Genomic DNA, 57671 nt, shown 5'->3' on the forward strand with positions numbered 1-57671 from the left:
GTCGTATCTACGGTGTTCTTGAGAAACAGTTCCGTAATTACTATAAAGAAGCTGCTCGTCTAAAAGGTAACACAGGTGAAAACTTGTTACAGCTTTTAGAAAAGCGTTTAGACAACGTTGTTTACCGTATGGGTTATGCGTCAACTCGCGCTGAAGCTCGTCAACTAGTTAGCCACAAAGCTATCGTAGTTAACGGTCAAGTTGTTAACATTCCATCTTTCGCTGTTAAAGCAGACGATGTGATCTCAATTCGTGAAAAAGCGAAATCTCAAGCGCGTATTGTTGCTGCACTTGAAATCGCTGATCAACGTGAGAAACCAGTCTGGGTTGAAGTTGATGGTAAGAAAATGGAAGGTACGTTTAAACGTCTACCTGACCGTTCTGACCTATCAGCCGAAATCAACGAACAGTTGATTGTCGAGCTTTACTCGAAATAAAGCTGAACTTTAAGAGAGGACAATAATGCAGGGTTCTGTAACCGAATTCCTTAAGCCGAAGTTGGTAGGTATTGAAAACGTATCTGACACTCGTGCTAAGGTAACTTTAGAACCACTTGAACGTGGTTTTGGTCATACTTTAGGTAACGCACTACGTCGTATCCTTTTGTCATCTATGCCTGGTTGCGCAGTGACAGAAGTAGAAATTGACGGTGTATTGCATGAATACAGCTCTAAAGAAGGTGTTCAAGAGGACATCATCGAGATCTTGTTGAATCTAAAAGGTTTGGCGGTAGGTTTAGAAGGCAAAACTGAAGCAGTTTTAACTTTAACTAAGTCGGGTGAAGGCCCTGTTACGGCAGCTGATATCCAACACGATGGCGATGTTACTATCGCTAATCCAGAACATGTTATCTGTACTCTTACTGGTGACGGTTCTATCAGCATGCGCATTAAAGTAGAAATGGGTCGTGGTTACGTTCCAGCATCTACTCGTCGCAACGCCGAAGAGGAAGAGCGCGCAATTGGCCGCTTGCTAGTTGACGCTTCTTTCAGTCCTGTTCATAGAATTGCTTATGATGTTGATTCAGCACGTGTTGAGCAACGCACTGACTTGGATAAGCTAGTTATCGACATGGAAACTAACGGTACGTTAGATCCTGAAGAAGCTATCCGTCGTGCATCAACAATTCTTGCTGAGCAACTAGATGCATTTGTTGACTTACGTGACGTTAAAGAAGAAGAAGTTAAGGAAGAAAAACCTGCGTTTGATCCTATTCTTCTGCGTCCAGTTGACGATCTAGAATTAACAGTTCGTTCAGCTAACTGTCTAAAAGCAGAAGCGATTCAGTATATTGGTGACTTAGTACAACGTGCAGAGGTTGAGCTTCTTAAAACACCTAATTTAGGTAAGAAGTCTTTAACTGAAATCAAAGATGTTCTAGCATCTCGTGGCTTATCTCTAGGCATGCGCCTAGAAAACTGGCCACCAGCTAGCATTGCTGATAACGACTAAGTCGATCACATTAATAGTTTATAGAGAAGAAGGATTAACTTATGCGCCATCGTAAAAGCGGTCGCCAGTTAAACCGTAATAGCAGTCATCGTCAGGCGATGTTCCGCAATATGGCAAGCTCTCTAGTTAAGCACGGTACTATCAAAACTACCGTTGCTAAAGCTAAAGAATTACGTCGCGTTGTTGAGCCATTAATCACTTTGGCAAAAACTGACAGCGTTGCAAACCGTCGTTTAGCGTTTGCTCGTACACGCGATCAAGAAGTAGTAGGTCTTTTATTCAACGAACTTGGTCCTCGTTACCAAGAACGTCCAGGTGGTTACACTCGCATTCTTAAATGCGGTTTCCGTACTGGTGATAAAGCTCCTATGGCTTACATCCAGCTAGTTGATCTACCAGCAGTTGAAGAAACTGTTGAAGTAGAAGAGACTTCAGCTGAAGCATAATCAATTTATTGATTTACAAAAAAGGAACCTTCGGGTTCCTTTTTTTATATCCGGCATCCATGCCTACGCCCTTGGGACTGCTTCGCAGAGAAAAAAGCACCGACGTCCCATCATGTTATTGGATGGGATCTTTTTAAACACCAGTGTGGAGTAGATGTTTACACTCCTGAAAATCGCTCAAACCTTGACCCATCACCCAATACCCCGTATAAAAGTAGGTCGTACTTCACTTTATTGAACACAGATGTCAGAACGTAATCCAATAATCGCAGTAACCGGTTCTTCCGGTGCTGGTACCTCTACCACTTCAGAAGCCTTTGCTCATATGTTTCGTACTTTAGACATTAATCCTGCTATGGTCGAAGGTGATAGCTTTCATCGCTTTACCCGTCCAGAGATGGAGCTAGAAAAACGTAAAGCCAAAGAAGGTGGTCGGGCGGTCAGTTATTTTGGTGATATCGCCAATGACTTTAGTGCGCTGGAAAATCTGTTTCGGGATTTTGGCGAAAAAGGTGAGGGTACCATACGTCGCTATTTGCACACCTTTGATGAGGCGGTGCCATATAACCAGATGCCAGGTACGTTTACACCTTGGGAGCCGATAGGAGCAGATTCTGACTTGTTATTCTATGAAGGCCTACATGGTGGTGTCGTCACTGAGCAGAACGACGTTGCGCGTCACGTAGACCTACTTATTGGCTTGGTACCGATTGTTAACTTGGAATGGATCCAAAAAATCGTTCGTGATACCAATCAACGTGGCCATTCTCGTGAAGCGGTAAACGAAAGTATCGTCCGTTCTATGGAAGACTACTTTAGCTTTATCACCCCACAGTTTTCGCGTACCCATATTAACTTCCAACGAGTACCGACTGTTGATACCTCAAATCCGTTTTCTGCAAAAGCAATACCGACCGCGGATGAAAGTTTTGTTGTGATTCGCTTTCGTGAAAATAAGAACGTCGACTTTCCTTATTATTTGCGCATGATAGATGGCGCATTTATGTCACGTATTAATACCCTAGTGGTACCAGGCGGTAAGATGGGTTTGGCAATGGAGCTTATTTTAACGCCGCTTATCGAGCAGCTGATGGAAAAAAAGCAAGCCGCAAGTCAGCAAATGGATTGGATGCAAACCTATAAATAGTCTGCCGCTACGCATAAAAGCTATAGGTCACCGAAAATAGACCGGTTATTAACATGATTTTCTTGGTTGGCAGCTTTAATACTCTGACTAACCAAGACATGGGGATCATAATATAAGGCATTAGCCAGGCGAACACGACGAGTAATAGCACCGACAGTGGCGCAATATAAAAACCCAAGAACACCAAAAAGCCCAACATGCTCAAATATAAAGCGAACTCTGTATAGGTACCATTGATGGTCAACAGTACGCCTATGCCGAGTAACGTCACACCAATACCAATAATAGTGCTTGAAAAAAAGCAGCAGTAATAGGCTAGTTTTTGCGAGAATGGCAGTTCCGCACTGTATAAGGCTTTAAGTAGTTTGTGCTGATCAGTATTGGTGCGATTACGAATACTATGAAAATGGCCTTTGACAATCTTCTTTTTGATTTTCTTTACACTCGTAATGGCTTTACCACTGAGTTGTTTCGGTGTTTTGCCTAATTGGAATAGTTTATTACCCCTAGATGGCGCATTCAAATCCGCTAGACTGCGCAAAAATACTCTCGCTCCACCTTTTATTTTATCTGGTGCACTGGTGCTCAGTTCTATTATGCAGCGCTCAATCAACAACACTGACCAATGCCAGGAAAATAAGAAACATATAACACCAATCACTAAGAATAGGTTGTTCATTTTCTCACCAATAAATTGCTTGCTTAGAGTATGGTGTAGATTTGTAAAAAGTCTATAAAGTGTCGGACTTAGCTGATTCAGCGAATGAATAAAACAGTGCGCATGAACCTTTTGGGATTAATAGGTTAGCTTCGTTATGAATACCCCATGTAAACGGTTTGACCATCAATGTGATTAACATAAAATAAAAGGCATATAAATAGTATATGTATTATATGTTGCTTTGTGTTTACACAATTGATAATGTTTGGGTGGTTAATAATTGAACAGCTGGTGTGTTTTACGGCTTATATGCCGCAGTAAAAACGTGTTAATTCATGGTTAAAAGCTAATTAACATTGAGAATTGCAATCGGGGTTGTGAAAAATGATCAGGTATCTCGAGTAATGCAGTTATCTTCTACATAGCCCGTATTAACCCATAAACAGTAGTTCAGTTAGCGAAATATAAGTTAAATATTTCGTGTCAGGTCAAAGTCAGTCTGTTCGTGCCAAGTCATTATTGATTTGTTTTTCATAAACGTAACAAGACGAATGGTCTCGGCTACTTGAAAATTTAAGGGGATAGATACCCCCTTAAAGTGCAGTTAGTCAAATAATAACAAAAAGGTAAATCCAATGAAGAAACTGCTTTATATAATTTTAATAACGATAAACGCAATAGGGTTTCATCTCCATGCGGCAGATTATTATGTCAGCTCCTCCATAGGCAATGACAGCAATGATGGGCTGTCACCGACATCCCCATGGGCGACGTTGGATAGAGTTAGCACAGGTGCGCTTTTACCTGGAGATAACGTTTACTTTAAGGCAGGAGATACATTTATTGGACAGCTCAAACCGAGTTATTCAGGTGTTGAAGGTGCTCCTATATCTTTTGGCCGCTTCGGCGAGGGAAACAAGCCAATACTTAATGGCGCTGGTGGTGCCAAAGGTGACCATCATGCCGTGATTTACATTAATAACCAAGAATATCTTGAGTTTGACAACTTAGAAATTACCAATGACCGAAAACGATGGATTAATGGCTTTTCAAATAAAGAGGCATACGGTATCGACGTTTACAACGACGGAACTGAGATCATGCATCATTTTATATTCACCAATCTTACTATTCGAGATATATTTCCTGTGACTTTCGACAGTAGCGATTTTAACCAAATAAAATCCGCAGGCATTAACTTTAAAACGGAAAAAAATACGGTTGCAGGGCAAGAAAAACATATCCGCGACGTTACGGTCGACAATTGTTACATTACCATGACTACAAAGTTTGGCATTTGGTCTCGACACGGTGGTGGTAGTGATGGCGTTGGCAATGAGATGATTAATCGTAATATGAATTTTATCTTGACCAATAATCATACTTTTAAAACCGGAGGTAGCGGCATTACGCCTGGCAATACCTACAATGTCTTGGTTGAAAACAATTTGTTCGAATACCCGGGTGCTGACGAAAATGGTCGCATGGCAGGACGAGGCAGTGGCGCTTGGTTTTTCAACACGAGACATGTAGTTGCTCAATACAATACCTCAAAGCATGCGAGAGGCTCTGGTGATTCATATGGTATCCATATTGACCATTCCAATAAATACGTCTTGCTTCAATATAATTATAGTGAAGACAGTGAGGGGGGCTTTGCTGAAATACTGGGTAACAACGAGTACTCGACATATCGTTTTAATATTAGTGTCAATGACGGCTTTAGAGACAGTAAAGGCAACACTTTGTGGGTTTCTCAATATCCTCATGATGAGCCTAAATCGCAGCACAACTATATATACAATAATTCTGTGTACATAGATAAAACATTAAACGGCACATCGCTTACTACGGGGATTGATATTGACGGCGTGAACACCTACGTTTTCAACAATGCTTTTTATGTTGCTACCGGCGCCAGTATGGGGCAAAAATTACTGTCAATAAATGATGGTGCGAATCTAGATGTCGACAACAACCTATACTTTGGTGCGGTTGCTAATGGGTTTACTGGTATCGATAGTAGCGCAATATTTAACAATCCGCAGTATATAGACAATGGCCTATTGGAGCCTATAGCCTATAAACTAGAATCAACTAGCCCGGCAATTGGCACTGCTCGTGCGGTTACAGAGCCCCCATTCCCAAAGGCTGGTCAGGGTATTTTTTCACATATCAGTGCCAACGCAACTAGTGACTTTTTTGGTAATCCAGTCAACTTAGCGTCATCTGGTGGCAATATCGGAGCGTACAATGGCATAGGTATTGGACCAACCGTATACGAAGCTGAAGATGCAACTTTAATAGGCTCTGTAAAATTGAATCAGTGCGTTAATTATTCTGGTAGCTCGGCTGTTAAATCGATTAATAACAGTAAAAAGGTTGCCTTTGAAAACGTTTATGCCGATCTTGCTGGCTATTATACGTTAACGATTTCAACTCAAAGTAAAACTGATGCAAGTGTATCGTACCAAGTTAACAGTGGTATTGTACAAACCTTGGCAACTACAGGATCTGGTTTGTTTTGTTTTGAAGGTGGACAGCCAACTGATGTTAAGGCGGTGGTTTATCTAGAGGCTGGAGTGAACAGCATTATTATTTCAGATTCCGCACCACTTGATAGGATCACCATAGATCCAGACGTATCTGTTGACTATGAGTCGGAAAATGCGGTTCTTAATGGAACGGCCAATGCCACGTCATGTGTGTTGGCGTCTAATGGTCAAATAGTCAAAAATATTGGTAATAATGCCAATAATTCGGTGCTATTTGATAGCATAAATGTGCCCACCGCGGGTCAATACAAGATAGATGTCTATTACTATGCAACCTCGACAAGGGATATGGGCGTTAGTGTAAATGGCGGGGCAATTCAGCTGTATTCTATAAATGCATCGGGTAATTGGTGTTACCAAGGTGGTAGCCCAGGAAGAGCCCAAATTAGCGTTCAGTTAGATGCTGGTGTTAATAATATTCAACTTTCTCACCTAACAGTGTTAGATAAACTTACTGTAAATTGGTAAATATCATATGAGTGAGACGCGGTAGTCTCACTCTATTTATTCGATAGTCTTATCTATGCTTGCTCAATCACAAAATCGTGGCTGATGTTGACTGCTTTATTTAGCATTAATGCCACAGAGCAATACTTGTCTGCCGATAACGCAACCGCGCGCTCAACATGCTTTTCTGCGACATCGTTTCCCGTGATAACAAAATGTAGATGGATATCGGTAAATAAGCGCGGTACAGAATCTGCACGTTTGGCTTCAATCTCAACTACACAATCACGAACGTTTTGACGCGCTTTTTGTAGAATGCTAACCACATCTACGGAAGAACAGCCACCTAGAGACAATAAAACATTTTCTAATGGACTAACCGCATTGTTACCGCCATTGGCGTCCATTAACATGCTATGACCGCTTTCTGACGTGCCCATAAACATTTCGTCGCCAACCCATTTCACTTGTGCTTTCATGTTGAATCCTTAATTTATTTAACGGCGCTATTTTACCTAACTAATTTGTATTAACCAAGGCGCTAAATGCGATTGTTTGTGTATGAAAAGTGTGCAAAATTCACCTAAAAAATAACATTGGATAACAGATTTAACATTCGATTAAAGATATTATCAGCGCGTTAATGGCAACTGGTGATTTTACTATGCTCTATTTTTTGCTCGCAGTAGGTTTGCTTATCGCCGGCTATTTTATCTACGGTAGCTTTGTAGAAAAAGTATTCGGTATCAATCACAATCGTCAAACCCCAGCACATACCCATACCGATGGGGTTGATTATGTGCCAATGTCGAAATCCAAAGTTTATCTGATTCAATTACTTAATATCGCCGGTGTGGGGCCAATTTTTGGTCCAATTTTAGGTGCCTTATATGGTCCAGCGGCAATGCTTTGGATTGTCATTGGTTGTATTTTTGCCGGTGCTGTTCACGACTACTTTTCTGGTATGATTTCCGTTAGGAATGATGGTCAGTCGGTACCCAACCTTGCTGGTAAATATTTAGGTAAAGGTGCCAAGCACTTTATGAATGTGTTTGCCGTGATCTTATTACTGCTCGTTGGTGTGGTATTTATCTCAGCACCAGCAGGCTTGTTAAACAAACTAACCGGCGTTGATGTTGCTGTCTTCTTAGCGATTATTTTTGTTTATTACCTCATTGCAACTTTACTGCCCGTGGACAAGTTAATCGGCCGCTTTTACCCGTTTTTCGGTGCCATGTTGGTGTTTATGTCCGTCGGTTTAACTTTAGCCTTGGTGTTTTCATCAGATTATTCGATGCTACCAGGGGTTACCGGTGCTGATTTCTTTAGCAATTTGAACCCTAATGATATGCCACTGTGGCCTGCATTATTTATCACTATCGCTTGTGGCGCAGTGTCTGGTTTTCATGCAACACAATCACCGCTGATGGCTCGCTGCGTTGAAAATGAACAGAATGGTCGTTTCGTGTTTTATGGCGCGATGATAGGTGAAGGTATTATTGCCCTTATCTGGTGTGCGTTAGCCTTGTCTTTCTTTGGTGGCGTTGATGCCTTAAACAGTGCCATGAATGGCAACCCTGCTAATGTCGTATACGACGTATCGAATGGTTTGCTTGGTGCTGTTGGTGGTTTTATGGCTATTTTGGGTGTTATCGTACTACCCATTACCTCAGGCGATACAGCGTTTCGTTCAGCACGACTGATTTTAAGTGAATTTTTTGATATGCCACAGCAAAAGATCAGTAAACGCCTTTTGCTGGCCCTACCGTTATTCGCTATTGGCGCTGCTTTAACGCAAATAGATTTCGGTATTATCTGGCGTTATTTCGGTGTCGCTAATCAGGCGACAGCAGCGCTTATGTTGTGGACTGCAGCAGCGTACCTACTGAGACAACAGAAGTTGCATTGGATTTGTACGCTACCAGCAATGTTTATGACAACAGTGGTCTTTGCATTCTTATTAAGTTCAACCACATTAGGCTTTGGGTTACCTATCCAAATGTCGACCATTGCTGCATCGCTCGCGACCTTAGTGATCACCGTTATGGTATTACAACTGGGTAAAAAGCCAATACCTGTATTAGAACGACTATAGGCATTGATGTCTGATAAACATAAAAAAGGCACCTTTAAGGTGCCTTTTTGTTTACTGTGTCTTACGCGTATAAGTAGCTGTTTAAGCCTTTGTTCAAAGAAAGCTTAGTTAATTGCCGTTGTTGGTGCTTTCAAAAATTTTGTCAGCGGATGCGGCAACAAAACCCGTGTAAATTTGGCCATTTAACTTAGGGTAGCGTTTAGCAAACTCATAAAAGCAGCTTGGGATTTCCACCATACCTTCTTTAAAGCGCACCTGAGCTTTATCGGCCATAGTCGATGATTGCTCAAGCATTACCGTTTCATCACCTTTAATTTCACCACCAATGTTATTTAAGCGGAAGCCACCATCTTTAATGGCTTGGTTGACTTCTTTTATACAATTAAAGTCGTTTAAGTGATTAATGCTGACGGTAAAATGATTGGCTCTAAAGCCCCAAGCCGATAACCAAGCGGCATATTCGCTTTCTTTCGCTAACAGTTGATATTCGTCGTGACTAATATCCCAAATACGACCGGCATAAAGGATGTTGGCATCATCCATAAGCTTGTGATCAATATCTGCAACAATGCGATTAATAATGATTTGTGCTTCAGGTGATAACTTCTCGACTAATAACTCACTGATAAACACCTTAGGTAAAGTGCTATCTGCGTGTTCAAAATGTTTGGCATAAAGCTTTTTTGCTTCGAAGTGGTATTCGCCGCATTCTTTATAACCGAGCTCCATTAAATGGTGAGCTAGGGTGTCTAAGTTGACCTTAGATAAGTTAAAGGTACGGTAGGCGACATGGTCATTAATGACTTCTTTACCATTGGCTAATAACGCGTGCACGCGTTCAGCTGATGGTGTCACTTCGACGTATTGGTTCCAAATTTTTTCGAATAATTGTTTGACGTTGGTGCTCATAGTCTCCCCCAAATAGTCAAAATATATATAGGCAATAAAACAAATTTGGCGAAGATGCTCAGGCGAGTTAATACAAATTAACAGGCGAAGGTGAGCTCCTTCGCCTGTTAAATTAAAGGTTATCGACGGCTTTAAAAAAGCCGGGTCTGATACTAGCTACTTGGAGCTGGTAACTCAGTCGCATTAGATGCTTAAACCTGGGCTTAAGTTTTCAGGCAAACTGACTTTTTCAGCTTCAACAGACGCTACTGGGAATGCACAGTAGTCAGCGGCATAGTATGCGCTCGCTCTGTGATTACCACTATCACCAATACCGCCAAATGGCGCGGCGCTGCTGGCACCGGTAATTGGTTTGTTCCAGTTAACAATACCGGCACGAATGCGTTTGAAAAAGTGCTGGTAAGTAGCTTCACTGTCACTAAGTAGGCCCGCAGACAAACCAAAACTGGTGTTGTTTGCTTCGTTGATGGCAAGATCAAGGTCATCGAAGCGATAGACTTTCAATAGAGGACCAAAGTGCTCTTCATCAGGCAGTTTATCGATATTACTGACATTAATAATACCAGGCGTGACAAAACCTTGTTCGACGTTTGGTTGGCTAAGTTCAACTAACACTTCACCACCAAGTTCAACGATTTTTTGTTGTGCTGCAACCATACCTGACGCGGCACGGCTACTGATCATTGAGCCAATAAACGGTTGTTCAGCATCATCGTAATGACCAATCTTAATCGCTTTTGTCGCAGCAATTAGTTTGTTCAAGATGGCGTCACCATTGGCATTGTTTTTAATAAACAAGCGACGAGCACATGTACAACGCTGACCGGTAGAAATAAATGCTGACTGGACAATATCATGAACAGCAGCATCAACATCGGCCACATCACTGACGATAAGTGGGTTATTACCACCCATCTCTAGGGCTAATATTTTACCTGGCTGACCGGCAAATTGTTCGTGCAATAGCTTACCTGTGGTTGAGCTACCGGTGAAAAACAAACCATCAATACCCGAATGTGAAGCCAAGGCTTTACCGGTTTCTACTTCACCTTGAACCATGTTAATAACACCTTCAGGTAAACCGGCTTGTTGCCATAGTTTCATGGTCAATTCGGCAACCATCGGCGTTAATTCAGACGGTTTGAATACCACGGTATTACCAGCAATGAGTGCTGGCACGATATGACCGTTTGGCAAATGACCAGGAAAATTATATGGACCAAATACTGCAACCACACCATGTGGCTTATGGCGAATAAAGGCTTTGGCACCTGGCATTGGGTTTTCAACCGTACCTGTTCGGTCTTCATAGGCCTTAATCGAAATATTGATTTTACCAACCATAGCACCAGCTTCAGTACGGGTTTCCCATAATGGTTTACCGGTTTCTTGGGCGATGGCGATTGCAATATCTTCTTTATTGTCAGTAAGCACTTGTGCAAAACGAGTCACTAACTCAAGACGTTCTGCAACACTTAGAAAACCCCAAGTTTCAAACGCGCGTCTGGCGCTTGCAATAGCGTCATTCACCTGATCTGGCGTCGCGGTTTGACCTTGCCAGATAACGTCGTTAATCGCAGGGTTTAGTGATTGCATGTCAGTACCTTGACCGGCAAGCCACTGATTATTTATAAATTGAACCTTATGTGTCATAACTTCTCCACATTATGCTTTGGCAAGACGCACTGTATCACCGGCTTCAATTTGCAATGCTTTTGCAACATCAGCGGTCATTGTGGCAATACGAGTGTCTTTATTAATGTTGATACTTTGGTAAACGGCACGGAAATCGCGAACATCTTGGTTGATTATGATTCGACGTTCGCCATCAATAACATCGCCAATGGCAACTTGATATTGCGCTGAGTTACGTACCGTTTTGATGTTTTCCAGCTCGCATTCAACGGTAGGGCCGGCATCAAAGATATCTACGTAACCACGACTTACAAAACCTTCACTATTAAGGAGACGCAACGCTGGTACGGTATCTTCATGTACTTTACCAATAACTTGTTGGGCTTCTTTACTTAACAAGTTGACGTAGATAGGGTACTTAGGCATTAATTCTGCAATGAACGATTTTTTACCTATACCGGTTAAATAATCGGCGGTCGGAAAGTCCATAGAGAAAAAGTGCTCTTCCAGCCATTGCCAAAATGGTGAATCGCCGTTTTCATCAGAAACACCACGCATTTCAGCGATCACTGTATTATTAAAACGCGCTTTATGTTCCGCCATAAATAAGAAACGGAATTTCGATAAAAAGCGGCCGTTATTGTTGGCGCGATAATCGTTGCGTAAAAATAAGGTACACAGTTCAGTTGTGCCGGTATAATCGTTATTCAGCGCCAGAATTTCAACATTGTTGTATATGTTTAATTCTCTTGATGAGTGCACGACTTTGCCAACATGATAGTGATAAAACGCATCATTTAGGCCAACCGCTGCTTCGATACCACTGGTACCAACAACTTCACCGGTTTCACTGTCTTCCATAACGAATAAATAGCTTTCACTGCCATCAAAATTAGTTTCTTTATGAAATGACAGATTGGCACCATTAATACGGTTTAGCAGCAGCCCTTCATTAACAGGCAAACTGGTAAATCCATGCCCAGATTCTACAGCGATTTGATGTAAGGCATCATAATCACTGCTACGAATTGGTCTGATAATAATCATAGTTGCGTCCTGGCTCGTTGATTAACCGTTTACGATGGCATCTACCGCCTTTTCAAAACGGTTCATACCTTCCAGAATATCTGCATCAGGAATAACCAATGATGGCGTGAAACGAATAATGCTAGCACCGGCAACCAGTGTCATTAAACCGTGTTTCATAGCCGCATTCAAAAAGTCTTTACTGCGACCTTGGTAGTCATCGTTTAGCACCGCACCGATAAGTAAACCTTTACCACGGATTTCTTTGAACACGTTGTATTTTTCATTCACTGCCGCAAGAGCTTGCTTGAACATCGCTTCTTTGGCTTTAACGCCTTGCAATGTTGCAGGGTCATTTACTGTGTCAAATGCCGCTTCGGCAACCGCACATGCCAATGGGTTACCACCGTATGTACTACCGTGGGTACCAATTTTAAGATGCTTAGCAATGTCGTTAGTCGTTAGCATGGCACCCACTGGGAAACCACCACCTAAAGCTTTCGCCGTCGTCATAATGTCCGGTGTAACACCTAAACCCATGTAGGCGTACAATTCACCGGTACGGCCAACACCTGTTTGCACTTCATCAAAAATAAGTAGCGCGTTGTGTTTGTCACATAATGCACGAACACCTTCAGCAAATTCTTGTGTTGGTGATACGATTCCGCCTTCGCCTTGAAGTGGCTCCATTACAACGGCACAGGTGTTATCACTGATTAACGCTTCAAGTGATTCTAGGTTGTTGTATTCAGCGTGTTCGATATCACCTGGTTTAGGACCGAAACCATCTGAATAGGCTTCTTGACCACCAACAGTTACGGTGAAGAACGTACGACCGTGGAAACCTTGTTTGAAAGAGATTATCTGTGATTTGTGTTCACCGTATACATCTAATGCCCAACGACGCGCCAGTTTAAATGCCGCTTCGTTTGATTCAGCACCTGAGTTGGCAAAGTAAACTTTTTCAGCAAAGGTGTTATCAACCAATTTTTTAGCTAGGCGCAAGGCCGGCTCATTGGTCATCACGTTCGATAAATGCCAAAGCTTTTCGCCTTGAGTTTTTAGGGCTTCGACTAGAGCTGGGTGACAGTGACCCAAGCAGCTAACCGCGATACCACCAGCAAAATCGATCAGTTCGTTGTTGTTCTGGTCCCAAACACGTGAACCTTTACCACGTACAGGAATAACAGCAGAAGGTGAATAGTTAGGCACCATCACGTGATCAAATAATTCGCGATTTACTGAAAATTGCTCAGTCATATTCGAAATCCTCATTCTAAAATGCAAGTTAGTGAACCTTGTAGTGCAGCGCACTTGCTCTTGTTTTACAGCGGTTCTACTAAAAAAGAGACAATATTATGTCAGAATTTAACCATTTTGTCTTTAGCGAAATACGCTGAAAGCCAATAAAAATAAGGGGTTGCAGGGTTTTATTCAGTTTGAATGCATAACTATTTTAGCCGTAGTGGGACGAACTCAGTTGTTAACGGCGATTGAATAAAACGATAAAGACTTGCTCCAAAGTATAGGGCATGCGGTTATTTTCGTTGCGATAAGTTGAACAATTAATCGGCGATTGTGGATTTAATCTGTGCTTAGTAGCTGTTGTATTAATTTTGTATGCTCAAGGCTGTTATTCATAAACTTAATGCCGAGTAAAAAATCGTTATGGGAAATGCGACGATTAACCACTAAACGGCAATGAAACGATAAGTCAGGGTGACCATCAAAACACAAATCAAAATGAACCGGGCGTTGCTCTTGTTGCAACAGATGATCGACAAGAGCTTTGTCTGCTGATATTTGAATACCAGACAAAGATAGGTTTCGGCTTGACGTTGTTAAGCGAATATCATCACCTAAAAGCATGACTTCTACGTCAATTTCAAGCTCTTTACGAGGATAAATGCGTCTATCTGAAAACATGTTTTTTTATTATTTTTATGTGTTTTTCTATAATTTACCGAATTTGACGACAGATGTCACTGATTTGTATAGAGATCAATACTTGTTAATGAAATTAGCCAGTAGTTGGTGGCCTTGTTCCGTCAGTATCGATTCGGGATGAAATTGAACGCCCATAATGGCTAAGGTGTTATGTTCTATTGCCATTATTTCATCAAAATTACCTTGCGCATCTTCGGTCCAGGCGGTAATCGACAAACATTCAGGCAGGCTGCCTTTATTGACTACCAATGAGTGATAACGGGTTACCTGCAATGGCAAATTTAAGTCGGCAAATAAATGACGTTGGTTATGTTGGATAAGGGATGTTTTACCATGCATAACCTGTTTTGCTTTTTCGACCACTCCGCCAAAATGTTGAGCGATACATTGATGCCCTAAGCAGACACCTAAAATAGGTATTTTACCGGCAAAAGTGGCAATGATCTGCAACGATAAGCCGGCCTTATCGGGGTCACATGGCCCGGGAGAGATGACAATTTTCTGCGGTTGCATGGCGCTAATATCATCAATGGTAATTTCATCATTACGGGCAACAACCACTTCTTCGTTTAAGTGCTGAAAATAGTGCACCAAATTGTAGGTAAACGAATCGTAGTTATCGATCATCAAGAGCATAATGAATTTTCGCTGAGGCTATAAAGGTCGCCATTATACCGTGTCGTTTTCGCTAAACAAATGCTAATGGCGTTTGCGTGCTTATGATTTCAACTTTGTCACCACGTTTTATCTCTCCCGCATTTAGTGGCACCAGATTTTGACCAAAATAGATTTGCTTATCGGCCGCCTTGCGATAACTCGCTAATGTGTTTAACGGCTCGCGTTGCGGATCTCTCGCTGCTGTGCTGGCATCTACTGTCGTAAATATGCAACGACTACACGGTTTAGCAAGGTCAAACAGCACCTCACCAATTTTAATTTGATGCCATTGGTCTTCGCTATAGGCTGGGCAATTATCGACGACAATATTGGGACGAAATTGAGCCATGGTTACGGCTTGGCTGGGACGTTGACTGAGGCGTTGATTTAGATCGTCTAACGATCCTTGAGATATCAATAATACTGGGTAACCGTCGGCATAGCTTAATTTGTTCGGGTAATCTTTGAGTGGTCTGTTTGATTGTGCGCCGAGAAAATATAAACGGCATGGCTGGCCAAGGTACTGACTAAACCACAGATTCGCCTGCTCCGATGTTTGTTGCCCGGCAATTTCATCTTGCCAAACCTGCACCGTATCATAGGCGGGTGTAAATTCATTTAATCGTAAATGCAGTGCCGGCATATTGGCAGCGGTAATGGTGATCACATCTTGCTCAATCCAACTTGACACTTTTACCAGCTTTGACTTGGTGCGTCCGGTAATAAACTTACCCTCGGTATCGGTAATGACAAAATGACGATCAAATATAAGTCCATGCTCGCTGACTGCTGAGGAGGTTAGTTCAATGCCGGCGGTAGACTTAATTGGATAGGTGTATAAATTGCTAATTGATGGCTGTGTCATGGCTAAACCTGTGTTAAAACAACGTTATTTTCTAACTAAAATCCGTTATACTGTGACATCTAGAATAACTTAATTTCATTCAAACCGTTAGGTGCACCCCCAAGCATGTCCCAAGTCGCTTTTGAGCAATCTTCTCCACGCATGGCGATATTGCTGCCGTTGCTCGCATCGATTGTCGCTATTACCCCGCTTGCTTTAGATTTGTATTTGCCTGGCATGTTAACCATCGCTAAGCATTTCAATACATCTATTGCCATTATTCAAAACTCATTAAGTGTGTATTTGGCTGGTTATGCGATGGGTCTATTGTTGTTTGGCCCTATGGTGGACAGTATTGGCCGACGTGGTTTGGCTTTGATCGGTTTATTTACCTTTAGCATCTGCTCTTTTTTATTGCCTTTGGTTGAAACTGCGCAGCAATTTAATATGTTGCGCTTCTTGCAAGCCTTTTGTGGCAGTGCTGCGACTGTTGTTGTGCCTGGAGTCATTCGTCAATTTTATGGTAAAGATACAGCCAAAGGCATGTCTTATGTCTCCATGATCATGATGTTGGCACCGCTCATTGCTCCGACCCTTGGCAGCCTAGTCATGTATTTCGTCAACTGGCAGGCAATGTTTTATTTTCTCTCTGGCTACGCTTTGCTTATATTTATCGGTAGTTATTTAAAGCTACCAGAAAGCAAAGCAAAAGAAACTGGCACCCGTAAAAATATCGATATCATCGGCAGCTACAAAATTGTCTTGGGCTCTAAAGAGGCACGTAAATACATTATTACCTCAATGCTGGTGTCGCTATCATTTTTTGCCTATCTCACGGCGATACCATTCGTCTATCTTGAGATCTACCAAACCAGTGAGTTTGTGTTTAGCTTCTTATTCGGTATTAATGTTGTGTCTTTGATGATGGCGCAGTTTTTTAATAGCCGCTATGTATCAAGGTTAGGTTCAGAACGCATTCTTGTTGTTGCCTTTTATCTAGGCGTCTGCGCGGCAAGTGTTTTGGTGCTGGTTAATATCCTACAGATGTCATTATTTTGGACTGTGATCTCTATCTTGCCGCTCATGGGGGCGATTTCATTGATCGCTGTTAATTCGGACTCACTTATTTTGATCGCCTTTGCTAATAATACTGGTACGGCGACTGCCGTCATTGGTACCTTAAGGTTTGGTATCGGCGCATTGGCGGGGCCAATATTAACATTCTTTCATAATGACACCGCGTTACCGTTTACTTTATTGATGTTTTCGGCCTTGATTTTAATAGGTATTTTTCAATGGCAAAACATCAGGAAAGGCCTTTAGGCCTCGTGTTTACTGCTGTTTTTAACTATTTTGTTAATATTTTGTTTAAAAACCTCCGTTTTGGCCTAATACTCCGCTGTAGGCCTTATGTTTCATATCTTTTACAAAAAAATCTTAAAATTTTTTTTTTCAATCCTAAACTGATTACGCCATGAAAATTAATGACTTACCGATCCCCGCGTTCTGTAAGTTACGAACTGCCTGTTAACGAGTGTATAAAAACTGTACAAGTGGTTTGACTATTTGTTAATCTTTGCCTTATTGTGTTGCTGACAATAAAAACAATAACAAATGCGCTAATAATGCTTGGTGCGTAGAGATTGAAAGGTCTCTATGCTTTTTTTTATCATTGAATAAGAGAAAGCGTACTCAACATTTTCAAATGAATTGTATAAGTAGTTAATTTGTTTTTAATTGGATGTCTACGATAACTTTCCTAGTTTGCAGGGTGTTCTTTATTTTTGGTGTTACGTCGCCGTTAGTTTTAACGGTATAAACATAAGAATAATAGACAAATAATGCGTTAGGTTTTGTGTTGTGGGCTCCTCCTTTGGAGTCTAAATGATTAATTTATTTTCGCGCTCTTTGCGCAGGCCTCGGTTCGTGACTAAAAGGCGAGGTTCTTCATCATTATCAGTGTCAAAGCTGATTTTTTCCTTAGTCGTTATAGGAAGTTCAACTCAGGTCGCAGTAGCGAAACCTGACAACAGTAGATTGGACGTTTTATTTAAGGCAAAAGCTGGCGTTAGTGACAAGCAAGTCAAAAAGCTGCTTAAGAAATTGCACGTTAAACAACTGAAAAAGTTCTCTAATATTAAAGCTGAGCTTATTTCAGTAGAACAACAAAACGCTGAAGAAATCGTTTATCAATTAAATCAAAGTGAATTAATTGATTACGCAGAACTTGATTTGCCTATTAAAAATAGCGAAATCACTGCCAACGATACTTATTACACTAATGCTTGGCATTTACCTAAAGTGAATATGCCAGACGCATGGAGTATCTCAAAGGGCGACAATATCGTCGTCGCTGTCCTCGACTCAGGTGTTGACTCAAGTCACCCAGATCTTGCCGCTAATATGATCAGTGGTCGTAATGTCGTGGATGATAATTCAAATACCTCTGATATCTTCGGTCACGGAACTAAGGTAGCCGGTGTTATTGCTGCTGCAAGTAACAACAGTCGTGGTGTTACGTCTATAGCCTGGGACGCACAAATTATGCCGGTACGTGTAAGTACCGCCAGTAATGGTGTCGCTTATACCAGTCATATTGTTGAAGGCCTTACTTGGGCTGCCGAAAATGGCGCAGATGTCGTTAACATCAGTTATGATGCCGCTGACAGCACGTCTTTAGCTGACGCGGCTAATTACCTACGCTCGAAAGGTGGTTTGGCGGTGGTTGCTGCGGGTAACAACGGCAAATTACGTGACTGGAAAGATAATGCTAATTTGATCGTTGTGTCAGGCACCGATAGTAGTGATAACAAGGCCTCTTGGTCTAATTATGGCGACTATATCGATATTGCCGCTCCAGGTAATGGCATCTACACCACCAACTTAAGTTCTGGCGGTTACGGAAAACACAGCGGCACGTCGTTTGCGACTCCTGTAGTTGCGGGCGCATTGGCATTATTAAAGTCATATGATACACGTGCTTCGGCTAGTCAAATCGAGTCTGCTTTATTTGCCGGTGCTGATGATTTAGTCCATTCAGGTAGCAAGTCTCAAGAATTTGGTCATGGTCGTCTAGACGTTTACGCATCGTTACAAAAACTTGGTGCAAATGGCCCTGCACCGGATCAAGAACCGCCTCAAGTAGATATCGTAAACGTAACTGACGGTCAGGAATTCGACCAGGATTATAAGGTTGTCGTATCGGCAACAGATAATGAAGAAGTTGCTTCAGTAATCTTATATGTCAATGGCGCATCTGTAGGTACAGATACAAGTGCACCGTATGAATTCATTATTGAGCAAGAAAAATATCAAGATAGCACCATTGATATTGAAGCCTTAGCGACTGATGCCTCAGATAACCAAGCAAGTTCAGATACCGTTCGCGCTCACGTCATCATTACAATGCCTACCGATAGTGACGGCGATGGTGTTCCTGATGATGAAGATGCGTTCCCTAATGATCCTGATGAAAGCAAAGATACCGATAGCGACGGTGTCGGTGATAATGCTGACGCGTTTCCAGAAGATCCAAATGAAACTAAAGACTCAGATGGTGACGGTGTCGGTGATAATGCTGACGCGTTTCCAAATGACCCGAAAGAACAACAAGATTCAGACGGTGATGGTGTAGGCGACAATGCTGATGCCTTTCCAAATGATGCAAAAGAAACAAAAGATACAGACGGCGATGGTGTAGGCGATAACGCTGATGCATTTCCTAATGACCCTAATGAGCAAAAAGATTCAGACGGTGATGGTATTGGTGACAATGCAGACCCATACCCAAACGATCCTAGTAAGCCTAGCGATCCAGATCCAACGCCTGAACCAGAGCCAACGCCTGAGCCAGAGCCAACGCCTGAGCCAGAGCCAACGCCTGAACCAGAGCCAACGCCTGAGCCAGAGCCAACGCCTGAGCCAGAGCCAACGCCTGAGCCAGAGCCAACGCCTGAGCCAGAGCCAACGCCTGAACCAGAGCCAACGCCTGAACCAGAGCCAACGCCTGAGCCAGAGCCAACGCCAGATCCGGGTAATGGTGGTGTTGTAATACCAACACCTAGCCCAGATAACGGTAACACCAATCCAGATAATGGTGGTGATAATACCAATCCGGACAAAGGTGGTGACAATAACGGTGCCGACAATACCGAGCCAACTGAGGGGACAGGTGGTGAAAATAGTCAACCAGATAATGGTGGCACAAACGATGACGACGGCCTACGAGAAATCGATGTAGGTGCAGGTAGTCTTTATTACTTACTAACATTATTAGCGCTATTCAGAGGACTAAAATGGCTACGAAAATAATAACTAAATTGCCTTTTACAATAACATTATTGTCGAGCTTGATTGCAGGCTCAGTATTAGCAAAAGACAAGCCTTTTGCTGAAGGGGAACTACTTATCGCACCTAAAGCAGGTGTTTCAGAAAAAGACTTTCAAGAAGTCATCGGCGGCAAAGGTGGCTCTGTTTATCGTAAATTAAAGCTACATAAACAACACATTGCCCGTGTTAAAGTTCCAAAAGGCCAAGAAAAGAAGCTGATGGCTGAATTAAGCGAAAATCAGCTAATCGATTTCGTTGAACCAAATTATTTGGTTGAAACGTCAGAAGTAACACCTAACGATAATTATTATTCAAACGGCTGGCATTTATCGACTTTAGGTATGAGCCATGTATGGGGGCATTCGACCGGTCAAGGCATAACCGTTGCGGTACTTGATTCAGGTGTTATGAATAATCATCAGGATTTATCTGGTCAGGTACTGAGTGGTTATAACACCGTTAATAATACCACCGATACATCACCGATTACCGATCATGGTACCAAGGTTGCTGGTGTTATTGCGGCATTAAGTAACAATTCTCAAGGTGTCACGTCAATTGCTTGGGACAGTAAAATTCTGCCGGTACGAGTGACTAACGCAAGCAATGGTGCCGCTTATACCAGTGATATTGCTGAAGGTCTTATCTGGGCCGCTGACAACGGTGCTGACATTGCTAACATCAGCTACCGTATGTCTGATAGCAGTAGTTTTCTTAACGCTGCGAAATATTTTTACGATAAAGGTGGTATTGTCAGTGTTTCGGCTGGTAATGATGGTAACCATCTAAGCTGCAGTGAAAACCCACACATGCTGAAAATTTCAGCTACCGATAAAAACGGTAATTTAGCGTCATGGTCAAATTATGGTAACTGTATTGATGTCGCAGCCCCTGGTGTAGGTATTTATACCACCAAGCTATCACACGGTTATGGTTCAGTTAGCGGAACATCGTTTGCCGCGCCAGTTGTATCTGGTGTAGCCGCGGTGTTAATGGCAAAGAACCCACATTGGAGCAACGCTGATATCGAAGAAGCTATCAAGCAAACCGCTGATAAGTCTTCAAACAGTGGTAATTTTGATCCTAAGTTTGGCTACGGAATCATTGATGCGCAAGCAGCGCTTGCGTATAACAGTTCGGGCTCGGGCTCTGGTGACCAAACGGCACCTGAGGTGAGTATCGTTACTCCGACTAAATGGCAAACGGTTAGCGGCATGGTCTCAGTTGAGGTTGAAGCATCAGATAACGAGTCAATGGCTAATGTTGAATTACGTGTAGGTAACGAAGTTATCGGCACAGACAGCACCGCACCGTACGAGTTTGTGTTTGATAGTACTGAATTTAACAATGGTAGCTGGCAATTAACAGCAACAGCCAAAGATTCTACTGGTAACGAAGCTCAATCACAGGTTGGCGTTAACATTAATAATGACGACTCTAATCCAGAGCCAACACCAGACCCAGATCCGGAACCAAATCCAGATGATAATGTCGCTCCAGAAGTGAGTTTTATTACCCCAGCTCGTTGGGAAAAAATCAGTGGTCATGTTCCAGTGAAAATCGCTGCAACGGACAATAATGATATTGCTAAAGTAGAACTTAAGATTGGTAAAGACGTTGTTGGTACCGATACCAGCGCGCCTTTTGAGATGTCTTTAAACAGCTACAACTATAAAAATGGTAGCTGGTATTTGACGGCAATCGCGACGGATACCGCAGGTAATACGTCAGAAGTTCAAGTTGGTGTGAATATTAACAATGATGGTTCTGAACCAGAGCCAGAGCCGGATCCAGATCCAGATCCAACACCAAACCCAGATGATAATATTGCCCCTGAAGTAAGCTTTATTACGCCGACTCGTTGGGAAAAAATCAGCGGTAATGTACCAGTAAATATTTCTGCGACAGACAACCAGTCGATTGCTAAAGTTGAATTTCGAATTGGCAATGAAGTGGTCGGTACAGATACCAGTGCGCCATATTCATTCACCTTGAATAGTAATGACTATAAAAATGGTAGTTGGTATTTAAAGGCAATAGCGACGGACAGCGCAGGCAATGAATCTGAAGTTCAAGTTGGCGTCAACATTAATAATGACGATTCTCAACCTGATCCAGATCCAACGCCAGATCCTGATCCAACACCAGATCCGGGTGGAGATGATAATATCGCGCCAGAAGTAAGCTTTATTACACCAACACGTTGGCAAAAAGTCAGTGGCACGATCACTGTCAAAGTTAACGCATCAGATAATGATTCAATGGAAGATGTCGAATTACGTATCGGTAAACACTATATTGGTACGGACACGAAAGCGCCGTATGAATTTGAAGTGGATACCAATGATTTTGTAAACGGCAGTTGGTACTTAAAGGCAACCGCAACGGATGCCTCTGGTAATGCAACTGAAGTGCAAATGGGTGTGAATATCAATAACTAATTCTTTGATTTAATACATCGGATATAAAAAAGCCCCACTTATGTGTGGGCTGATATGAAATTAAGGATCTGCATAGCGTAGATCCTTTTTTTATTCCTCTTTACAATCAATACCTTAGCTCTTAACAAGGAACAATAAAATCGTTCCGTGTCGATTGTATTTATTATTAATATCAGTAAGTTACGGAACATACTGTTGAGTTTCCTGCTTTGGGCGTGGCAAAATACGCTCTTCAATCCTACATTTCCACCAACGAAAGTGATTTAAACGCATATATTTCAACAAAAGTTTTTAACACTAAAGAATTAAAGACCTAAAGTTAACGTTACCGATAAATAAAATACATAATTTCAATGGGTTAATTAACTAAAGCCTGGGTTAAATCGTTCCATGTCAATGTATAAGGTAATATTTATCAATGAGTTAAAGGTGGATTTGCCAATTTTTCCTTAATCGCTAGTATGCAGGCAAGAGGTAATATGTCACGAATCGTCGTAACAGACAGTTTGACTTTTGACATTTAATCAGTAAATTAAATAAAAACACAGTGGAAGTTTACTTCTGCTTAGAGCGAGCTACGGACGGTTAAGCTACAACGTTTAAATGAATAAAGCCTTATATCTTCTAATAGTATTTTTAATGCCCATTCTAGCGTACCCGCTAGGATTAGAGCATTTTCAAGATATTTGGATTTGGTTGTATATTCCCTTCGCAATTATATATGGAGTGTTTATTTGGTTTCAGCCACATGAAGATATGATGAAGTGGGTGTTTATAACTCCAGCATTATTTCTTACGGTAATTCTTACTGTTATACCTAGTTGGGTGGGGCTAAGTGCTGGAATCCTTGAAGGGGTTCAGTTTTTCGTCATTGTCGCTATCGTTGCAGTGCCTGCTGCATTTGTGATGGGATTTGTATATGTAGGATTAGCTATTGTTCTATATGCGTTGTTTAGAAAGAAAAAATGGCTTCCTGCTAGTTCTTGAAGAAAACTATCAATAACCGCTAATGGCACAAAGCCGACACTCGCACTACCTTGAAATAGTCACTTTTATACCACAAAAAAACCATCTGCTTCTTAAACTTGCTAAGTGTTTACGTAAGTCTATGTAAATAATCAGTTTTTATGTTGACACGGAACGGTTTTGTGACTTTTTGTCATTTTTAAGTCATTGTTTCTAAATAAAAAAGAAAAAGGATCTAGCATTTCTAGATCCTTAATTTCATATCAGCCCAACTTATGTGGGGCCTTTTTTATTTATTTCGTTTTAATGCTGAGACTATAGTTTCGCTGCGATCTTTTTGCGAGATATCAAACCCAGTAAAGCAAGTGACATTATAACCAATGAGCTTGGCTCTGGCACTTCTGTAGGTGGTTCTTGACACTCAGATAGCTGTTGTACTGAATCGTTGTCACATAATGGCGCGCCACTCCAAATCGCAATATGCGAAATAGAATTGTTCTCAGGCCAGAAGTTTCTCATAACGATATCCATCATGCCGTCCCAACCGGTAATATCAAATAGATATCTAGCAGGGTCGCCGCTACCGCCTTTCACCTCGAAGAAACAACCATTGTCTTGGCAATTCGCTGCATCGCCACCATCAAACGACACGGTGCCGCCTTCAGGGTCTACAGCAGGATTGTATACCGTTGAATAGTAATCGGCATAGCTGCCTTCATCACTACCACCGACGTTGCTCTTATATAAAAGTTCATCAACTTTTACACCGAATAATTCATAAATATCTTCGGGTTTGTTACCACTATTGTCATCTGACGTGGCACAGAAACTAGATCCTGTTTCACAAGCAGCTGGGTCTAAAATTAACTCAGCATAAGCTTGGCTAGTGAAAGCCGTCAAAATAAACAAGGCCAGTAACCTTATTGTTTTCATAATTAACCTCTTTTCGGATTTATCTGTCTTTTAACAGCAAATATCAGACCAGAAATATAATTACCTTTAATATCAATGTATTAAGTCGTCATTTTCTATGTGCTCTTTTGTATCTGTAAAGAAAGCTGACAGTAGAAAAGTCGCTGAAAAACTTAGTTTTTTTAGCTGTAAATTAATTATGGTAGGTATTTATATAAAGCGCCAATAAAGTCGGTAAGTAAAAACTAGCCAACACCAAATCTGCAATATTTTACGGCGTTGACTAGAGTGTAGATTTTCAGAGGGATTAAAGCGAGAGCAGGTATTTAGTTGAACTAGCTATCAGCTTGTTGCTGGGTTTTAAGTTCGGCTTGTTGAACACGCCATTGTTGTAATTCGGCGTAATAACGATCCCATACACACGGGTTACAGGCACCACTTTCACAACATTCTCCATCTGCAGGAGGGTAAGGTTTCTCGACAATGTTTATTTCATTAGACATTTTATAACCGCTTTGTCTGTTTGTCATAGCTGATGTGTCTATAATAACCTGTCTATTAAACAGAAAAAACCCTGCTAAAGCAGGGTTTTTATCAATTTATCAAGAACAGAATTTGGGCTTATTCAATTTCAGCCAATTTCTTTTCAAGGTAATGGATATTCGCACCGCCGCGGCCAAAACCAGCGTCAGCCATAATATCTTCTTGTAGCGCGATATTGGTTTTAATGCCATCGATAACTAATTCATCTAGTGCATTTTTCATGCGGGCAATTGCCACTTCGCGGCTCTCACCGTAAGTGATCAGCTTACCAATCATAGAATCATAGTGAGGCGGCACAGAGTAATCAGTGTACACATGTGAATCCCAACGCACGCCCATACCACCTGGTGAATGGAAGCGAGTGATTTTACCCGGTGAAGGAATAAAAGTACGTGGGTCTTCGGCGTTAATACGACACTCAATAGCATGACCAGTTACTTTGATATCGTCTTGAGTAAGCGTAAGTTTCAGACCAGAGGCAACACGTAATTGCTCTTTGATCAAATCCACACCAGTAACCATTTCCGTTACTGGGTGTTCAACCTGAATACGGGTATTCATCTCAATAAAGTAGAATTCACCGTTTTCAAATAAAAACTCAAACGTACCGGCGCCGCGATAGCCAATTTCAACACAGGCGTTACAACAACGAGCACCAATTGCCGCACGAATTTCTTCTGTGATGCCTGGTGCAGGCGCTTCTTCAACGACTTTTTGATGACGACGTTGCATAGAACAATCACGCTCACCTAGGTGAATCGCACCGCCTTGTCCGTCAGCCATAACTTGAATTTCAACGTGACGTGGGTTCTCAAGGAATTTCTCCATGTAAACGACGTCATTGTTAAAGGCAGCACGTGCTTCTGCTTTGGTCAATTGAATAGACTCAAGCAAATCTGCTTCTTCGCGCACAACACGCATACCACGACCACCACCGCCACCAGAGGCTTTGATGATAACAGGGTAACCAATACGACGACCATGAGCTAAGTTAGCTTCTTCATCGTCGGTTAACGGGCCATCTGAACCAGGTACACAAGGAACACCAGCTTTTTTCATTGCTTCGATTGCTGAAACCTTGTCGCCCATTAAGCGAATAGCGTCAGCTTTTGGACCAATAAATGCGAAGCCTGAATCTTCAACTTGCTCGGCAAAATCAGCATTTTCTGCCAAAAAGCCGTAACCTGGGTGAATACCATCAGCGTCAGTTACTTCAGCAGCAGTGATGATACGTGGAATATCCAAGTAGCTCTCTGTGGCTGCAGGTTTACCGATACAAATGGTTTCATCTGCTAATAGAACATGTTTAAGGTTTCTATCAGCTGTTGAGTGAATAGCAACCGTTTTGATGTCTAGCTCTTTACAAGCGCGTAAAATACGCAGAGCAATTTCACCACGGTTGGCAATAACAACTTTTTTTAACATGGAATCAATCTTCCCTTGTTGTTTATTCGATTACGAATAGTGGCTGATCAAATTCAATAGTGTCTTCGTTTTCTGCAAGAATCTGTTTGATCACGCCAGACTTATCAGCTTCAATTTGGTTCATCATTTTCATTGCCTCAACGATACAAAGTGTATCGCCAGCATTTACATGTTGACCAACTTCAACAAAGTTTGCTGCATCAGGAGATGACGCTGCGTAAAAAGTACCAACCATTGGAGAACGCACAACGTGACCTGATAATGCGTCACTTGCTGCAGGTGCTTCAGCCGCTGGAGCAACTGGTGCAGCAGCAGGCGCTGCTACTGGAGCAGCCATCGGAGCTGCCATCGGAGCTGCTACCATAGTAGCGCCACGGCTGATGCGTACTGACTCTTCACCTTCAGCAATTTCCAGTTCACTGATACCTGAGTCTTCAACCAGCTCGATTAGTTTTTTGATTTTACGAATATCCATTGGTACACCTTTAATAATGTTTTTATCTAATTTTTATTCAAAGTTTGATGCGCGTATTGCAGTGCATAGTGATAACCCGATGCCCCCAATCCACATATAACCCCGTCAGCAATATCTGACAGGAATGAATGATGTCTGAATTCCTCGCGTGCATGAACATTGGATAAATGCACTTCAACAAACGGTATGTTGACGGATAACAAAGCGTCTCGCAGAGCCACACTCGTATGCGTAAATGCCGCTGGATTGATGATAATAAAGTCGACCTGATTAAAGGCGCTATGTATCGCATCTATCAATTCATGTTCAGCATTGCTTTGCGTGTGCAATAACTCAATATTTAAGTTGTCGGCACTGGCCTGCAATTGATTGACAATGTCAGTTAACGAGTGAGAACCGTATACTTCTGGCTCACGTTTACCCAACATATTTAAGTTGGGGCCATTTAACAGCAAAACTTTAAACTTTGTCGTCATTTGCAGAGAAATCCCTGTTATTTTTTGTTATTGGAAAATTCAGTCTATTTTATATACAAAAGTTTGCTTGATTTCTTAATGAATCGCAACTTTTTCCAAGATTGCGCACATTATAGTTATTTTCGAAGAAATTAGCAGCAAAATACTGGTCTAATCACTCAGTTGGGTCGCCGCAAAGAAAAAAGCTCTGCCAATAATTATCTGACAGAGCTTTAGCTTGAATGGTGCTTAAATTTAATTAAAAATTCGATTTATATGAGCGGCAAATTCATCCGCGCCCATAAATCCGGTTACTCTTTGTTGTGTTAATTCATTACCTTGTTTGTCAAAAAATAAAATAGAAGGTAAGCCAAACACGTCAAAATGCTCCATAATCTCGATGCTTGAATCGGTGCCGGTATCCGTCAAATCAATTTGAATCATGACCGTATTAGTTAGAGCTTGCTGTACATTGCTCTTGGGAAAGGTGTATTTTTCAAACTCTTTACAGGCGATACACCAATCAGCATAAAGGTCGACCATAACCGTCTGCCCTTCACTGTTAGCCATAGCAACTTGTTGGTTTAGCTCGTTCAGAGTAGATACTTTAATAAATTCTTTGTGCGCTGCTGCGGCATTATGTTGCGGCGTGAATATGGTTTGATAAGCCAAATTGGCACCAAAAAATAACATTACAAAAATTACCAGCGAACGCAGCCCAAACCAAAATCCTTTGGCGTCATTATTGGTGTTGGAATTGACCACGTAAAAATACGTCGCCGTGGCCAATAGTAATGCGGCCCATAACAGCTGACTTGCTATAACTGGCAAGAAGCGTTCTAACAAGAATACAGGTACGGCTAACAGCAAGAAACCGAAGATGTTTTTAATAACAGTCATCCAGTTACCTGCTTTAGGTAGCAATTTGCCGCCTGAACTACCGAGTACCAATAACGGTAAGCCCATACCTAAACTTAATGCATACAACGCGGATGCACCGACGATGACATCACCTGATTGTGCAATATAAATTAACGCGCCGGTTAACGGGGCCGTGGTACAAGGCGAGGCAACTAAACCTGAAATTGCGCCCATTGAAAACACCGATGACATGGCGCCGCCTTTTTGGCTATTGCTGAGCTCCGTCAGTTTATTTTGCCAAGACGCCGGTAGAGCCAAATTAAATACACCAAACATTGACAGTGCTAAGAAAATAAACAGTAAGCTCAGCACGATTAATACGATAGGGTGCTGAAAGGCGGCCTGAAATTGCGCACCAGCTAGCGCAACAACGACACCTAATATGGTGTAGGTGATGGCCATACCTTGTACGTATGAAAATGACAAACTAAACGCCCGACGTGTGGTTAATCCTTCACCTTGACCGACTATGATACCGGTCAATATCGGGTACATAGGAAACACACACGGCGTAAACGACAGCAATATACCTAAACCAAAAAAGGTTAATAACACCCAAAATAAGTTGTCCGAATCTAAGCTTGCTGCCAGTGTGTCTTGTTCACTTACTTGAGTGGTTAGGCTGTTATCGCTAAGTTTGGTCGACGTTAGTGGTTGAATGCCGCCACTGATACTATCGAGTACCGCGGCAGCAGGCTGCTCAGTATAGACATCGATGGGTACTTGTTTTTTGGTCGGTGGATAACACAAGCCTTTTTCAGCACAGCCTTGGTAGGTGATGCTAAGCTGTGCATCGCGACTAACCGAGGTTAAATCAATAGTGAATTTCAGTTGTTGGTAATAAACCTGTTGAACGCCGAAGTACTCGTCTTCATGTTCTTTACCTTGAGGCAAAGTAGGCATTGTAAACTCAGCATTGTCAGCGCTAAATTTAAATTTATCACGGTAAATATAGTAGCCTTCTGCGATAGAGAAATAGACTTCCAGCTTTTGCTCGTGCTGATTAAAGTCAAAGCGAAATGCTTCATCTACCGGTAGAAACTCTTGATCATTGGAAAGCAGATTATCGACTGCGGATGTATCAAATATTGAGTCTTGTCCCTTCACATTTGCGGAGGTGACAAGCAATAAAACAGATAATATTAAACTTATTAGGCGCATGGTTTACTTCACAGATTCGTTTATCCAAGCCAAGTATTGTTGGCTCCCTTGCGTGATATCCAAAGCAATTATTTCTACGACATCGTAGGGGTGTAGTGCCTTGATAGTCGACTCGAGTTGACTGAATAAGCAAGATTTACTTTTTATAATCAGTGTAATTTCGTCGTCTTCTACTATATCACCTTGCCATTGATAAACCGATTTTACATTGGTCATTATATTAACACAGGCGGCAAGTTTATCATGTACCAAGCGCTTGGCAATCTTTGATGCCACCTCTTTATTGGGGCAATTACACAATACAATTTGATACATTATTCCTGTTACTCCATGTTGTACGTATTAACTATTGATTTTACTCACCAAAATGTCATTTTGGTAATGTTTTTCGTTACTACTTTTATCGCTTGTCCTTGCTTGTTGCTTGAAAAAGACCCGAAAAGCCCAATATTAGTTTCATCGATTTATTTTTGAGTGAAGTTGCACACCATGTTTAGAGTGTTGTTTTTGTTATTTATCATCATGCCGATTATCGAAATTATGGTGTTGATCAATGTGGGTGCCTTAATAGGTGCATTGCCAACCATTGTTTTGGTTATTGTTACCGCTTGGCTTGGTGCCAAAATGGTGCGCCAGCAAGGGTTAGCCACCTATCAATCGGTACAACATAAACTTGCTCAAGGACAGATGCCCTCGGATGAAATCATCGCGGCCTTATTGCTGCTTGTTGCCGGTGTGCTGCTGCTGACACCAGGTTTTATTACCGATGGCTTTGGTTTAGCGCTACTGTGGCCTGTGTCGCGCGGGGCTATTGTTAAGCTGGTGCAGCAACAATTAGCAAAATCGCAAAAAAATGGTTCGGCGTTTTTCTATACCAATGTCAATCAACAACAGGATTTTCAAGACTTTTATCAACAGCAAGGTTCGCAAGCGAACCCATTTCAACAAAATGATGACGTAATCGATATCGAAGCCGATAGCAAGACTATCGACGCCGATAAAAATAACAAGCGTATAGAATAATTGCAGTAACGCTTCTGATTGAATGGCTTAGCTAAAAAAATTGCAAATTTTTAGGCCTAGCCCTTGAAAAGATAGCGACCAACCCCTATCTGCTTTATACATAAATACTTAAAAATTCTCAAAAGAATATCAGGAGAAATAAATGAGCATTCGTCCTTTACATGATCGTGTGATCATCAAGCGTAAAGAAGTTGAAACCAAATCTGCTGGTGGCATTGTCTTAACGGGTAGTGCGGCTGAAAAGTCGACTCGTGGTGAAGTAATTGCCGTTGGTAACGGTCGCATTCTTGAAAGCGGTGAAGTTCGTCCTTTGGATGTGAAAATCGGTGATCAAGTGATCTTCTCTGAAGGTTACGGCGCAAAAACGGAAAAAATCGATGGTGAAGAAGTTCTGATCCTAAGCGAAGCCGACATTTTGGCTATCGTAGAATAAGCCTAAACTCATTTATACATCCCTTTGCGGATAAAAAGATTTAAAGGAAAATAAAAATGGCAGCAAAAGACGTTTTATTTGGTAATGACGCACGCACTAAGATGCTAAGCGGCGTAAACATTCTTGCAGATGCAGTTAAGGTAACATTGGGTCCAAAAGGTCGCAATGTGGTATTGGATAAGAGCTTTGGTGGTCCAACAATCACTAAAGACGGTGTCAGCGTTGCAAAAGAAATCGAACTTGCAGACAAGTTTGAAAACATGGGCGCGCAAATGGTTAAAGAAGTTGCTTCTAAAGCCAATGATGAAGCAGGTGACGGTACAACAACCGCAACGGTATTAGCACAAGCTATTGTAAACGAAGGTTTAAAATCAATTGCTGCCGGCATGAACCCGATGGATCTTAAACGTGGTATCGACCAAGCAGTTATCGCTGCCGTTGCCGAGCTAAAAGAGCTATCTACGGCGTGTGCTGATAACAAAGCGATTGAGCAAGTTGGTACTATTTCAGCTAACTCTGATACTACTGTTGGCTCTATCATTGCTACGGCAATGGATAAAGTTGGTACAGAAGGTGTTATTACCGTTGAAGAAGGTCAAGCCCTTACTGATGAGCTGGACGTTGTTGAAGGTATGCAATTTGACCGTGGTTACCTATCGCCATACTTCATTAATAATCAAGAAAACGGCAGTGTTGAACTTGAAAGCCCGTTTATCTTACTTGTTGATAAGAAAATTTCTAATATTCGTGAATTGCTAACAACCCTTGAAGGCGTTGCTAAAGCTGGTAAGCCATTGCTTATTATTGCCGAAGACGTTGAAGGTGAGGCCTTAGCAACTTTAGTTGTTAACAACATGCGTGGCATCGTCAAAGTTGCCGCGGTTAAAGCTCCTGGTTTTGGTGACCGACGCAAGGCGATGTTACAAGATATCGCTGTGCTTACCGCAGGTACTGTTATCTCTGAAGAAATCGGTATGGAGCTTGAAAAAGCGACATTAGAAGATCTTGGTCAAGCCAAGCGCGTGGTTATCTCTAAAGATAACACCACTATCATCGATGGTATCGGTGAAGAAGCTGAAATCAATGGCCGTGTAACGCAAATTCGTGGCCAAATCGAAGACACTACGTCAGACTACGATCGCGAAAAACTGCAAGAGCGTCTAGCTAAATTGGCTGGCGGTGTTGCGGTAATCAAAGTTGGCGCGGCGACTGAAGTTGAAATGAAAGAAAAGAAAGCCCGTGTTGAAGATGCATTGCATGCAACACGTGCCGCGGTTGAAGAAGGTGTGGTTGCCGGTGGTGGTACAGCCCTTGTTCGTGTTGCTGACAAGATCAAAGATCTTGAAGGTGCTAACGAAGATCAGACCCACGGTATCAACGTGGCTCTTCGTGCCATGGAAGCACCACTTCGTCAAATCGTAAGCAACTGTGGTGATGAAGCATCCGTGGTTCTTAATGAAGTACGCAATGGCGAAGGTAACTATGGTTACAACGCCGCTAACAGCACCTACGGTGATATGTTGGAAATGGGTATCCTAGATCCGACAAAAGTAACTCGTAGTGCACTTCAGTTCGCAGCCTCAGTAGCAAGTTTGATGCTAACTACCGAAGCTATGGTGACCGAAGCGCCACAAGATGCAGCAGCTGCACCTGCAATGCCTGATATGGGTGGCATGGGTGGCATGGGCGGTATGGGCGGCATGATGTAATCTGCGCCAAGCTTTATGCTGAAAAAGCCTCGTCTTAGACGGGGCTTTTTTGTGAGTTACAGTCAATAACAAATTAATCGCAAAGGGCTACACATAATCATTACGCAAATTGTAAAGTTATTGTTATTATTGACATAAGTAGCAAACTTAGCCGAGATAATAATAATGCGTAATATTCTAATTTTACTTTTTGTCACCACCCTAGCTGCCTGTGTTCAGGTTACCGATGAAGAAGCAATGGCAGAAAGACAATTAGCTATTTCCAGCAGTCACGATAAAGACTTAGTACTGGACAGCAATACCACCTACGCCTTTACCCCATTACAAGAAACCGATCTTGGTCAGCGCTTTCCAGCGTTTACTGCTGAAATAAAGCGCTATCTTAACAGCCGAGGTTTTCGCCAAGTGGAAGCCGATCAACAACCAACATTTTTTATTGGCTATATTCTCGAACGTGAAGAAGATTTCAGTGATGAACAGTTATCTGAAACATTTGGTTTAAATCCAGGGTTACCTGACTTGCCAAATTTAGAAAAAGGCACAATGTTGATGTTCGTATTAGACGGTGAAACCAAACAATTTGCATGGCGCGGCGCAGCGCAAGGGTTTGTTATCGACGATATTGATGAACAAGAGCGCCAACACCGTATTCAGGTTATTGTTGGCTCTATGTTAAGACAGTTTGTAGGCAATTAATTACCATACGACAACGAACTATTACAATTTCGATTAAACTTTACTAAACAAGGTGTTGTCTACTTATTAAACGCTGATGTAAAGATAAGGTGATAGAGATGAAATTAGTGAACAAGTTTATTTCGGTTATATGTGCAACTATGCTGGTATCAACCTATGCGATGGCTGGAGAGGCCAAAGTAAATTGGGTTGACCCAGACAGTTATACTGATATTGAACCGGGCGATGAACCACGCAGCCGTTTTGAGGCACGCGTGTTTAAAGAACTGGAAGAGCATATTGCGAAACTCGCGGCAAAGTTGCCAGAAGGGCAAACGCTAACAATGGACATTACCAATGTCGATTTAGCCGGAGATGTGCGCTATATGGTTGGACCAAATAACGCGACTATTCGTGTGATTGAAGATTTGTATTTCCCGAAAATGCGTTTTAAGTACCAGCTAACCGATGCCAGTGGTGCAAAGCTCAGCTCAGGTGAAGAGCATATTAAAGACATGGGCTTTTTTAACTCACCAGGCAGCGGTATGCATCATGAGAATTTCAAGTATGAAAAAGTCATGTTAACAGACTGGTTTAAAGAAACGTTTATGCGAGATACGAAACAATAATGATCAACAGGTGGCGATAGCCACCTTTTTTATTGCCAACGATACGCCCACGCAACGGCGACCACATCAACATCATTACCTCGCTTGGTGGTAATGCCTTTATTGGCAATAAACTTAACACTGTGTTGCGAATTTATTGCGTAGCTGTAGGTTATACCGCCACGAAAATTCCCGGTTTTATCCGCTCGCTTATCACCATCGACATAGGTATCACCGCCGAAATAGTAGTTGGCATTGAAGGCGATCCAGTGGCCGGGTTGAAAGTCGTAGATAAGGTGAGACTGAATATTATAAACCGGGTCTTGTTCAAAGGTTTGATCGTATAACAGCTCGCTATTATTGGTAAAAAACTTAGCCGAGACGGCAGCGTCAAATTCCCAATTACCAAATGGTATGGACATGCCTATTTCCGGTTTAAAGAACCAACGATTAGAGCCGATATTGAGTACGTATTGCTTGTCATAAGCACCGGTCGGCATACCAACTTGTAAGCTGGCGCCGATAACCATGGTTTTTGGTTGTTTAACAAATTCTGATAATTCCATAGCTTTGGCGCCATAGAAGTTGTAATTGAGGCGCATAAAGGTGTCAGTCATGCCACAGTATCGACGTTCAACCCGTTCACCGAGATATATTGCTTCTCCATCAGCACATGCCTGTCCACTGGCAATATCAAATTTACTGGCATTGCCAAACATTGAAAAGGTATAAGCATAGGCAACCCCAGGACCGTCGATGTCTAGGGTTAAGTCTTCGACCGGCACGTCTGGTGTTGTATACACGTCACCTTTGGTTTTTATGTATAAAGCACCAATAAAATTTTGATCGATAGGGATGTTTATGTACGAGCGAGGATCCAGTTCCTTAGCAAAGGATTGCTGACTGACAGCGAGTAAAGGTAGCAGCCAAAACCGACGACACATGCTCATAATTTCCTGAGGTTTTATATTATTGTTAACCCCCAGTATGAGCGCTTTATCGTCGATTATGCAACTTTATGTCTGCTTTATTGTTGTTGGTACAAAGATTCAAATTTACCAATCAGTGAATACAACAACTCAATCTTTTTCACCATGGTCGCTAGTAATTCATTGTTTTGCGTTTGTTGCCACACCAACAGCTCATTTGCGATCTCTTCGATATACGGCTGAAAGGTGTCGGCCTTTACCGTAAAGTCGCCGTTTTGGGGAAAGATGGATTGGAAGTTGGCCTGTTTATCCGCACGTAATTCTGTCAGCGTTGCATCGACTTTTAAAGAGCGCTTTAGTAATTGTGAGATGTTTTCAATCAGGTGTTTTTCAATCGATTTGTTCATAAAAATATACTTTTCTTTGGCTATAAATTTAGTGGGGTTTTATTGGCTTCACCAGCAAGTTCCTGCACAACTTTTGGCATTAAAAAGCCGGGCAAGTTGGCCATCATTTGTTTGGCTATTGATTTCGCTTGGTGTAAGTCTACATGAAAATGGGCAGCGCCTTTCACCGGATCGAGCAAGTGCAGATAATACGGCAAAATATCGACACTAAATAGCTTTTCCGACAAGTCACATAATGTTTGCGCATCATCATTAATACCTTTTAATAACACGCTCTGATTGAGCACGAAAACATCGTGTTGCTTTAACATCATGGATGCTCGACTCAAATCATCACAAATTTCATTGCTGTGATTAATATGCAACACCATTATTACGCGCAAGCGAGATTCACTTAATGTAGTGAGTAATGCTGGATTGATTCGACTGGGTATTACTACCGGTAGGCGTGTGTGAATTCGCAATCGAGTGATATGAGCAATGTTGTTTATTTGCTCAATTAACCACTTCAAATGACTGTCTTTTGCCATCAAAGGATCGCCGCCGGAAAAAATCACTTCATTGATTTCTTTGTGCTGCTTGATGTAATCGATAGCCTCTTGCCAACGTTGTTTGTTTGGGCTGTTATCTTGATAGGGGAAATGACGGCGAAAACAATAACGACAATTCACCGCGCAACCGGCCTTAACAATCATTAGCACACGGTTTTTGTATTTGTGCAATAACCCTTCAGCAACGGTGTCGTGCTCTTGCAATGGATCACTGACAAAACCGTCGACATCGATAAACTCTTCACTGTGTGGCATCACTTGTTGCAGCAGAGGATCGTCGATATTGTTTTTCTGCATTTTTTCGATAAACGGTCGCGGTACTCGTACCGGAAATAACTTTCGCGCCTGAAAGTGTGAACTGTATTTGTTCTCGTCTATATTTAGCATAGACAAGAGTTGTTTGGGGTCGGTGACAACATTCGCTAACTCTTTTTCCCAAAAGCTATGCACATTGTCTTCAATTCGGGTTATTATTTGCGTCATCAAAAATCTCTACGGGTAAATACCTTGCGTATTTATCTTGGTGACAGATTTTAATCTATTAGAGAACACAAATACATAAGAGAACACTATGGGCAATTATAGTACTAATGAATTTAAAAATGGCCTTAAGTTAATGATTGACGGTGAGCCATGCAATATTCTGGAAAATGAAATTGTAAAGCCAGGTAAAGGTCAGGCCTTTAACCGCGTTAAAATCCGTAAATTAATATCAGGTAAAGTTTTAGAAAAGACCTTCAAATCAGGTGAATCTGTTGAAGGTGCCGATGTGATGGAAACGGATTTAGGCTATTTATATGCCGATGGCGAATTCTGGCACTTTATGAACAATGATACTTTTGAGCAAATTGCCGCCGATGAAAAAGCGGTTGGCGATAATGTAAAATGGCTGAAAGAGGGTGACATGTGTACCATCACTTTGTGGGATGGCAATCCGATTTCAGTTACCCCACCTAACTTTGTTGAGTTGGAAATCATTGAAACTGATCCTGGTCTAAAAGGTGATACCGCAGGCACTGGCGGTAAACCAGCGACTTTGAGTACAGGCGCTGTGGTTCGTGTTCCTCTATTCGTGCAAATTGGCGAAGTGGTTAAGGTAGATACACGCAGTGGCGAATATGTATCTCGCGCTGGTAAGTAATCACTTACATAGCATAGTGCAAATGCCAAAGAGGTTAGCATAAGGCTAACCTTTTTCATTTGTGTCATTAGCGTACGTGGCACAAGGTGACAGCAAGATAAAATTTGGAACAAGGCTATGGCAAGCAATAAACTCCATGATTGGCAACCAAGTGCAACCCAACAAGTACTGAAACAACGCGCCGAGTTAATGGCAAAAATACGTCGATTTTTTGCCGAGCGTGATGTTATGGAAGTGGAAACACCAAGCTTGTCAGCGGCAACGGTAACCGATGTTCACCTTGAAAGTTTTAGTACTCAATTACTTGCCAGTGCACACCGAAGTAATGATGCACAAACTTTGTATTTACAGACATCGCCAGAATTTGCCATGAAACGCTTACTCGCTGATGGCAGTGGTTGTATTTACCAAATCTGTAAAGCGTTCCGCAATGAACTTGCTGGTCGTTTTCATAACCCAGAATTTACCATGCTTGAATGGTATCGTGTTGGCTTTGATCATTTCCAATTGATGGCGGAACTTGATCAGTTAATGCAAACTGTGTTGTCTTGCCAAGCGGCGCAATCTTTGACTTATCAGCAGGCGTTTATCGATTATGTTGGCGTGGATCCATTAACTGCCGATATCGAGCAACTTAAACAGCAAGTTAATCGACATAACTTAGATGCCGACTGGATATTGGCTGAACCTGATTTCGATACAATATTACAATATCTATTTGCCGAGTTGGTTGAGACCAATATTGGTCAAAAAAGCCCCTGTTTTATTTATAATTTCCCTGCATCTCAAAGTGCGTTGGCACGAATTGATGACCAAGATGAGCGTGTCTCGAGACGCTTTGAGTTGTATTATAAAGGCATTGAATTGGCGAATGGGTTCCATGAATTGACCGACGCTGATGAGCAAGCAAGGCGCTTTAGTAAAGACAATGCTTGGCGTAAGCAACATGGCCTAGCAGAAAAACCTATCGATGATCGTTTATTGGCGGCATTACAATCCGGTTTGCCCGATTGTGCTGGCGTTGCATTGGGGCTTGATCGGTTGGTGATGCTGGCGCTACAACAAACACATATTGACAACGTTATTAGCTTTTCCGTTAACAAGGCGTAACAAAAAATACCTGTTATACTGTTCAAGTTGTGATATTATCACTTTTTTAAAATTCACGTTCTTAATGGGTAGACAATATGTTGGACAGACTTGGCATTACAGCGACATCACTTTGCGCACTGCATTGTATTTTGTTGCCTGTATTATTGCCGGTATTGTCATTGTTAGGACTTGAAGCATGGGCCTCTCACGAAGCAGAGCATATGTTTCTGTTTGCTACCTTGGTCTTGGGCTCAGTAGCGTTGTTTTCGGGTTTTAAACGTTATCACCGCAAAATATACCCTTTTTACCTGTTGTTCCTTGGTGGTTTCATCTATTGGCACAAGCACAGTGTCGACGAAAGCGTGCAACCGTTGATGATCATTGTCGGCGCAGTATTGTTGGTCGCAGCGCATGTCGTTAATTTAAAACTGTGTAATAACTGTCGCAGTTGCAGTGACCATGAATGTGGCGCACAAAGTTAGTCGAACCAACGACAAATGAATTTCAAAAAAGGGGAAGCTTAGCTTCCCCTTTTTGCGTCTATTATTGCCGCCGTAAGCTAATACAATTCTTTTAACTTACGGGTTAAGGTGTTGCGACCCCAGCCTAATTTCTTCGCTGCTTCTTGTTTATGGCCATGGGTAAAGTTCAATGCTCTGTCTAAACAAATGCGTTCAAATTCAGGCACTGCATTGGCGAGAATATCACGTTCACCACTTTGCAATTGTTTGTCGACCCAAATGGATAATAGCTGTTGCCAATCACCAATACCGTTGTCGTCGCTTTGCACTTGCGGTGCGGCAGAGATTTCCACTGGCATGTCACTGACTAGGATTTCCTTACCACTGGCCATAACGGTTAAATAGCGACAGGTATTTTCCAGTTGGCGCACATTACCTGGCCAATCACATTGCTGCATAAACTTAATGGATTCTTTGGCGATAGACTTACTTTCAACACCAAGTTCACTCGCCGCTAGGCCAAGAAAATGCTTGGCCAATTGTTCAATGTCCTCTTTACGTTCACGCAAACTTGGCAATTGCACGCGTATGACGTTTAAACGATGGAATAAATCTTCACGAAATTCACCTTTTGCCACTCTGTCTTCCAGGTTCTGATGAGTCGCGGCAATAATACGTACATCGACTTTGATTGGATTATGACCGCCGACTCGGTAAAACTCACCGTCCGCTAACACTCGTAATAAACGAGTTTGCACGTCAATCGGCATATCGCCAATTTCATCAAGAAACAAGGTACCGCCATGGGCTTGCTCAAACCGCCCTTGGCGTACTGAATTGGCGCCAGTAAAGGCGCCTTTTTCATGACCGAACAATTCCGATTCAATCAAATCTTTCGGTATCGCCGCCATATTTAATGGGATAAAAGGTGCATTTTGGCGCGGACTGTGTGAGTGCAAGGCATTGGCTACCAGCTCTTTACCTGTGCCTGATTCACCATTAATCAACACGCTGATGCTAGAGCGTGACAAGCGACCTATGGCACGAAAAACCTCTTGCATGGCCGGAGCCTCACCGATGATGCCAACCCCAGCAGGTTTGCTGGTTGAAGCACTTTTCTTGGCGCTCTGTTCTTGTACGTGATCGAGTGCTCGCTGCGCTAATGACACTGCTTCATCAATATCAAAAGGTTTTGGTAAATATTCAAATGCGCCACCTTGATAGGCGTTGACTGCACTGTCTAAATCGGAATGGGCGGTCATGATGATTACTGGCATATCTGGGAAAGCATCATTGATGCGAGATAATAATGTCATGCCATCCATATTAGGCATACGAATGTCAGAAATAATCACTTGCGGCTGACTAAAGTCTAGCGCTGATAGTATGTCGTTTGCGTTACTAAATGACGTACAACTGATGTCAGCACTCTTTAAGGCTTTCTCCAATACCCAGCGAATTGAGCTGTCATCATCTACAATCCATACTTGTTCTGCGTTCATCTTAGGTTCTCTTAGGTAAAGGTAAAATAATGGAAAATTCGGTACGGCCTGGGTAGCTGTGGCACACCAGTTTGCCATGATGTTGGTGCACAAGCGTTTGCGCTATCGATAGACCTAAACCAGTACCATCACTGCGTCCTGACACCATGGGATAGAATATGGTGTCTTGAATGTCTGCAGGAATGCCTGGACCATTGTCGATTATCGATAATTTCACCGCTAATTTGATCTTCTTACCATTAACGGTTTGATTGGTCGCTATGCGCGTTTTGATTTTGATTTTGCCGTTTTCGGGTAATACCTGAATGGCGTTACCAATAATGTTGAGCAATGTTTGTTGTAGCTTTTCCGTATCGATTTCAATATCTGGAATTGACGGATCATAGTCACGAATAAATTCGATATTTTTATTATTATCAAGACTGACCAACTGATGCACTTTTTCGGCTATTTTATGAATATTATGCATTCTCAGAATGGGCAACTGATTAGGCCCAAGTAGCTGATCGACAAGGTTGGTTAAGCGATCCGCTTGCTCGATGATCATTGCCGTAAATTCGCGTTGTTCGGGCAAAATTTCTTTATCTAACAATTGTGCCGCGCCGCGCAAGCCGCCTAATGGGTTTTTAATTTCATGAGCTAGGCCACGTATCAAATCCCGTGCTGCTTCCCATTGTTGCTCTTGAAACACTTCAAGAGAAATCTCTTTTTGTTTATCGATTCGACGACACTCTAATAACAGGTGTTCTTGATCATTAAAGAGGGCGACAGAGGCGGTGACTTCGACCGTTATGTGATGACCTTCGATAAATTCAAATACCACATCTGAATCGGTAAAGTCTTGTCCAGTGCTAAGCACTTGCTGTAAGCGTTCGTCGGTGACGCTGCAATGGGTGAATACATCAAGAACTTTTTGTTGATAGAGCCTGTTTAAACTTTTACTAAGTAATGCTTCAGCGGCGGTATTGAGGTATTGAACCTTGAGATTTTCATCAAGCACAATCACAGCGGTAACCATCTGCGATACCATCTGATTGGCGTAAAATTGACGTAGTTCTTTTAAACTGTTGTTGGTAAACAAGGTTTTCTCCATTGCACCAATGTGGTGCGGCATTTATTGTAGTGTAATAAAATGCCTAGGCTTTTGCACCTAAATGGAAGAGTAAATGGTTAATTTACCCTTGCGCGATGCAAATAAACGGTTCTTTCCTTGGATGATGCAATAACCTTGCCTTGATTGTTCAATAGTTCTAATTTTATTTTGTGCTCGCCACGATCAACGTCACGCAGAATAAATACCGAACGGGTTTGCGGTTCACCATAGGCTTCGCCATTAAAGATCAGACGTACAGAGAAGCCCCGTTTAAAGACTGGTGCTACTCGACCTGAAATATAGATAGAGCCTGAATTGTCGCGAATCGTTGCATGATCTTCAGGTTGTGATATTTCAACCCGATACTCTTCCTCAACGACGCGAGGACTGATGTCGAGTACCGAGGTATCGACAGATGAGATGATGGTTTGCTTGTTATTAACTTCGATTTCTTCAGCAACTTCTTCAGCACCTGGTTTTGGACTATCTGAAAATACTAAATCACCGTTTTCATTGCGCCACACGTAAACCTTGTCCGCTGCGTCTACGAGAGGCGCGATGGCGGCAAACAACAGGGCGAATAACAATGCATACCTAAACATTTACTTTCCTTTGTATGAATGCGCTTTTCACTTCATTAGCGCGTTAATCGTTATTGTACCTATCCTATAACAATAACGATATTTCTAATTTAACCAAATATTTAGCGAGACGCCAGTAAATTTTATTGGCGACCGCTAGGGTTAAATATGCGACCCACAAAAAAGCCCGCAGAAGCGGGCTTTTCTATAGGAGCAAGCGATTAAACGCTGTAGTACATTTCGAACTCAACTGGGTGAGTTGTCATGTTAAGTTGCTCAACTTCTTCACGCTTAAGACCAACGTAAGCGTCAATCATGTCGCTGTCCATTACGCCACCAGCAGTCAAGAATTCTTTGTCAGCTTCTAGAGCGTCAAGAGCTTCTTCTAGTGATGATGCAACTTGTGGGATCGCAGCGGCTTCTTCAGCTGGTAGGTCGTACAAGTCTTTGTCCATAGCGTCGCCAGGGTGAATCTTGTTTTTGATACCGTCAAGGCCAGCCATAAGCATTGCAGTGAATGCTAGGTAAGGGTTACCAGTTGGATCAGGGAAACGTACTTCGATACGACGTGCTTTTGGTGAAGGTACTACCGGAATACGGATAGAAGCAGAACGGTTACGAGCAGAGTAAGCTAGCATAACTGGTGCTTCGAAACCTGGAACCAAACGCTTGTATGAGTTAGTCGACGCGTTAGTAAATGCGTTGATTGCTTTAGCGTGCTTGATGATACCGCCAATGTAGTAAAGAGCCGTTTCAGAAAGGCCGCCGTACAAATCACCAGAGAAAAGGTTAACACCGTCTTTAGCTAGTGATTGGTGAACGTGCATACCAGTACCGTTGTCACCAACTAGTGGCTTAGGCATGAAAGTCGCTGTTTTACCGTATGCGTGTGCAACGTTGTGAACAACATACTTGTAGATTTGAACTTCATCAGCTTTGTTAACCATAGTGTTGAAACGACAAGCAATTTCGTTTTGACCAGCGGTTGCTACTTCATGGTGATGCGCTTCAACAACAAGACCCATCTCTTCCATTACAAGACACATTGCTGAACGCAAGTCTTGTGATGAATCTACTGGAGCTACTGGGAAGTAACCACCTTTAACGCGAGGACGGTGACCGTGGTTGCCATCTTCGTATTCGGTAGCGCTGTTCCAGTGAGCTTCTTTATCGTCAATGCTGTACATTGCGCCAGCCATGTTAACGCTAAATTTAACGTCATCAAATACGAAGAACTCTGGCTCTGGACCAACAAGGATGTTGTCCGCAATACCTGTAGAGCGCATGTACTCTTCAGCGCGCTTAGCTACTGAACGAGGGTCACGGCTGTAACCTTGCATGGTTGCAGGCTCTACGATGTCACAACGGATGTTAAGAGTAACTTCTTCAGTGAACGGGTCAAGAACTGCAGTAGATGCGTCTGGCATCAATACCATGTCTGATTCATTAATACCTTTCCAACCAGCGATAGAAGAACCATCGAACATTTTACCATCTTCGAAGAAGTCTTCATCAATTTGATGATAAGGAAGAGAAACGTGTTGCTCTTTACCTTTTGAATCAGTGAAGCGCAGGTCAACGAACTTAACGTCGTTTTCTTTGATTAAATCTAAAACTGCTTGTGACATGGAAGTCTCCGTATTTATTGCAGGTTAATTATTAAAATAACTTGTTAGTCGATTAACGACCGGATTGGCTAAAGATAAGCTAAATTCGTGCCAACTTTTTAACGCCTTAATATATAAGGGGTTAGCAAAATCACCATAATTTACACTAATTATAATGGATCTTATTGGTGCGGCTGTGCACTTATGTGGTGCATCGCCCGTATTCGGTGCATAGTGTTGTTGATGAGGGCAATTATACCTGTAGTTGCTGACAGTTTCATTACGCTGTTCATACACTTTTGTTATTTTGTCGACCATGTAACAAAAAACTTCGGCTTATTGCAAGGATTTAGTTTATAATACGCGCCAATTTTATTTGTAAGACATTAAAAGCCCCGAATCGGGCTACATTAAAGGCGAATACAGTGTTAGATAAACTACGTAATATTGCGATCATCGCTCACGTTGACCATGGTAAAACTACCTTGGTTGATAAACTTCTACAGCAATCTGGTACTTTGGATTCTCGTGCCGATCTAGACGATCGCGTCATGGACTCTAACGATATCGAGAAAGAGCGTGGTATCACCATCTTGGCAAAAAACACTGCCATTAACTGGAATGATTACCGTGTAAACATTGTAGACACCCCAGGCCATGCTGACTTCGGTGGTGAAGTTGAACGTGTTATGTCAATGGTTGACTCTGTATTGCTTATCGTTGATGCGCAAGAAGGTCCTATGCCGCAAACACGCTTCGTAACCAAGAAAGCGTTTGCTCAAGGTTTGAAGCCTATCGTTGTTATCAATAAAATCGACAAGCCTGGTGCTCGCCCTGATTGGGTAATGGACCAAGTATTTGATTTATTCGACAACCTTGGTGCAACCGATGAACAATTAGATTTCCAAGTTGTTTATGCTTCGGCTATCAATGGTTGGGCATCTCACGAAGAGGGCGAAGTTGGTACCGACATGACGCCTTTGTTCGAAACCATCATTGACTCAGTGCCAGCGCCAGATGCTGACGTAGACGGTCCTTTCCAGATGCAAATATCACAACTAGATTACAACTCATACGTTGGTGTAATCGGTGTTGGTCGTGTAACTCGTGGTACGGTTAAGCCTAACCAACAAGTTACGATTAATGGTGCTAATGGCATTATTCATAATGGTAAAGTGGGCACCGTATTAGGTTATCTAGGTTTAGACCGTTACGAAGCCGAATCTGCGCAAGCAGGTGACATCATCGCCATTACCGGTCTAGGTGAGCTTAAGATTTCTGACACCATTTGTTGTCCAAACGAAGTTGAACCTCTTCCTGCTCTTTCTGTTGATGAGCCAACGGTTACCATGACGTTCCAAGTAAACACCTCGCCGTTTGCGGGTAAAGAAGGTAAATATGTAACGTCACGTAATATTCTTGACCGTCTAGAAAAAGAATTGGTGCATAACGTTGCCCTTCGAGTTGAGCAATTAGACGATCCAGATAAGTTTAAAGTATCAGGTCGTGGTGAGCTTCACCTAGGTATCTTAATTGAAAACATGCGTCGTGAAGGTTACGAGTTAGCCGTATCTCGCCCAGAAGTTATCATGCGCGAAGTTGATGGCCAGATTCAAGAACCATATGAAACAGTAACCATTGATGTTGAAGAAGAGCATCAAGGTTCTATTATGGAAAAACTAGGTCTACGTAAAGCAGAGCTAACTGATATGTCTCCAGATGGTAAAGGTCGTATTCGTATGGACTTTATCATGCCGAGTCGTGGTCTTATCGGTTTCCAAACTGAATTTATGACACTAACCTCTGGTTCAGGTCTAATTTACCACACCTTCTTACAGTACGGTCCGCACAAAGGTGGCGAGATTGGTCAGCGTATTAACGGTGTTCTTATTGCTAACGCAACAGGTAAAGCCCTAACCAACGCACTGTTCAACTTACAAGAACGTGGTCGCCTAATGATTGGTCACGGTGTTGAAGTATACGAAGGTATGGTTATTGGTATTCACTCGCGTGACAACGATCTTACCGTTAACGCCCTTAAAGGTAAGCAGTTAACAAACGTTCGTGCATCGGGTACTGATGATGCGCAAGTATTGTCGCCACCAATTAAAATGACACTTGAGCAAGCGCTAGAGTTTATCGATGATGATGAGCTAGTCGAAGTGACTCCTGAGAATATTCGTATTCGTAAGAAGTTCTTGTCAGAATCAGATCGTAAGCGTGAATCTCGCAACAAAAAGTAATAAATACACTTTTTGAATACGCTATTAAAACGCCAGCATAACGCTGGCGTTTTTGTTTTTTTGTACTATTTACTTTTGCTAAAAACAGCGGCATCATACTAAAAATTAATAATAAACAGGGATGTAAAATGAAATCATTGATCACTCTATTGCTGTGTTTTTCATTAGCAGCATGTATGACCACCTACCGTATCTCAGCCGATGAAGAAAATAAGCCTCTAGCCAATAACGAAGGTTACTTTGGCCTGGTTTTTAATACCCTTGATCCATTGAAGAACATACAATTTAAAAACAAGGAAACCGGGGAAGAGTTTTATGAAGGTCGTGTTGAAAAAGGTATCCATCAGTTAACCATGCGCGTACCAGAAGGCGAGTATTGCTTGATTGGCTTTGATGTATATAACTGGCGAGTCGATTATAAAGAGCAAGGTTTTTGTACCTATGTCGAAGCCGGTGAGGTCAATTATTTTGGTGAGTTTTTGGTGCGAGATCCGGTGACTGTCGCCAATGATAACTATCCTCGTTATGTTCATTTATTAGCGAAGCAGTTCCCACAACTTTGTCAAAACTACATTGGCGAAGAGTGCCAGTTATAATGCGTTTACTGGCCACGTTATTATTTATATCCAGCTTTGCCGTGTGCGCTGAATCAAGCAATCCTTGTCAGGATATGGAACAATTTTTTCCATACAAGGCAGGCATCCAAGCACAGCAAGACGAGCGTCACGAAGAAGCGTTTGATATCTTCTGTCAATTATCGTTTAAAGGCGATTATCGCGCCCAATTTCAAATGGCGCAATATTTTGCTGTCGGAGTGACAGATTATATTGAGGCGGACCCTGTATTTGCGGTGCTGTGGGCTGACTTAGCCAACAGTCGTAAAAAAAGTGTTAAGCGTCAACGCTTTATTGATACCACCAAGGCTACGCTGACGGATGAGCAGCACAAAATGTTTATCACCTTGTTACCTAGATTCTTGCAAGGTGTGCCAACAGGGCAACGGATTGATATGCAATTTGAGCCACTGGATCTGAATAAGTTGTATCAAGAATATCAAAAGGCAAGAGAGCCGCAAGAATATACTGGCAGTCGTATTAAGCGTGACAAACCACCAATAAATGTTAACTCAATTAATTATTAGTTCTGTTAATTTGTGGCAACAAAAAAGGCGACTTAAAGTCGCCTTTTTAATTATTTATTTGCGCAGATTATGCCACGAAGTTTGCGTTAGCAAAATCCCAGTTAGCCAATGCCCAAAACGCTTCCATATAGCTTGGACGAAGGTTACGGTAATCGATATAGTAAGCATGTTCCCACAAATCAACCGTGATTAGTGGAGTTACACCGTCTTCAGTAAGAGGTGTCGCTGCATTTGATGTGTTAACAATCGCTAAAGAACCGTCAGCGTTTTTCACTAACCAAGTCCAGCTTGAACCGAAGTTGTTAACAGCGCTGTCGTTAAACTTAGCTTTGAACTCGTCGAACGAACCGAACTGAGCGTCAATTGCTGCAGCTAATTCATCGCTAGGAGCGCCTGTACCGTTAGGAGTTAGTGAGTTCCAGTAGAAGGTGTGGTTCCAGATTTGTGCTGCGTTGTTAAATACGCCACCTTCAGAACTCTTAACGATCTCTTCCAAAGATTTTTCAGCTAGCTCAGTGCCTTCGATTAAACCGTTTAACTTCACAACGTATGTGTTGTGGTGTTTGCCATAGTGATACTCAAGAGTTTCTTGTGAAATGTGTGGTGCAAGAGCATCCATTGCATATGGTAACGCTGGTAATGAAATAGCCATAGTTTTCTCCGGAAAAATATTTTTTAGGTTAATCAGGATTTTTGTCCCGAATTGGCGGATCATTTTAACGGCTATAACGGGTTTTTCCAGTGACTTTTTAGATCTTTTCGTTGTTTTTTATAGATTATTTTATAAAAGCCAACAAAAAACCTCAAAATGGCAGGCTTTGTTAGCAAATAGCACATCTGACCAATGCCTATAAGCTGCGGAAATTATTGAATAAATTTCAGTCAAAGAGTAAGGTGGACAGGATAATAATAAATAGCCATACGTATTGCCTATGGTGGCGTAGGGTGAATAACAATAATAACGATAAATATTGAGGTGTGTTATGAATACGATGGAAATATTAAATTTCCTTGCTCGCTGGGGTCATGTACTTTTCGGGATAACTTGGATCGGTTTACTTTACTATTTCAACTTTATACAAGGTGGTTATTTTAAAAAAGCCACACCTGAAGCACTAGCGGATGCGAAAAAGAATTTGGCACCGGAAGCATTATGGTGGTTCCGTTGGGGCGCAATGATGACCTTTTTAACCGGTTTGATTTTGCTTATGGGTGTATCAAAGCTGAATGTCATGAATGACTACATCGTTATTGGTGCATTATTAGGTACGTTTATGTTCCTAAATGTTTGGTTAGTGATTTGGCCAAACCAAAAAATTGCTTTAGGTATGGTTGACGGTGACGCACCAAAAGCCGCAGGCAAAGCCTTATTGGCATCACGCACCAACACCTTGTTCTCGGGCCCAATGGTATTCTTTATGTTAGCTAGCCCGCATTTTGCTGGTGGTTACGGCCATGGTTGGGGCTCAACAGGCATGTGGGGTTGTGTTGTATTAATCGCCTTACTTGAAGTCAATGGCTTAGTCGGTAAACAAGGCCCAATGGCATCAGTTCGTGGTGTTATTGTGTCAAGCTTAGTGCTAACTGGCGCGTTCGTCGCAGTTCTTAAACTTGTGTAAACGAATATTGAGTCAATAAAAAAGGCCCGTACGGGCCTTTTTTTGGCGATAATAATTTAGCTAGCCTTTATAGCGAGCCGCATCAATGATCGCCCAAAGATGAAAGATTACGCCAACAAACCATAGAACGACGGTCCCGTATAATACGGCACAAAAAATGAAAAATATAATAGCAGCCATGATCCTGCCTTGAACCAATTGTCCTAAGCCGGGAATAAAAAAACTACATATTGCTGCTAGAACGTTACCACCTGAACCTTGTCCTGCCATCAATTACTCCTTCGTGTTATTGCTAAAATTTAGTATAGTTTAATATAACCCAATATTAACAATGTGTTATAGATGAAATTGTCACAAATTCTTACACGCTATCGAAAACTCGCCCCAGTACTGCGTTTTGGCAAGTATTTTGTTGAACGTTGCCAGCGTGATCAGATTCAAGTGTCGGCTGGTTATTTATCCTACGTCACCCTGATGTCCCTAGTGCCGCTGGTGATGGTGATGTTTTCCATTGTTACTGCGTTTCCTATCTTTGGTGAGTTGCACAAAGATATTGAAAAATTTGTGTTCAGTAACTTTGTCCCTACCGCATCAGAAACAATACAAGATCATATCGATGGCTTTGTTGCTAATGCATCACAAATGTCAGCCACGGCAATCTTCGCATTGTTTGTCTTTGCCATGCTGTTGATTTATGCGGTCGATAAAGCCCTTAATCGGATTTGGCGGATTCATAAACATCGTAAAATAATCACCTCATTTGCGATTTATTGGATGATTCTAACTCTCGGACCGGTATTGATGGGGGTGTCTATTCTTGCTACCAGCTACATCGTTTCATTGGTTTCGTTTGGCGGCCAAGACGTCAACAGTTTGTTGTTACGGGGGTTACCGTTTATTGCATCTTGGGCCGGTTTTATTGTGTTGTACATGTTAGTGCCTAACACGGAAGTAAAATTTAAGTACGCCCTAGCTGGCAGTATGTTCGGCACAATACTGTTTGAAGTGGCGAAGAAAACGTTTGCCGCCTACGTGACCCATTTACCATCATATGAGGCCATTTATGGTGCGTTAGCAACCATCCCTATATTGTTTGTTTGGGTTTATGTAAGCTGGTTGGTGGTGTTTATTGGTGCTGAGTTTACCGTGTGTTTGCAAGAATTAGCGGAAGATAAACCGCAAACAGATGAAAAAATAGACTAAAATTAGCAGCAGTTGCTCTGATGCGGAGATATAGTGCGCCCCCTATACCCAAACATTAAGCCAAATCGAGAAGAATTTATTGAGCTCGGCGAGCATAAACTCTATATCGAAGAAAGTGGTAATGCCAATGGCATTGCCGTCATTTATTTGCACGGTGGTCCGGGCGGCGGCTCTAGCCCTAGTCACAGGCGCTACTTTAACCCTGAAAAGTATCGCATTATTGTTTTTGATCAACGCGGTGCAGGTCAATCGACTCCGCACGCCAGTCTAATAAACAACACCACACAAAACCTTATTGAAGACATGGAAGAGGTCCGAGAGTACCTCGCCATTGATAAGTGGTTAGTGGCCGGTGGCAGTTGGGGAACAACCCTCGCGTTGGCCTATGCCCAAGCGCACCCACAACGGGTGCTTGGTTTTATTTTACGCGGTATTTTTCTAGGTACTGATAGCGAGATTGATTGGCTTTATGGCCCGAATGGCGCAAGCCATATTTTTCCTGAACATTATCAAGACTTTCTTGACCCCATTCGATCAATGCCGGGTAATGATGTCATCAGTAATTATCATAAAGTGCTAAATTCAGATAATGAAATCGCTAAGATTGCTGCCGCTAAAGCGTGGACGTTATGGGAAACGCGAATTTCAGCCTTATACGTTGATCAGCATAGTATTGATAGCCCGGAGGAAACCCATAATGCTATTGCCATGGCGTGTATTGAAAACCATTATTTCGTTAATCAGTGCTTTATGAAACCGCAGCAATTATTGAAAAATATGGCCAGCATTGCGCATTTGCCTGCGTATATTATTCATGGCCGCTATGACATGGTTTGCCAAATTCAGCATGCTTATGTATTGGCACAAAAATGGAATAATGCACGTTTGCAAATCATTCCTAAAGCCGGGCATAGCGGCTTTGAAGAGGGAATAATTGATGCCATTATTCATGCATCTGATATGATGGCAGCCTTCCTAGAAGATAAATAATACGTAACAAAAATATCATGATTGCATTATTACAACGGGTAAACAGTGCCAGTGTTACCATCGACGGTAGAGTCAATGGTAAGATAGATAAAGGCTTGTTGGTTTTATTGGCTGTTGAAAAAGCGGACGACGTGCAAAAAATGCAGCGCCTTGCCAAAAAAGTTGCAGGTTATCGTATGTTTGAAGACCACCAGGGCAAGATGAACCTAGACGTGGGGCAAGTAGGCGGAGATATCCTAGTGGTGTCACAGTTTACATTGGCTGCCGATACCAATAGTGGCAAACGCCCAAGCTTTTCAAATACTGCTTCCCCTGAACTCGGTAACGAGTTATATCTGGCATTTTGCCAAGAATTACGATCTTTTGGATTTCGAGTACCAACCGGCGAGTTTGGTGCGAACATGCAAGTGGCGTTGGTAAACGATGGCCCAGTAACTTTTTCACTTAAGGTTTAAGTTATGGCCTATCGCATTGTTAAGCCCACAACCAAAGCGCAATTTGCCGCTTATCATCAATTGCGTTTTACCTTATTACGTCAGCAATGGGGCCAAGAAAAAGGCTCTGAAATCGATGATTTGGAAGCAAGTTCAGTGCACCGTATGATTGTCGATGAGCAAGATAAGGTTGTCGCGGTTGGTCGTTATCACAAAACCGATTGTTATACCGCGCAAATTCGCTTTATGGCGGTCGATGACAGTTTACAAGGGCAGGGCGTTGGAAAATTGATGTTAACCGCACTAGAGCAGATTGCGGCGCAACAAGGTGTCAAAGTTATTGAGCTCAATGCGCGAGAAAACGCAGTGAAATTTTATCAGGCATGTGATTATCAACTGGGTGACAAATCACATTTACTGTATGGTCAAATTCAGCATTATAAAATGCGTAAAATGTTGCAGCCGAGCACGACCGAATATAGCGATTCACTGACGCAGTTAAAACAGGTTTGGCATCAAACCATTCCGGTATCTAAGCATATGTTAATTCACCCAGCGAGTCTCATTGATGGTGTCTTTAGTGTATGTGCTGACCGCCAAGCTAATATTAATCTACACAACACCATGTTTGCTGGCAGTATATATACCTTGGCGACGTTAACCGGTTGGGGACGAGTGCATTTATTGTTGGAGCAACAAAGTCTTAATGGTGATATTGTTTTAGCCGATGCTGATATACGTTATCACAAACCATTGCATGGTCAGCCATTGGCGCAAACTGTAGATCTTGATGGTGATGTCAGTGTGTTACAACGAGGCAAACGCGCGCGACTTAAGATACATGTTAATGTTCTCGATGGGGATACCATCGCGGCAAGTTTTAGCGGTAAATATGTGGTTCTACCTAAGGCATAAATAGGAATGATTATGGATAAAAAGCTGCCAAAAAGCGTGGCTATTATCGGTGCAGGTTGGTTAGGTAAATCGTTAGCGAAATCATTATTAGCTAAGGGCGTTGATGTCGTGGTCAGTGCCACGTCGTCGCAAAAAGTAGCCAGTTTACAGGCAGAAAACCTGCCGGCGACCATAGTGCGCGCACCGGATTGTCTAAGTGATAGTTTGTTGCAATGTCAGGCTTGGGTTATCTGTATTCCACCGGGATTGCGCCATGGTCGAACCGATTACCCACAACAAATACAGGCATTAGCACAGTTTGCTCAACAGGCCTCGACTAAGCCTAAGCATATTGTGTTAATCAGTTCGACAGCGGTATATAACGGCTTGCAAGGTGAGGTCAATGAAGCCAGCAAGCTTAACTTGAATGGCGATAAAGTAGCGGTATTACACGATGCAGAGAATAAGCTTTTAAATGCCGATATCGAGCATGCTACCGTGCTGAGATTGGCTGGCTTATTTGGTTATGATCGACAACCGGGGCGTTTTTTTAAAGAAGGTCGGCTGATCAGTGAACCTGATTCGGTGGTGAATATGATTCACCGTGATGATGTTATTGCACTGATAGAGTGTTTGTTGCAACAAGCCGACAAGCCAGCCATTGTTAATGGTGTCAGCCCACATCACCCAACTCGTCGCGCTTTCTATAACAAAGCATTTGCCTCGTTAAGCAAAGGTACGGCAGAATTTACAGAACAAAAACTGCCGCAAGGTAAACAGGTGCAAAGCAATTTTACAGCGACATTGGCATTTAACTATAAGGTCAACGATCTACTGGCTTACTTTGACAATCGCGCATCGCTTGAGGTTGAGCATGGCTAGACTGACAACTCGCAAATTAGCGACCTTTGCCGGTATTCTATTTATTCATATCAGCTTATTAAATTTGTTTTTTGTCTCCTATTACGGCGTGGTATTTTTATGGGAGCAAAACTTCAGAATCAGTACCTTACTCTTGCATATTTTCACCGTATTAAGCGCATGTGTTATGCTACTGATAATCAACTATTTTTATAAAATCATTTGGGAAAAAAGAGAAAGTAAATGAAGCAACAATTAGCGAAGACTCTTGTGTTAAGTTCAATGGTTAGCTTATTAGCAGCCTGTTCGGCATCTGATGGCAATTCTTCACAGCAAAGCGATGAGCAAAATAACGACGCTCAGGCGCAAGTGAAAGTAATGCCTACGCAAAGCGATGTTGTGATCCCGTGGGGGATGGTGCAGCTGAGCAATGACGATTTGTTGGTCTCAGAGCGCACAGGCAAACTACGTCTGATCCGAAATGGGGTTATGATTGACGAAGAAATCACCGGTTTACCTAGCATTGTTGCCAATAACCAAGGCGGTTTATTGGATATCGCATTGCACCCTGATTATCAACAAAATGGTTGGATATATTTCACCTTTTCCAGTGATAAAGGCGACGACGAAGGTAGCAATACCGCATTGATTCGTGCCCGCCTAAAAGAGTTTGCACTTGTCGATCTTGAATGGTTGTACAAGGGGGCAGAAAATAGTGAGAAGGGGCATCATTATGGTTCTCGTATCACCTTTGACAAACAAGGTTTTGTTTATTTCTCTATCGGTGATCGTGGCCAACGCGATGCATTGCCTCAAGACATCAGTGTTGATGGTGGTAAAATTTATCGCTTACATGATGACGGTCGTATCCCTGCAGACAACCCATTTGTTAATGTGGAAAACGCTAAGCCAGCCATTTTTTCTTATGGCCATCGCAACCCACAAGGGTTAACGACTCATCCAGTCACCGGGGCTGTCTGGTCACATGAGCATGGTCCTAAAGGCGGTGATGAAATCAATCGAATTGAAGCGGGTAAAAACTATGGCTGGCCAGTGATCAGTTACGGTGTTAATTACAGTGGTACGTCATTTACCGATATCACCGAAAAAGACGGCATGGAACAACCTAAATTGTATTGGGATCCTTCAATTGCACCATCGGGTTTGATTTTTGTGACCTCCGATAAATACCCTGAATGGCAAAATAAAATGCTATTAGGCTCAATGAAGTTTAATCACTTGGTGTTGGTTACATTAGACGGCAACAACGTTGTTGAGCAACAAAAATTATTGGAAGGTATTGGTCGCGTACGCAATGTCTACCAAGGTCGTGACGGTTTTATCTATGTAGGTATCGATGGTCAAGGCATTAAAAAGCTGGTACCAGAGCAAGAATAAGCCAATTAACGCTAAATTTTACTCAGCCCCGCGAATCTAATTTTACGGGGCTTTTTTATGTAGGTATGATCAGCACACCATAATTCAACATCATTGACTATGAAATTCGAACACACATTTACCTTAGACAAGGCACATTACCAAGAATGCTTTGAGCAATCCGATCATTTACGTCAGCAAGGTCCGAAACGTTACATCAAAGCGGTGTTTCTGTTTGCGCTTGGTTTTTTTATCTCTGCAGCGAATATTGAAAAACTCAGTGGCCATTTAGGTTACTTTTTTTACGTTCTTGGATTGGTTGAAATACTTAGTGTGCGTTTTGCCAAAGGTTGGTGGGTAACCCGTCAAATGTTTTCTAAAGCGGCTGGTAATGAGGTGTATTTGACGATAGATCAAGAAGGCATTCACACCAAGTCGGATTTTGTCAATAACTTGCTAACCTGGTCTGATATTTCGGCATCAGAAGTAACAGATAAAGGTTTGATATTGCTGTTGAAAGTTGGTGGTACCAGCTATTTGTCGCGTTCAGTGTTAAGCGAGCAAAGCTATCAGTTTATTGTCGACAAAACGACACCATAGGTTTTCAAAAGAGACAAAAAAAGGCACCCAAACTGGGTGCCAAAAATATAGGAAGGTTGAGACATAACTTGATAAGTTATGGTTACCAGATTAACAAGCTTTTAACCTTAAGTGTGTAACCGAAATGTAATTTAAGATAACAAGTTGTAGTCTCGCCTTAATCCGTTTTGATTCGTTTATTATTTAGCCGTGGTATTTAACCCCATTGTGGTCATCCACTGCTGATAATCAAGCAAGTTCGCCGGCAACACCACTTTGCGATTTTCTTTACCTAAACCTTTCATTTGTTGTAGGTATTGCTCGCTTAATCGCATCTCTAATGCCTTCTTACCACCTTCTTGGTCGATAACTAACGCAACTTTTTTAATCGAGTCTGCGGTTGCATGTGCTAAGGCTAAGATTTCCGAGGCTTTACCTTCTGCGGCATTAATGCGGCGCTGTTTCTCACCTTGCGAGATGTTAATGGTTTCGAGCTTGATACCCTCAGAACGATTGATACGACTTTGTTTCTCACCTTCACTTTTCGCTAATATGGCACGACGCTCTCGCTCGGCGTTAACTTGCATTTCCATTGCATTTCGCACCGTTTGTGGTGGCGCAATGTTCTTGATCTCATAACGGTGAACTCGAATGCCCCATGACTCACCAGCGGCGTCCAGCACTTCAACAACTTTGGCACTGATCAAGTCGCGTTCTTCAAAGGTTCGGTCTAATTCGAGCGTACCAATTACTGAACGAGTGGTTGTTTGCGCAAGTTGCATCGCCGCAAAACGGTAATCGGTAATGCCATAGCTGGCTTTAACCGGGTCCATAACCGAAATGTAGATAACACCATCAACTTCAACGTTTACCTCATCTTTAGAGAAACATTCCTGTGGTGGTACATCAATAGTCTCTTCTTTTAGATCTTGAATGTAAGCAACACGATCGATAAAAGGAAATAATGCATGGAAGCCAGCGTCCAGCGTTTTATGATAATTACCCAACCGTTCGACCACATAAGCCGATTTTGTCGGTACCAGACGAATGGATTGAAACAATTTAACGATGAAGACCAAAAATATCAGCCCCCAAATAACGAACACAGCTAAATCTGTTACTGGTAGCTCCATTGGGTTTTCCATTATTTACCTCCTTTAGCGGTTGCCGTAACCTTGTCCATACCTTCGAAGAAACCTTCTAGTTTGGCAATATCACCGGGCAGAATAGACACATCGGCTTTATCAAGAACTTTACCTGTTTGTTCGATAAATTCTTGCATCAAGCGCATTTTAATGGCGTCTTCACCACATGGTTGATTGGCGGCATCGGCTATCATGCTCATACCTTTTGCAGTCGCGTCAGCAATAATTTCAATTTCTTTTGCTTGACCTTCGGCTTCATTAATTTGTCTTTGCTTATCACCTTCAGATAGATTGATCGCTTCTTGGCGTTCACCTTCTGATAAATTGATAATCGAATCACGTTCCGCATTCGCTAGAGTGATTTCAGCACGTTTTCTACGTTCTGCTTCCATTTGTTTCTCTAGGGTGTGGATCACATTGGCTGAAGGCGTGATATTGCGAACTTCATAGCGTAGCACTTTAATGCCCCATGGATCCGATGCTTTATCAATTTCGCGAACAATGATTTCATTTAGCGCATCACGCTCTGAAAAGGTCTGTCCCAAATTTAGCTTACCAATCTCACTACGCATCGTGGTTTGTGCAAGATTGACGCTCGCCCGTTTGTAATCTTCGATACCATAGCTGGCTTTAGCCCCATCCATGACCTTGATATAGACCAAACCATCGACATCGATTTGAATGTTATCTTTAGAAATACAGCTTTGAGCCGGAATGTCTAAGACTTGTTCGCGGGTTTCGTGACGATAGGCGACCTTGTCAAAAAATGGGATCAAAAAGTGCAGGCCAGGCTGCATTACCGCACGAAATTTACCGAGTCTTTCGACCACACAAACTTCACGCATTTCCACTATCAACACCAACTTAAAGATGATGAATAATATGGCCAATAAGACCAGAGTTAATATAAACACATGACTCTCCTTAGTGAGACCTACTTTTGCTAAGCAAAAATCGAGGCCAGTACAACGTTTATTACTTATGGAAGTGAGGGTAGCGGTGAGGTTTAACGCTCAACCACATATGAGATGTTTTCGCGACAGACAATTTTGGCGGTTTCTCCCGCTTTTATTTCGCTGCCGTCGCCCAAAGCGGACCACTCGGTACCCTGAAATTCGATTCGACCCTTTTTATTGCCCGGGCCTATTGTTGCGATGACACGCACTTGCTTTCCGTATACATCTAATTCTTCATCGGTATTATCGACGCGGCTATCTCCACCAACCATAGATTGGCCTAGGTTGCGAAACAGCAATAGCAGGACGATTGATAAAATAAACCAAAGGGTAAACGCATGCATCCAATTGTCTATAATGCCAAACTGTAATGTCGCTGCTACGACAAGCGCAGAGGTGCCCAAAAATACCACAATTCCGCCAGGAATCACTAATTCTGCAATGACCAGTAAAACACCTATGCAGGCCCAAGCGGTTACATCATTTGCAAACTCCACAACCTACCTCCTTTATTGGAAATTCAACGAGAGAAATTTCCTCTGGTTGTTAACAAAGTGTTAAGTAATATAACAGCTTTTTGCAAAAAATGCGACATATTATGTCAATGTTTGTCGTTTTTCAGATGAGCAAATGAGTCAAGCCCAGAGAAAATAACGGCTGCCGAGATGTTAAACTTATTTGTATATTGTCTAGATGTTGTGGTTAATTACTTGGCGGCCATTTGATATGGGTATGTGTAGGTAAAACCCTGAACTTTTTGTAACAAAGCCATTCAATCGCTGTCAAAAAGGGCAATTATTTACTAGTTTTAAAGAAGATAATAAAAAACATCTAAGAGGTGCAAACAGTGCATGATGACCGAAACAAACTCAATCCACCGAGTGATCATCCTACGCCACCGGTGAACCCTGTGAATAGTGGCTATTATCCGCTAGGATCTGCAGTGTTTTGGATCTTCTCGCTGTATC

The 57671-nt window shown here is 42.2% G+C and carries 59 protein-coding genes (2 of these 59 cut by a window edge); 31 read left to right on the plus strand and 28 right to left on the minus strand.

The annotated features are described in order from the left end of the window. From rpsD to HII16_RS12425, 4 genes are all read left to right on the plus strand, one after another. Positions 1-437: the 3' portion of a 30S ribosomal protein S4 gene (gene rpsD / locus HII16_RS12410; protein WP_135438189.1), read on the plus strand. It extends 184 nt beyond the left edge of the window; 437 of the gene's 621 nt are visible here — the last part of the coding sequence; its start codon lies beyond the left edge, outside the window; the stop codon is at positions 435-437. Positions 438-462: 25 nt separating this feature from the next. Continuing rightward, the gene (rpoA, locus tag HII16_RS12415) at positions 463-1452 is read left to right on the plus strand and encodes a DNA-directed RNA polymerase subunit alpha (protein ID WP_135438188.1); all 990 of its coding nucleotides are present in this window, start codon (positions 463-465) and stop codon (positions 1450-1452) included. 41 nt (positions 1453-1493) lie between these two features. After that, a complete protein-coding gene (gene rplQ / locus HII16_RS12420) occupies positions 1494-1898 on the plus strand; it encodes a 50S ribosomal protein L17 (RefSeq protein WP_135438187.1) in 405 nt (134 codons plus the stop codon). A 244-nt stretch (positions 1899-2142) separates the two neighbouring features. Then, a complete protein-coding gene (locus HII16_RS12425; RefSeq protein ID WP_169130527.1) occupies positions 2143-3045 on the plus strand; it encodes a phosphoribulokinase in 903 nt (300 codons plus the stop codon). A gap of 7 nt (positions 3046-3052) precedes the next feature. On the opposite strand, the gene HII16_RS12430 is transcribed toward HII16_RS12425, so the two are convergent. Further along, entirely contained in the window at positions 3053-3724 is a 672-nt protein-coding gene (locus HII16_RS12430) for a hypothetical protein (protein ID WP_169130529.1), read from the minus strand. Positions 3725-4341: 617 nt separating this feature from the next. Between HII16_RS12430 and HII16_RS12435 the strand changes: the two genes are divergently transcribed. Next, positions 4342-6729, plus strand: a complete 2388-nt coding sequence (locus HII16_RS12435; RefSeq protein WP_169130531.1) for a CBM35 domain-containing protein — start codon at positions 4342-4344, stop codon at positions 6727-6729. Between the two features lie 53 nt (positions 6730-6782). Here HII16_RS12435 and HII16_RS12440 read toward each other — a convergent pair whose 3' ends face one another. Further along, positions 6783-7187: an OsmC family protein gene (locus HII16_RS12440; protein ID WP_169130533.1), complete on the minus strand. Its 405-nt coding sequence runs from the start codon at positions 7185-7187 to the stop codon at positions 6783-6785. Positions 7188-7372: 185 nt separating this feature from the next. Between HII16_RS12440 and HII16_RS12445 the strand changes: the two genes are divergently transcribed. Continuing rightward, on the plus strand, positions 7373-8803 hold the full coding sequence (locus HII16_RS12445; protein WP_169130535.1) for a carbon starvation protein A: 1431 nt from the start codon (positions 7373-7375) through the stop codon (positions 8801-8803). A 108-nt stretch (positions 8804-8911) separates the two neighbouring features. Here HII16_RS12445 and HII16_RS12450 read toward each other — a convergent pair whose 3' ends face one another. The 7 genes from HII16_RS12450 to HII16_RS12480 form a co-directional block, all read right to left on the minus strand. Then, complete coding sequence (locus HII16_RS12450) at positions 8912-9712, minus strand: DUF1338 domain-containing protein (RefSeq protein WP_169130537.1); 801 nt, start codon at positions 9710-9712, stop codon at positions 8912-8914. A gap of 183 nt (positions 9713-9895) precedes the next feature. Further along, a complete protein-coding gene (gene astD / locus HII16_RS12455; RefSeq protein ID WP_169130539.1) occupies positions 9896-11365 on the minus strand; it encodes a succinylglutamate-semialdehyde dehydrogenase in 1470 nt (489 codons plus the stop codon). 12 nt (positions 11366-11377) lie between these two features. Then, positions 11378-12394 carry an arginine N-succinyltransferase gene (gene astA / locus HII16_RS12460; protein WP_169130541.1) on the minus strand — a complete coding sequence of 339 codons (1017 nt, stop codon included), beginning with the start codon at positions 12392-12394 and terminating at the stop codon, positions 11378-11380. Positions 12395-12415: 21 nt separating this feature from the next. Continuing rightward, the gene (locus HII16_RS12465; protein ID WP_169130543.1) at positions 12416-13633 is read right to left on the minus strand and encodes an aspartate aminotransferase family protein; all 1218 of its coding nucleotides are present in this window, start codon (positions 13631-13633) and stop codon (positions 12416-12418) included. 324 nt (positions 13634-13957) lie between these two features. Next, entirely contained in the window at positions 13958-14299 is a 342-nt protein-coding gene (locus HII16_RS12470) for a PilZ domain-containing protein (RefSeq protein ID WP_169130545.1), read from the minus strand. Positions 14300-14374: 75 nt separating this feature from the next. After that, entirely contained in the window at positions 14375-14956 is a 582-nt protein-coding gene (locus tag HII16_RS12475) for an aminodeoxychorismate/anthranilate synthase component II (protein WP_169130547.1), read from the minus strand. A gap of 52 nt (positions 14957-15008) precedes the next feature. Next, positions 15009-15842, minus strand: coding sequence for an MOSC N-terminal beta barrel domain-containing protein (locus HII16_RS12480; protein ID WP_169130549.1), 834 nt, complete (start codon positions 15840-15842; stop codon positions 15009-15011). A gap of 105 nt (positions 15843-15947) precedes the next feature. Here HII16_RS12480 and HII16_RS12485 point away from each other — a divergent pair, with 105 nt between their 5' ends. The 4 genes from HII16_RS12485 to HII16_RS12500 all read left to right on the plus strand — a co-directional run bounded on the left by HII16_RS12485 (position 15948) and on the right by HII16_RS12500 (position 23578). Continuing rightward, complete coding sequence (locus HII16_RS12485; RefSeq protein WP_169130551.1) at positions 15948-17144, plus strand: multidrug effflux MFS transporter; 1197 nt, start codon at positions 15948-15950, stop codon at positions 17142-17144. A 603-nt stretch (positions 17145-17747) separates the two neighbouring features. Beyond that, positions 17748-20132, plus strand: coding sequence for a S8 family serine peptidase (locus HII16_RS12490; RefSeq protein ID WP_169130553.1), 2385 nt, complete (start codon positions 17748-17750; stop codon positions 20130-20132). After that, positions 20117-22591: an Ig-like domain-containing protein gene (locus HII16_RS12495; RefSeq protein ID WP_169130555.1), complete on the plus strand. Its 2475-nt coding sequence runs from the start codon at positions 20117-20119 to the stop codon at positions 22589-22591. The genes HII16_RS12490 and HII16_RS12495 overlap by 16 nt, the downstream gene beginning before the upstream one ends. Before the next feature lie 603 nt (positions 22592-23194). Continuing rightward, the gene (locus HII16_RS12500) at positions 23195-23578 is read left to right on the plus strand and encodes a hypothetical protein (protein WP_169130557.1); all 384 of its coding nucleotides are present in this window, start codon (positions 23195-23197) and stop codon (positions 23576-23578) included. A gap of 294 nt (positions 23579-23872) precedes the next feature. On the opposite strand, the gene HII16_RS12505 is transcribed toward HII16_RS12500, so the two are convergent. From HII16_RS12505 to cutA, 7 genes are all read right to left on the minus strand, one after another. Next, entirely contained in the window at positions 23873-24490 is a 618-nt protein-coding gene (locus HII16_RS12505) for a PEP-CTERM sorting domain-containing protein (protein ID WP_169130559.1), read from the minus strand. A 314-nt stretch (positions 24491-24804) separates the two neighbouring features. Further along, positions 24805-24972 carry an oxidoreductase-like domain-containing protein gene (locus HII16_RS12510; RefSeq protein WP_169130561.1) on the minus strand — a complete coding sequence of 56 codons (168 nt, stop codon included), beginning with the start codon at positions 24970-24972 and terminating at the stop codon, positions 24805-24807. A gap of 118 nt (positions 24973-25090) precedes the next feature. Next, positions 25091-26437, minus strand: a complete 1347-nt coding sequence (gene accC, locus HII16_RS12515) for an acetyl-CoA carboxylase biotin carboxylase subunit (RefSeq protein WP_169130563.1) — start codon at positions 26435-26437, stop codon at positions 25091-25093. A gap of 22 nt (positions 26438-26459) precedes the next feature. After that, the gene (gene accB, locus HII16_RS12520) at positions 26460-26912 is read right to left on the minus strand and encodes an acetyl-CoA carboxylase biotin carboxyl carrier protein (protein ID WP_169130565.1); all 453 of its coding nucleotides are present in this window, start codon (positions 26910-26912) and stop codon (positions 26460-26462) included. A 26-nt stretch (positions 26913-26938) separates the two neighbouring features. Then, on the minus strand, positions 26939-27388 hold the full coding sequence (gene aroQ / locus HII16_RS12525) for a type II 3-dehydroquinate dehydratase (protein ID WP_135438170.1): 450 nt from the start codon (positions 27386-27388) through the stop codon (positions 26939-26941). 234 nt (positions 27389-27622) lie between these two features. Further along, the gene (locus HII16_RS12530) at positions 27623-29449 is read right to left on the minus strand and encodes a protein-disulfide reductase DsbD (RefSeq protein ID WP_169130567.1); all 1827 of its coding nucleotides are present in this window, start codon (positions 29447-29449) and stop codon (positions 27623-27625) included. 3 nt (positions 29450-29452) lie between these two features. Further along, complete coding sequence (gene cutA, locus HII16_RS12535) at positions 29453-29764, minus strand: divalent-cation tolerance protein CutA (protein WP_169130569.1); 312 nt, start codon at positions 29762-29764, stop codon at positions 29453-29455. 174 nt (positions 29765-29938) lie between these two features. On the opposite strand from cutA, the gene HII16_RS12540 reads away from it, so the two are divergent. The 5 genes from HII16_RS12540 to HII16_RS12560 all read left to right on the plus strand — a co-directional run bounded on the left by HII16_RS12540 (position 29939) and on the right by HII16_RS12560 (position 33918). Beyond that, positions 29939-30472, plus strand: coding sequence for an FxsA family protein (locus HII16_RS12540; protein WP_169130571.1), 534 nt, complete (start codon positions 29939-29941; stop codon positions 30470-30472). A gap of 142 nt (positions 30473-30614) precedes the next feature. Then, positions 30615-30905 carry a co-chaperone GroES gene (locus HII16_RS12545; RefSeq protein WP_135438166.1) on the plus strand — a complete coding sequence of 97 codons (291 nt, stop codon included), beginning with the start codon at positions 30615-30617 and terminating at the stop codon, positions 30903-30905. A gap of 56 nt (positions 30906-30961) precedes the next feature. Beyond that, positions 30962-32614 carry a chaperonin GroEL gene (gene groL / locus HII16_RS12550; RefSeq protein ID WP_169130573.1) on the plus strand — a complete coding sequence of 551 codons (1653 nt, stop codon included), beginning with the start codon at positions 30962-30964 and terminating at the stop codon, positions 32612-32614. 165 nt (positions 32615-32779) lie between these two features. Next, positions 32780-33310 (plus strand): DUF4136 domain-containing protein, encoded by a 531-nt coding sequence (locus tag HII16_RS12555; protein ID WP_169130575.1) that lies wholly within the window; start codon positions 32780-32782, stop codon positions 33308-33310. A 98-nt stretch (positions 33311-33408) separates the two neighbouring features. Then, positions 33409-33918, plus strand: a complete 510-nt coding sequence (locus tag HII16_RS12560; protein WP_169130577.1) for a DUF3016 domain-containing protein — start codon at positions 33409-33411, stop codon at positions 33916-33918. A gap of 29 nt (positions 33919-33947) precedes the next feature. On the opposite strand, the gene HII16_RS12565 is transcribed toward HII16_RS12560, so the two are convergent. The 3 genes from HII16_RS12565 to epmB all read right to left on the minus strand — a co-directional run bounded on the left by HII16_RS12565 (position 33948) and on the right by epmB (position 36267). Beyond that, the gene (locus HII16_RS12565) at positions 33948-34841 is read right to left on the minus strand and encodes a transporter (RefSeq protein WP_169130579.1); all 894 of its coding nucleotides are present in this window, start codon (positions 34839-34841) and stop codon (positions 33948-33950) included. 83 nt (positions 34842-34924) lie between these two features. Beyond that, positions 34925-35233, minus strand: coding sequence for a hypothetical protein (locus HII16_RS12570; protein WP_135438161.1), 309 nt, complete (start codon positions 35231-35233; stop codon positions 34925-34927). A gap of 20 nt (positions 35234-35253) precedes the next feature. Continuing rightward, positions 35254-36267 (minus strand): EF-P beta-lysylation protein EpmB, encoded by a 1014-nt coding sequence (gene epmB, locus HII16_RS12575; RefSeq protein WP_169130581.1) that lies wholly within the window; start codon positions 36265-36267, stop codon positions 35254-35256. A gap of 88 nt (positions 36268-36355) precedes the next feature. On the opposite strand from epmB, the gene efp reads away from it, so the two are divergent. The 3 genes from efp to HII16_RS12590 all read left to right on the plus strand — a co-directional run bounded on the left by efp (position 36356) and on the right by HII16_RS12590 (position 38499). Continuing rightward, a complete protein-coding gene (efp, locus tag HII16_RS12580; RefSeq protein ID WP_135438159.1) occupies positions 36356-36925 on the plus strand; it encodes an elongation factor P in 570 nt (189 codons plus the stop codon). 117 nt (positions 36926-37042) lie between these two features. Beyond that, positions 37043-38035: an elongation factor P--(R)-beta-lysine ligase gene (epmA, locus tag HII16_RS12585; RefSeq protein ID WP_169130583.1), complete on the plus strand. Its 993-nt coding sequence runs from the start codon at positions 37043-37045 to the stop codon at positions 38033-38035. A gap of 77 nt (positions 38036-38112) precedes the next feature. After that, a complete protein-coding gene (locus tag HII16_RS12590) occupies positions 38113-38499 on the plus strand; it encodes a MerC domain-containing protein (RefSeq protein WP_135438157.1) in 387 nt (128 codons plus the stop codon). Between the two features lie 77 nt (positions 38500-38576). Here HII16_RS12590 and glnG read toward each other — a convergent pair whose 3' ends face one another. The 4 genes from glnG to glnA form a co-directional block, all read right to left on the minus strand. Continuing rightward, positions 38577-39980, minus strand: a complete 1404-nt coding sequence (glnG, locus tag HII16_RS12595) for a nitrogen regulation protein NR(I) (protein ID WP_169130585.1) — start codon at positions 39978-39980, stop codon at positions 38577-38579. A gap of 1 nt (position 39981) precedes the next feature. Next, positions 39982-41094: a nitrogen regulation protein NR(II) gene (gene glnL / locus HII16_RS12600; RefSeq protein ID WP_348981419.1), complete on the minus strand. Its 1113-nt coding sequence runs from the start codon at positions 41092-41094 to the stop codon at positions 39982-39984. 56 nt (positions 41095-41150) lie between these two features. Then, positions 41151-41675, minus strand: a complete 525-nt coding sequence (locus HII16_RS12605) for a DUF4124 domain-containing protein (RefSeq protein ID WP_169130587.1) — start codon at positions 41673-41675, stop codon at positions 41151-41153. Between the two features lie 200 nt (positions 41676-41875). Further along, complete coding sequence (gene glnA / locus HII16_RS12610; RefSeq protein WP_169130589.1) at positions 41876-43282, minus strand: glutamate--ammonia ligase; 1407 nt, start codon at positions 43280-43282, stop codon at positions 41876-41878. 404 nt (positions 43283-43686) lie between these two features. Here glnA and typA point away from each other — a divergent pair, with 404 nt between their 5' ends. From typA to HII16_RS12625, 3 genes are all read left to right on the plus strand, one after another. After that, positions 43687-45504, plus strand: a complete 1818-nt coding sequence (gene typA / locus HII16_RS12615) for a translational GTPase TypA (protein WP_169130591.1) — start codon at positions 43687-43689, stop codon at positions 45502-45504. Positions 45505-45632: 128 nt separating this feature from the next. Continuing rightward, positions 45633-46100 (plus strand): hypothetical protein, encoded by a 468-nt coding sequence (locus HII16_RS12620; protein WP_169130592.1) that lies wholly within the window; start codon positions 45633-45635, stop codon positions 46098-46100. Then, positions 46100-46645, plus strand: a complete 546-nt coding sequence (locus HII16_RS12625; protein ID WP_169130594.1) for a hypothetical protein — start codon at positions 46100-46102, stop codon at positions 46643-46645. The genes HII16_RS12620 and HII16_RS12625 overlap by 1 nt, the downstream gene beginning before the upstream one ends. A 67-nt stretch (positions 46646-46712) precedes the next feature. Here the strand turns inward: HII16_RS12625 and HII16_RS12630 are convergent, their stop codons facing one another. After that, a complete protein-coding gene (locus tag HII16_RS12630) occupies positions 46713-47297 on the minus strand; it encodes a Fe-Mn family superoxide dismutase (protein WP_169130596.1) in 585 nt (194 codons plus the stop codon). Positions 47298-47637: 340 nt separating this feature from the next. Between HII16_RS12630 and HII16_RS12635 the strand changes: the two genes are divergently transcribed. Beyond that, entirely contained in the window at positions 47638-48264 is a 627-nt protein-coding gene (locus HII16_RS12635) for a urate hydroxylase PuuD (protein ID WP_169130598.1), read from the plus strand. Between the two features lie 60 nt (positions 48265-48324). On the opposite strand, the gene HII16_RS12640 is transcribed toward HII16_RS12635, so the two are convergent. After that, on the minus strand, positions 48325-48534 hold the full coding sequence (locus HII16_RS12640; protein WP_135438148.1) for a hypothetical protein: 210 nt from the start codon (positions 48532-48534) through the stop codon (positions 48325-48327). Positions 48535-48606: 72 nt separating this feature from the next. Here HII16_RS12640 and HII16_RS12645 point away from each other — a divergent pair, with 72 nt between their 5' ends. The 8 genes from HII16_RS12645 (at position 48607) to HII16_RS12680 (ending at position 54623) form a co-directional block, all read left to right on the plus strand. Next, on the plus strand, positions 48607-49467 hold the full coding sequence (locus tag HII16_RS12645; RefSeq protein ID WP_169130600.1) for a virulence factor BrkB family protein: 861 nt from the start codon (positions 48607-48609) through the stop codon (positions 49465-49467). Positions 49468-49500: 33 nt separating this feature from the next. After that, positions 49501-50457 (plus strand): prolyl aminopeptidase, encoded by a 957-nt coding sequence (gene pip / locus HII16_RS12650; protein ID WP_169130602.1) that lies wholly within the window; start codon positions 49501-49503, stop codon positions 50455-50457. 17 nt (positions 50458-50474) lie between these two features. Beyond that, the gene (gene dtd / locus HII16_RS12655; protein WP_169130603.1) at positions 50475-50912 is read left to right on the plus strand and encodes a D-aminoacyl-tRNA deacylase; all 438 of its coding nucleotides are present in this window, start codon (positions 50475-50477) and stop codon (positions 50910-50912) included. Between the two features lie 3 nt (positions 50913-50915). Beyond that, positions 50916-51806 carry a bifunctional GNAT family N-acetyltransferase/hotdog fold thioesterase gene (locus HII16_RS12660; protein WP_169130605.1) on the plus strand — a complete coding sequence of 297 codons (891 nt, stop codon included), beginning with the start codon at positions 50916-50918 and terminating at the stop codon, positions 51804-51806. A 12-nt stretch (positions 51807-51818) separates the two neighbouring features. Continuing rightward, complete coding sequence (locus HII16_RS12665; protein WP_169130607.1) at positions 51819-52667, plus strand: NAD(P)H-binding protein; 849 nt, start codon at positions 51819-51821, stop codon at positions 52665-52667. Then, complete coding sequence (locus tag HII16_RS12670) at positions 52660-52893, plus strand: hypothetical protein (RefSeq protein ID WP_169130609.1); 234 nt, start codon at positions 52660-52662, stop codon at positions 52891-52893. Before HII16_RS12665 ends, HII16_RS12670 begins: the two co-directional genes overlap by 8 nt. Beyond that, positions 52890-54044, plus strand: a complete 1155-nt coding sequence (locus HII16_RS12675) for a PQQ-dependent sugar dehydrogenase (RefSeq protein WP_169130611.1) — start codon at positions 52890-52892, stop codon at positions 54042-54044. Before HII16_RS12670 ends, HII16_RS12675 begins: the two co-directional genes overlap by 4 nt. 99 nt (positions 54045-54143) lie before the next feature. Then, positions 54144-54623: a YcxB family protein gene (locus HII16_RS12680; protein WP_169130613.1), complete on the plus strand. Its 480-nt coding sequence runs from the start codon at positions 54144-54146 to the stop codon at positions 54621-54623. A gap of 179 nt (positions 54624-54802) precedes the next feature. On the opposite strand, the gene HII16_RS12685 is transcribed toward HII16_RS12680, so the two are convergent. From HII16_RS12685 to HII16_RS12695, 3 genes are all read right to left on the minus strand, one after another. Beyond that, complete coding sequence (locus HII16_RS12685) at positions 54803-55735, minus strand: slipin family protein (RefSeq protein ID WP_169130713.1); 933 nt, start codon at positions 55733-55735, stop codon at positions 54803-54805. 11 nt (positions 55736-55746) lie between these two features. Beyond that, entirely contained in the window at positions 55747-56661 is a 915-nt protein-coding gene (locus tag HII16_RS12690; protein ID WP_169130615.1) for a slipin family protein, read from the minus strand. A 92-nt stretch (positions 56662-56753) separates the two neighbouring features. Next, positions 56754-57200, minus strand: coding sequence for an NfeD family protein (locus HII16_RS12695; RefSeq protein ID WP_169130617.1), 447 nt, complete (start codon positions 57198-57200; stop codon positions 56754-56756). 350 nt (positions 57201-57550) lie between these two features. Here HII16_RS12695 and HII16_RS17150 point away from each other — a divergent pair, with 350 nt between their 5' ends. Beyond that, positions 57551-57671, plus strand: the beginning of a protein-coding gene (locus HII16_RS17150) for a type II CAAX endopeptidase family protein (protein WP_169130619.1). 635 nt of this gene lie beyond the right edge of the window; the window shows 121 of its 756 coding nt (coding positions 1-121); it begins with the start codon at positions 57551-57553; the stop codon falls past the right edge of the window.

The sequence above is a fragment of the Thalassotalea sp. Y01 genome (assembly GCF_012932945.1).
GTDB lineage: Bacteria > Pseudomonadota > Gammaproteobacteria > Enterobacterales > Alteromonadaceae > Thalassotalea_A.

What these genes read in the sequence shown, in the direction of transcription:
- HII16_RS12565 (WP_169130579.1), bottom strand. Translation starts at nt 34,841, where the DNA reads ATGTGTCGTCGGTTTTGGCTGCTACCTTTACTCGCTGTCAGTCAGCAA.
- HII16_RS12675 (WP_169130611.1), top strand. Translation starts at nt 52,890, where the DNA reads ATGAAGCAACAATTAGCGAAGACTCTTGTGTTAAGTTCAATGGTTAGC.
- HII16_RS12645 (WP_169130600.1), top strand. Translation starts at nt 48,607, where the DNA reads ATGAAATTGTCACAAATTCTTACACGCTATCGAAAACTCGCCCCAGTA.
- epmA (WP_169130583.1), top strand. Translation starts at nt 37,043, where the DNA reads ATGGCAAGCAATAAACTCCATGATTGGCAACCAAGTGCAACCCAACAA.
- HII16_RS12430 (WP_169130529.1), bottom strand. Translation starts at nt 3,724, where the DNA reads ATGAACAACCTATTCTTAGTGATTGGTGTTATATGTTTCTTATTTTCC.
- HII16_RS12540 (WP_169130571.1), top strand. Translation starts at nt 29,939, where the DNA reads ATGTTTAGAGTGTTGTTTTTGTTATTTATCATCATGCCGATTATCGAA.
- HII16_RS12620 (WP_169130592.1), top strand. Translation starts at nt 45,633, where the DNA reads ATGAAATCATTGATCACTCTATTGCTGTGTTTTTCATTAGCAGCATGT.
- HII16_RS12425 (WP_169130527.1), top strand. Translation starts at nt 2,143, where the DNA reads ATGTCAGAACGTAATCCAATAATCGCAGTAACCGGTTCTTCCGGTGCT.
- glnL (WP_348981419.1), bottom strand. Translation starts at nt 41,094, where the DNA reads ATGCCGCACCACATTGGTGCAATGGAGAAAACCTTGTTTACCAACAAC.
- HII16_RS12640 (WP_135438148.1), bottom strand. Translation starts at nt 48,534, where the DNA reads ATGGCAGGACAAGGTTCAGGTGGTAACGTTCTAGCAGCAATATGTAGT.
- HII16_RS12500 (WP_169130557.1), top strand. Translation starts at nt 23,195, where the DNA reads ATGAATAAAGCCTTATATCTTCTAATAGTATTTTTAATGCCCATTCTA.
- HII16_RS12685 (WP_169130713.1), bottom strand. Translation starts at nt 55,735, where the DNA reads ATGGAGCTACCAGTAACAGATTTAGCTGTGTTCGTTATTTGGGGGCTG.
- HII16_RS12445 (WP_169130535.1), top strand. Translation starts at nt 7,373, where the DNA reads ATGCTCTATTTTTTGCTCGCAGTAGGTTTGCTTATCGCCGGCTATTTT.
- accC (WP_169130563.1), bottom strand. Translation starts at nt 26,437, where the DNA reads ATGTTAAAAAAAGTTGTTATTGCCAACCGTGGTGAAATTGCTCTGCGT.
- HII16_RS12440 (WP_169130533.1), bottom strand. Translation starts at nt 7,187, where the DNA reads ATGAAAGCACAAGTGAAATGGGTTGGCGACGAAATGTTTATGGGCACG.
- HII16_RS12635 (WP_169130598.1), top strand. Translation starts at nt 47,638, where the DNA reads ATGGAAATATTAAATTTCCTTGCTCGCTGGGGTCATGTACTTTTCGGG.
- HII16_RS12530 (WP_169130567.1), bottom strand. Translation starts at nt 29,449, where the DNA reads ATGCGCCTAATAAGTTTAATATTATCTGTTTTATTGCTTGTCACCTCC.
- dtd (WP_169130603.1), top strand. Translation starts at nt 50,475, where the DNA reads ATGATTGCATTATTACAACGGGTAAACAGTGCCAGTGTTACCATCGAC.
- HII16_RS12605 (WP_169130587.1), bottom strand. Translation starts at nt 41,675, where the DNA reads ATGTTTAGGTATGCATTGTTATTCGCCCTGTTGTTTGCCGCCATCGCG.
- HII16_RS12505 (WP_169130559.1), bottom strand. Translation starts at nt 24,490, where the DNA reads ATGAAAACAATAAGGTTACTGGCCTTGTTTATTTTGACGGCTTTCACT.
- HII16_RS12555 (WP_169130575.1), top strand. Translation starts at nt 32,780, where the DNA reads ATGCGTAATATTCTAATTTTACTTTTTGTCACCACCCTAGCTGCCTGT.
- HII16_RS12660 (WP_169130605.1), top strand. Translation starts at nt 50,916, where the DNA reads ATGGCCTATCGCATTGTTAAGCCCACAACCAAAGCGCAATTTGCCGCT.
- astD (WP_169130539.1), bottom strand. Translation starts at nt 11,365, where the DNA reads ATGACACATAAGGTTCAATTTATAAATAATCAGTGGCTTGCCGGTCAA.
- cutA (WP_169130569.1), bottom strand. Translation starts at nt 29,764, where the DNA reads ATGTATCAAATTGTATTGTGTAATTGCCCCAATAAAGAGGTGGCATCA.
- HII16_RS12475 (WP_169130547.1), bottom strand. Translation starts at nt 14,956, where the DNA reads ATGCTCTTGATGATCGATAACTACGATTCGTTTACCTACAATTTGGTG.
- rpoA (WP_135438188.1), top strand. Translation starts at nt 463, where the DNA reads ATGCAGGGTTCTGTAACCGAATTCCTTAAGCCGAAGTTGGTAGGTATT.
- HII16_RS12630 (WP_169130596.1), bottom strand. Translation starts at nt 47,297, where the DNA reads ATGGCTATTTCATTACCAGCGTTACCATATGCAATGGATGCTCTTGCA.
- epmB (WP_169130581.1), bottom strand. Translation starts at nt 36,267, where the DNA reads ATGACGCAAATAATAACCCGAATTGAAGACAATGTGCATAGCTTTTGG.
- HII16_RS12670 (WP_169130609.1), top strand. Translation starts at nt 52,660, where the DNA reads ATGGCTAGACTGACAACTCGCAAATTAGCGACCTTTGCCGGTATTCTA.
- HII16_RS12560 (WP_169130577.1), top strand. Translation starts at nt 33,409, where the DNA reads ATGAAATTAGTGAACAAGTTTATTTCGGTTATATGTGCAACTATGCTG.
- aroQ (WP_135438170.1), bottom strand. Translation starts at nt 27,388, where the DNA reads ATGACGACAAAGTTTAAAGTTTTGCTGTTAAATGGCCCCAACTTAAAT.
- HII16_RS12435 (WP_169130531.1), top strand. Translation starts at nt 4,342, where the DNA reads ATGAAGAAACTGCTTTATATAATTTTAATAACGATAAACGCAATAGGG.
- HII16_RS12495 (WP_169130555.1), top strand. Translation starts at nt 20,117, where the DNA reads ATGGCTACGAAAATAATAACTAAATTGCCTTTTACAATAACATTATTG.
- HII16_RS12485 (WP_169130551.1), top strand. Translation starts at nt 15,948, where the DNA reads ATGTCCCAAGTCGCTTTTGAGCAATCTTCTCCACGCATGGCGATATTG.
- rplQ (WP_135438187.1), top strand. Translation starts at nt 1,494, where the DNA reads ATGCGCCATCGTAAAAGCGGTCGCCAGTTAAACCGTAATAGCAGTCAT.
- HII16_RS12680 (WP_169130613.1), top strand. Translation starts at nt 54,144, where the DNA reads ATGAAATTCGAACACACATTTACCTTAGACAAGGCACATTACCAAGAA.
- HII16_RS12625 (WP_169130594.1), top strand. Translation starts at nt 46,100, where the DNA reads ATGCGTTTACTGGCCACGTTATTATTTATATCCAGCTTTGCCGTGTGC.
- glnA (WP_169130589.1), bottom strand. Translation starts at nt 43,282, where the DNA reads ATGTCACAAGCAGTTTTAGATTTAATCAAAGAAAACGACGTTAAGTTC.
- HII16_RS12665 (WP_169130607.1), top strand. Translation starts at nt 51,819, where the DNA reads ATGGATAAAAAGCTGCCAAAAAGCGTGGCTATTATCGGTGCAGGTTGG.
- accB (WP_169130565.1), bottom strand. Translation starts at nt 26,912, where the DNA reads ATGGATATTCGTAAAATCAAAAAACTAATCGAGCTGGTTGAAGACTCA.
- HII16_RS12465 (WP_169130543.1), bottom strand. Translation starts at nt 13,633, where the DNA reads ATGACTGAGCAATTTTCAGTAAATCGCGAATTATTTGATCACGTGATG.
- HII16_RS12570 (WP_135438161.1), bottom strand. Translation starts at nt 35,233, where the DNA reads ATGAACAAATCGATTGAAAAACACCTGATTGAAAACATCTCACAATTA.
- HII16_RS12480 (WP_169130549.1), bottom strand. Translation starts at nt 15,842, where the DNA reads ATGACACAGCCATCAATTAGCAATTTATACACCTATCCAATTAAGTCT.
- glnG (WP_169130585.1), bottom strand. Translation starts at nt 39,980, where the DNA reads ATGAACGCAGAACAAGTATGGATTGTAGATGATGACAGCTCAATTCGC.
- HII16_RS12470 (WP_169130545.1), bottom strand. Translation starts at nt 14,299, where the DNA reads ATGTTTTCAGATAGACGCATTTATCCTCGTAAAGAGCTTGAAATTGAC.
- HII16_RS12590 (WP_135438157.1), top strand. Translation starts at nt 38,113, where the DNA reads ATGTTGGACAGACTTGGCATTACAGCGACATCACTTTGCGCACTGCAT.
- astA (WP_169130541.1), bottom strand. Translation starts at nt 12,394, where the DNA reads ATGATTATTATCAGACCAATTCGTAGCAGTGATTATGATGCCTTACAT.
- HII16_RS12450 (WP_169130537.1), bottom strand. Translation starts at nt 9,712, where the DNA reads ATGAGCACCAACGTCAAACAATTATTCGAAAAAATTTGGAACCAATAC.
- groL (WP_169130573.1), top strand. Translation starts at nt 30,962, where the DNA reads ATGGCAGCAAAAGACGTTTTATTTGGTAATGACGCACGCACTAAGATG.
- HII16_RS12545 (WP_135438166.1), top strand. Translation starts at nt 30,615, where the DNA reads ATGAGCATTCGTCCTTTACATGATCGTGTGATCATCAAGCGTAAAGAA.
- HII16_RS12510 (WP_169130561.1), bottom strand. Translation starts at nt 24,972, where the DNA reads ATGTCTAATGAAATAAACATTGTCGAGAAACCTTACCCTCCTGCAGAT.
- efp (WP_135438159.1), top strand. Translation starts at nt 36,356, where the DNA reads ATGGGCAATTATAGTACTAATGAATTTAAAAATGGCCTTAAGTTAATG.